36 protein-coding genes and 8 pseudogenes are annotated in these 41,369 nt (G+C 43.0%); 25 read left to right on the top strand and 19 right to left on the bottom strand.

The genetic code is table 11. From position 1 onward, the window contains the following. Positions 1-173: 173 nt before the first annotated feature. From GGQ95_RS17355 to GGQ95_RS17365, 3 genes are all read right to left on the bottom strand, one after another. Entirely contained in the window at positions 174-2,852 is a 2,679-nt protein-coding gene (locus GGQ95_RS17355; RefSeq protein ID WP_183187213.1) for a hypothetical protein, read from the bottom strand. A gap of 236 nt (positions 2,853-3,088) precedes the next feature. After that, positions 3,089-3,622 (bottom strand): hypothetical protein, encoded by a 534-nt coding sequence (locus tag GGQ95_RS17360; protein ID WP_183187214.1) that lies wholly within the window; start codon positions 3,620-3,622, stop codon positions 3,089-3,091. Between the two features lie 15 nt (positions 3,623-3,637). Continuing rightward, entirely contained in the window at positions 3,638-4,492 is an 855-nt protein-coding gene (locus tag GGQ95_RS17365) for a tyrosine-type recombinase/integrase (RefSeq protein WP_052661031.1), read from the bottom strand. 904 nt (positions 4,493-5,396) lie between these two features. On the opposite strand from GGQ95_RS17365, the gene GGQ95_RS17370 reads away from it, so the two are divergent. The 5 genes and pseudogenes from GGQ95_RS17370 to GGQ95_RS17390 all read left to right on the top strand — a co-directional run. Next, entirely contained in the window at positions 5,397-5,702 is a 306-nt protein-coding gene (locus GGQ95_RS17370; protein ID WP_080860012.1) for a hypothetical protein, read from the top strand. 130 nt (positions 5,703-5,832) lie between these two features. Beyond that, positions 5,833-6,474 carry a toxin-antitoxin system HicB family antitoxin gene (locus tag GGQ95_RS17375; protein WP_183187215.1) on the top strand — a complete coding sequence of 214 codons (642 nt, stop codon included), beginning with the start codon at positions 5,833-5,835 and terminating at the stop codon, positions 6,472-6,474. A 302-nt stretch (positions 6,475-6,776) separates the two neighbouring features. Then, positions 6,777-7,010 (top strand): annotated as a pseudogene (locus GGQ95_RS17380) (tyrosine-type recombinase/integrase); the annotation flags it as partial. A gap of 338 nt (positions 7,011-7,348) precedes the next feature. Beyond that, positions 7,349-7,831, top strand: coding sequence for a helix-turn-helix domain-containing protein (locus GGQ95_RS18465; protein ID WP_231734683.1), 483 nt, complete (start codon positions 7,349-7,351; stop codon positions 7,829-7,831). 18 nt (positions 7,832-7,849) lie between these two features. Beyond that, a pseudogene (locus tag GGQ95_RS17390) lies at positions 7,850-8,045 on the top strand (ATP-binding protein); the annotation flags it as partial. Positions 8,046-8,522: 477 nt separating this feature from the next. Here the strand turns inward: GGQ95_RS17390 and GGQ95_RS17395 are convergent. Both GGQ95_RS17395 and GGQ95_RS17400 read right to left on the bottom strand, forming a co-directional pair. Next, positions 8,523-8,954 (bottom strand): PD-(D/E)XK nuclease domain-containing protein, encoded by a 432-nt coding sequence (locus tag GGQ95_RS17395; RefSeq protein WP_280528808.1) that lies wholly within the window; start codon positions 8,952-8,954, stop codon positions 8,523-8,525. 412 nt (positions 8,955-9,366) lie between these two features. Beyond that, positions 9,367-9,846 (bottom strand): hypothetical protein, encoded by a 480-nt coding sequence (locus tag GGQ95_RS17400; RefSeq protein WP_159720491.1) that lies wholly within the window; start codon positions 9,844-9,846, stop codon positions 9,367-9,369. 562 nt (positions 9,847-10,408) lie between these two features. Here GGQ95_RS17400 and GGQ95_RS17405 point away from each other — a divergent pair. The 5 genes and pseudogenes from GGQ95_RS17405 to GGQ95_RS18645 form a co-directional block, all read left to right on the top strand. Continuing rightward, positions 10,409-10,624: pseudogene (locus tag GGQ95_RS17405) on the top strand (pre-toxin TG domain-containing protein); the annotation flags it as partial. Positions 10,625-11,048: 424 nt separating this feature from the next. Next, the gene (locus GGQ95_RS17410; protein WP_066151033.1) at positions 11,049-11,357 is read left to right on the top strand and encodes an AbrB/MazE/SpoVT family DNA-binding domain-containing protein; all 309 of its coding nucleotides are present in this window, start codon (positions 11,049-11,051) and stop codon (positions 11,355-11,357) included. Then, a complete protein-coding gene (locus GGQ95_RS17415) occupies positions 11,357-11,743 on the top strand; it encodes a type II toxin-antitoxin system PemK/MazF family toxin (protein WP_080860017.1) in 387 nt (128 codons plus the stop codon). Before GGQ95_RS17410 ends, GGQ95_RS17415 begins: the two co-directional genes overlap by 1 nt. A 33-nt stretch (positions 11,744-11,776) precedes the next feature. Beyond that, positions 11,777-12,121 carry a hypothetical protein gene (locus GGQ95_RS17420; protein WP_080860019.1) on the top strand — a complete coding sequence of 115 codons (345 nt, stop codon included), beginning with the start codon at positions 11,777-11,779 and terminating at the stop codon, positions 12,119-12,121. Beyond that, positions 12,118-12,249 carry a hypothetical protein gene (locus tag GGQ95_RS18645; protein WP_280528809.1) on the top strand — a complete coding sequence of 44 codons (132 nt, stop codon included), beginning with the start codon at positions 12,118-12,120 and terminating at the stop codon, positions 12,247-12,249. Before GGQ95_RS17420 ends, GGQ95_RS18645 begins: the two co-directional genes overlap by 4 nt. Before the next feature lie 270 nt (positions 12,250-12,519). Here the strand turns inward: GGQ95_RS18645 and GGQ95_RS17435 are convergent. Together GGQ95_RS17435 and GGQ95_RS17440 are read right to left on the bottom strand one after the other, a co-directional pair. Continuing rightward, a pseudogene (locus tag GGQ95_RS17435) lies at positions 12,520-13,334 on the bottom strand (Rpn family recombination-promoting nuclease/putative transposase). 108 nt (positions 13,335-13,442) lie between these two features. Next, positions 13,443-14,081 carry a Bax inhibitor-1/YccA family protein gene (locus tag GGQ95_RS17440; protein ID WP_066151024.1) on the bottom strand — a complete coding sequence of 213 codons (639 nt, stop codon included), beginning with the start codon at positions 14,079-14,081 and terminating at the stop codon, positions 13,443-13,445. A gap of 107 nt (positions 14,082-14,188) precedes the next feature. On the opposite strand from GGQ95_RS17440, the gene GGQ95_RS17445 reads away from it, so the two are divergent. After that, entirely contained in the window at positions 14,189-14,341 is a 153-nt protein-coding gene (locus tag GGQ95_RS17445; protein ID WP_161491022.1) for a hypothetical protein, read from the top strand. A gap of 187 nt (positions 14,342-14,528) precedes the next feature. Here GGQ95_RS17445 and glpK read toward each other — a convergent pair whose 3' ends face one another. The 7 genes from glpK to GGQ95_RS18650 all read right to left on the bottom strand — a co-directional run bounded on the left by glpK (position 14,529) and on the right by GGQ95_RS18650 (position 21,711). After that, a complete protein-coding gene (gene glpK / locus GGQ95_RS17450; protein ID WP_183187216.1) occupies positions 14,529-16,019 on the bottom strand; it encodes a glycerol kinase GlpK in 1,491 nt (496 codons plus the stop codon). A 34-nt stretch (positions 16,020-16,053) separates the two neighbouring features. Beyond that, positions 16,054-16,884: an MIP/aquaporin family protein gene (locus GGQ95_RS17455; RefSeq protein WP_080860024.1), complete on the bottom strand. Its 831-nt coding sequence runs from the start codon at positions 16,882-16,884 to the stop codon at positions 16,054-16,056. A 303-nt stretch (positions 16,885-17,187) separates the two neighbouring features. Beyond that, positions 17,188-17,460: an HPr family phosphocarrier protein gene (locus tag GGQ95_RS17460; protein ID WP_080860026.1), complete on the bottom strand. Its 273-nt coding sequence runs from the start codon at positions 17,458-17,460 to the stop codon at positions 17,188-17,190. A gap of 24 nt (positions 17,461-17,484) precedes the next feature. Next, positions 17,485-17,877 (bottom strand): dihydroxyacetone kinase phosphoryl donor subunit DhaM, encoded by a 393-nt coding sequence (gene dhaM, locus GGQ95_RS17465; protein WP_183187217.1) that lies wholly within the window; start codon positions 17,875-17,877, stop codon positions 17,485-17,487. Next, positions 17,874-18,503: a dihydroxyacetone kinase subunit DhaL gene (gene dhaL, locus GGQ95_RS17470; protein WP_183187218.1), complete on the bottom strand. Its 630-nt coding sequence runs from the start codon at positions 18,501-18,503 to the stop codon at positions 17,874-17,876. Before dhaL ends, dhaM begins: the two co-directional genes overlap by 4 nt. Before the next feature lie 49 nt (positions 18,504-18,552). After that, entirely contained in the window at positions 18,553-19,548 is a 996-nt protein-coding gene (gene dhaK / locus GGQ95_RS17475) for a dihydroxyacetone kinase subunit DhaK (protein WP_066151007.1), read from the bottom strand. 117 nt (positions 19,549-19,665) lie between these two features. Then, entirely contained in the window at positions 19,666-21,711 is a 2,046-nt protein-coding gene (locus GGQ95_RS18650; protein ID WP_183187219.1) for a sigma 54-interacting transcriptional regulator, read from the bottom strand. A 399-nt stretch (positions 21,712-22,110) separates the two neighbouring features. Between GGQ95_RS18650 and GGQ95_RS17485 the strand changes: the two genes are divergently transcribed. The 6 genes and pseudogenes from GGQ95_RS17485 to GGQ95_RS17510 all read left to right on the top strand — a co-directional run bounded on the left by GGQ95_RS17485 (position 22,111) and on the right by GGQ95_RS17510 (position 29,226). After that, positions 22,111-23,775, top strand: coding sequence for a glycerol-3-phosphate dehydrogenase/oxidase (locus GGQ95_RS17485; RefSeq protein ID WP_183187220.1), 1,665 nt, complete (start codon positions 22,111-22,113; stop codon positions 23,773-23,775). Positions 23,776-24,175: 400 nt separating this feature from the next. Further along, positions 24,176-24,871: a response regulator transcription factor gene (locus GGQ95_RS17490; protein ID WP_183187221.1), complete on the top strand. Its 696-nt coding sequence runs from the start codon at positions 24,176-24,178 to the stop codon at positions 24,869-24,871. After that, positions 24,864-25,868, top strand: coding sequence for a sensor histidine kinase (locus GGQ95_RS17495; protein WP_066150991.1), 1,005 nt, complete (start codon positions 24,864-24,866; stop codon positions 25,866-25,868). The genes GGQ95_RS17490 and GGQ95_RS17495 overlap by 8 nt, the downstream gene beginning before the upstream one ends. Before the next feature lie 92 nt (positions 25,869-25,960). Continuing rightward, on the top strand, positions 25,961-26,722 hold the full coding sequence (locus tag GGQ95_RS17500) for an ABC transporter ATP-binding protein (protein ID WP_044744364.1): 762 nt from the start codon (positions 25,961-25,963) through the stop codon (positions 26,720-26,722). Continuing rightward, on the top strand, positions 26,712-28,646 hold the full coding sequence (locus tag GGQ95_RS17505; RefSeq protein WP_183187222.1) for an FtsX-like permease family protein: 1,935 nt from the start codon (positions 26,712-26,714) through the stop codon (positions 28,644-28,646). The genes GGQ95_RS17500 and GGQ95_RS17505 overlap by 11 nt, the downstream gene beginning before the upstream one ends. A 232-nt stretch (positions 28,647-28,878) precedes the next feature. Continuing rightward, positions 28,879-29,226, top strand: a pseudogene (locus tag GGQ95_RS17510) (antibiotic biosynthesis monooxygenase). A gap of 205 nt (positions 29,227-29,431) precedes the next feature. Here the strand turns inward: GGQ95_RS17510 and GGQ95_RS18655 are convergent. Both GGQ95_RS18655 and GGQ95_RS18975 read right to left on the bottom strand, forming a co-directional pair. After that, positions 29,432-29,542 (bottom strand): annotated as a pseudogene (locus tag GGQ95_RS18655) (transposase); the annotation flags it as partial. A gap of 3 nt (positions 29,543-29,545) precedes the next feature. Next, positions 29,546-29,701: pseudogene (locus GGQ95_RS18975) on the bottom strand (ISL3 family transposase); the annotation flags it as partial. Positions 29,702-30,002: 301 nt separating this feature from the next. Between GGQ95_RS18975 and GGQ95_RS17520 the strand changes: the two are divergent. Beyond that, positions 30,003-30,185 (top strand): hypothetical protein, encoded by a 183-nt coding sequence (locus GGQ95_RS17520; RefSeq protein WP_183187223.1) that lies wholly within the window; start codon positions 30,003-30,005, stop codon positions 30,183-30,185. Between the two features lie 501 nt (positions 30,186-30,686). Then, entirely contained in the window at positions 30,687-31,676 is a 990-nt protein-coding gene (gene lplA, locus GGQ95_RS17525; RefSeq protein WP_066150978.1) for a lipoate--protein ligase, read from the top strand. A gap of 216 nt (positions 31,677-31,892) precedes the next feature. Here lplA and GGQ95_RS18490 read toward each other — a convergent pair whose 3' ends face one another. Beyond that, entirely contained in the window at positions 31,893-32,255 is a 363-nt protein-coding gene (locus GGQ95_RS18490) for a DUF3221 domain-containing protein (RefSeq protein WP_183187224.1), read from the bottom strand. 284 nt (positions 32,256-32,539) lie between these two features. Between GGQ95_RS18490 and GGQ95_RS17535 the strand changes: the two genes are divergently transcribed. Further along, positions 32,540-33,040, top strand: a complete 501-nt coding sequence (locus GGQ95_RS17535) for an LURP-one-related/scramblase family protein (protein WP_183187225.1) — start codon at positions 32,540-32,542, stop codon at positions 33,038-33,040. Between the two features lie 374 nt (positions 33,041-33,414). Here GGQ95_RS17535 and GGQ95_RS17540 read toward each other — a convergent pair whose 3' ends face one another. Continuing rightward, complete coding sequence (locus GGQ95_RS17540) at positions 33,415-33,852, bottom strand: Fic family protein (RefSeq protein ID WP_183187226.1); 438 nt, start codon at positions 33,850-33,852, stop codon at positions 33,415-33,417. A gap of 352 nt (positions 33,853-34,204) precedes the next feature. Then, positions 34,205-34,519, bottom strand: a pseudogene (locus tag GGQ95_RS17545) (Fic family protein); the annotation flags it as partial. A gap of 341 nt (positions 34,520-34,860) precedes the next feature. Here GGQ95_RS17545 and GGQ95_RS17550 point away from each other — a divergent pair. The 5 genes from GGQ95_RS17550 (at position 34,861) to GGQ95_RS17570 (ending at position 41,300) form a co-directional block, all read left to right on the top strand. After that, positions 34,861-36,267 carry a cytochrome ubiquinol oxidase subunit I gene (locus GGQ95_RS17550; RefSeq protein ID WP_044742374.1) on the top strand — a complete coding sequence of 469 codons (1,407 nt, stop codon included), beginning with the start codon at positions 34,861-34,863 and terminating at the stop codon, positions 36,265-36,267. Then, on the top strand, positions 36,258-37,268 hold the full coding sequence (cydB, locus tag GGQ95_RS17555; RefSeq protein ID WP_183187227.1) for a cytochrome d ubiquinol oxidase subunit II: 1,011 nt from the start codon (positions 36,258-36,260) through the stop codon (positions 37,266-37,268). Before GGQ95_RS17550 ends, cydB begins: the two co-directional genes overlap by 10 nt. Then, the gene (cydD, locus tag GGQ95_RS17560) at positions 37,268-38,989 is read left to right on the top strand and encodes a thiol reductant ABC exporter subunit CydD (RefSeq protein ID WP_183187228.1); all 1,722 of its coding nucleotides are present in this window, start codon (positions 37,268-37,270) and stop codon (positions 38,987-38,989) included. The genes cydB and cydD overlap by 1 nt, the downstream gene beginning before the upstream one ends. Then, positions 38,986-40,710, top strand: a complete 1,725-nt coding sequence (gene cydC / locus GGQ95_RS17565; protein WP_183187229.1) for a thiol reductant ABC exporter subunit CydC — start codon at positions 38,986-38,988, stop codon at positions 40,708-40,710. Before cydD ends, cydC begins: the two co-directional genes overlap by 4 nt. 338 nt (positions 40,711-41,048) lie before the next feature. Beyond that, a complete protein-coding gene (locus GGQ95_RS17570) occupies positions 41,049-41,300 on the top strand; it encodes a lipoprotein (protein WP_159720452.1) in 252 nt (83 codons plus the stop codon). The last annotated feature ends 69 nt before the right edge of the window (positions 41,301-41,369 follow it).

Consider the following 41,369-nt stretch of genomic DNA (forward strand, 5'->3'; position numbering starts at 1 on the left):
GATGTAGTCGCCAACTATCATTTTAAAGGGAGATCTTCGTAAGTGCTTTTATTTTGCCTGAAAAGTCTCTTAACCCCAACATTTAGTATAGAACCAAAAAAGAAAAGCCCCGCAGAGATTTCTCTCCGCAGAGCTTTTCGACATATCACAAAGGGTGCCAAGCACCTGTCCCATTATTGTAAAGTTACTTGTAGGTTAACGTCTGAACCAGTGCCTTTTTGTGCTAACACGATGTTAGCGCCTGTTCCTGAAACTTCATAAGCAGCATCTACATTTGCGTTCGCAACTAAAGCTGTGCGGATCTTAGAAGCAACAACAGCAGCAGTATCACCAGCTACAACGTTAACAGGCACGTCTTCAGATAAAGTTCCATCTGTTACTCTAACAGTAATAGTACCGCTTGCAGTAGCACCTGCAGTTACAGTAGTTGTAGCCACTTCTTTAGTATCTGGAACTGCTGGGTTAGCATTTGGGTTTCCAGGGTCTCCTTTTTGTGTTTCATCTGTAGCCCCTAGAGTTACACCTGTACCTGTAATGTTAGAAGCGTTCGTTACTTTAACATTGATAGCCGCTGTTTTTCCATTAGCTGTGTACGCAACGTAACGGAATGTCGCGTTTGCTTTTGTAATTGCTGTTCCTACTGTACCAGGTGTAAGAACAAGTTTGTTTCCTGTTACAACTACTGAATCGCCATTCGCAAGTGTTAGACCATCCATGTTTGCAACTTTTTCATCTGTAGTTGCAGTGAAATCTAAACCAATACCACCGAATTGGTCAACAACATAAGCATATGCTGTTTTGCCAGAACGTAAATCTGCTAAATCAGTAAATGTTAAATCCGTTACTGCTTTTGCAGTAGTATCAGTGATAGCTTTATCAAGAAGCTTAATTTCTGTAGGCGTTAAATCTTCCTTAGAAACAACTACAGGTTGTGTAATTGTTTTTACGCCTTCTTTAGTGTTGATAACTACACTCAAGTTTACTGTAGTATCATCTGTTACGTTATCAGAACCTGCTGTAGTATTACCACCAGCGATATACCATTTACCGTATACTTGACCAACTGTTGCAACACTTGGTTTGTCAACAGAAATCGATAAGATTTCGCTTTGTGGAATCACATAGCTGTTACCGCTAGCATCTTTTGCAGTAATTTTAATTTCTTTTGCATATCCTAAAGCGATCTCATTTGCGTCAATATCAGTTTGAGAAGAACCACGGTTTACAGAATCTTTAAAGATTTTACCGATTTCCCCTACAGAGTACGTTAAACCAGTAGAACTATTTTCACCTACTGTGAAAGTTTTAGTAGCTTGGCTTACTACTTCGTTTGTAGTAGTATTTACAAGTTTAGCAGAAAGTGTGTAAGTACCTTTCTTACCAGCAGCAGCGTTAATAGTGATAGCATTTGTTGTATCTAATCTAGATTCTTCGACTACATCACCATTTGGTGTAACTGTTAATCCGTTATCATCGCCGCTTACTTTTGAAACCTCAAGTACAATTTTGTGGTTAGTAACGTCACTTGTTGCATCGAAGTCCGCACCGTATTGGTCTTTGTATTTTAATTGAGTTGTTGTTTGTGCGCCTTGAATTAAGAAGGTTGCTAAATCCGTTGGGAATTCAATAGTAGACAATTTACGAGCAGCTTTTGCTTCTAATTCAAAGCTTACAGACTTACCAGTTGCGTTTACAGTAAGAGTAATAACTGTCTTACCTTCACCACGAACTGAATTTATATTAACAAGTTTACCTTTGTTATCACCAGTAGTTGCGATTTGTAAATCAGTTGATTGTAAAACAGAGCTGTTTGAAGATGTAATAGTGATACCACCAGCGTTTGCTGCAATTTCGTCTAATGTTAGCTCTTTACCGAATTGATCTTTCACAACTAAAGGTACTACAACCTTACCCTCAGCATCTCCAGCAGCAATTACATTTGTTGGAGCAGTAGCAGAGATTTCAGCCGCTTCAGATGGTTTCACTACGTCAAATGTATATTGTACAGATTGACCAGTTGCTTTAATAACAACTGTTACTGTTACTTTCTTCGCTGTAGTTAAACCAGAAGTATTAAGACGTAAGTAAGGCTTGTTATCGACGTCTACCCATGTTGCTTGTACAGCTGGATCAGAAACTACAATTTGAGTTGCAGCATTAATTGCGCTAGCTGTTGTAATATCGTTACCATACTGATCTTTTGCAGTTACAGCAACTTCAGCAGCGTTTGCTAAACCAATTTCAACACGAGTTTTGTTTGTAGGTAACTTTAAATCACCAAATGTAACTTCTTTAAGTGCTGCAGCATCTACTGCTTTTAAAGTAGCTGTTACTGTTTTACCAGAAGCTGCATCTACACCTGTAACAACGATAGTATCGCCAACTTTAATTTCCACATCTTTATTTACTGTTAAGACACCTTCATTATTGTCAGTAGCAGTACCTACAGAAGATGTCCAAGTAATGTTAGCAGCTAGAGCTTCTTTAGTGATGTCCGTACCATATTGGTCTTTAACTACATAACCTACTGTACCTGTTTGTGGAGTTGTACCAGAAGCTAACACAAGATTAGTAGATTTTAATTCGATAGAAGCAACTTTTTGCGCTTCTACTGTAACAGTTCCAGAATTAGAACCTTCAACAAATTTTCCACCTGTAACTGTTACTGTATAGTCACCAGGAACAAGGTTAGTAGTAGAAGATAATTCAACAGATTTTTTATCTTCTCCTAATTTTGCACTTAATACAACAGAAGTTGTACCACGTTTAACAGTGAAAGTTAAACCATCTAAATTTTCTAACTCTTTGTTTAAAGTAACTTTTAAAGTTTTAGCGTTAATCGCACTTACCAAACAACCCCTCTTTCCCATCCCTCCGGCGGTTTAAAGTCAAGTCATATCAAGGTTGTCCGGCAGGAGGTGAATGAGGATGTTGCTATTTTGCTCGTATCTTCTGGCGATCTTATCTTGATCGTAGGGCATCTGCTGAACAGATAGCTGCATATGATGGAATACAACTGAATACACAGGGAGGAACGGAATATAGACCATTTTGCGTCAAAAGACGATGCGGCCGGAAGCGGCTGGTTTTATACGTTGGTGTGAAATTGGCTGATAAAGTAGTCCAATGCTAAGCACATGACTTGGGTTTGGGTCAGGTTGGTTTGTTCTCTGAACGTTTGGAGCTTCTCGTATAATTCAATCGGCAGCCTCACGGAAGTGGTATAGGAAGCCTTTTTTGTATAGGCAAATTCCTGCGCTTTTTGCCAAAGGTTGTACGATGGCTGGGTATTCGGACGCTGGAACGGTTCTTGATTCTCAATGAAATCAAGGAGCTTGTTGGATTGCTGGAGAAGGCGAATGACTTCAGCGTTTTCCAGTAAATCCAGCGGGTTGAATGCTTCCGGGCCGGAAGTGTCCATCGCTTGCTCTGTTTTGGGAGAAGGGCGATGGTCGGGAATATAGTTATGCAGATGAGCATCCCAGCGATAGTTCATTTTGGTCATAAACCGCGACAGGCTTCGCGGGTTGGAGTAGCCGACTTCCATCGCGATTTCTTTGGCTTCTTTTTTCTCTGCATACATGGCGATGATTTTTTTGATTTTCTCTTCTTTTTTTGTCATCTTCCTCATCCTCCATTACAATTTTTCCACCGCCTCTTGCAGCTCTTCGCTCAACAGATGCAAATAGATTTCTGTCGTTCGCAAGGAGCTGTGGCCAAGCAATTGCTGGATTTTATATAAATCAATTCCCTTGCGAAGCAGATTTGTCGCAAAGCTATGCCGGAACGTATGGCAGGTCACCTGCTTATCCCAGCCGATCTCGGCGACGAGTTCATGGATTAAATACCGCGCATAAGAGGAGGAGAGCCTGCCTGTTTTTTTGGTGCTAAATAGAAAGGGGCTATCGCTTCCTCTGAGATGGCGAATATAAAACGATAGCTCTTTTTTTAGTTTCGGATGCAACGGGCACATTCGCTCCCTTCGGCCTTTACCAAATAGTGTGATTTGATTTTTTTCAAAATGGATGTCAGATAGCTGCAGGCGGCATAACTCGCTAATGCGGGCTCCCGTATAATACAAGGTGTAAATTAATGTTTTCGTCAGGCCATGAGCGTGCTGGAATAATTCTTCGATTTCCGTCTCCGTTAATGGCTGTCTTTCTTGGCGAATGGATGGGAATGGCGCGACTTTTTCACATGGATTCGCCGTGATGTTTCCTTCGCGTATTAAGTATTTCATAAATGAGCTGAGAGAATATAAATGGCGCTTTCGACTGGCGTCGGCAAAATTTCGTTGTTCTTTTAAATAGTACAAATAACGTTCAATCATTTTATGATCGATGGGCTCAATCGTGGGAATGCAATCATATTCGTCAGCCATCCAATCGTTAAAGCTGCATAGATCTTTTTCATATCCCTTGATCGTTTCCTGACTTCTATTGAGCATGGGGAGATAATGATGAATAAATTCGTGAATATGCTTTAATAACAAATGGTCTCCTCCTCTATGCTGACAATCTTGACTGTTCCACCTTTGCATGTGCGCCATGGATTCCTTCGCGTGTTGGAAAATGATAAGTGGAAAAGGGGCCGTGATGCTTCTTTCTTCTCTGGACTCTGTCAATGGCTCGCTTCATAAACGTTGCCATTGTTTTCTTTTGGGACCATCGTCTTTCTCCTAGGTGCTAGCTAGAGCTGTGTGCGCCTTCATGATGAGGAAGCGAGCTTTGTTGGCTATGGGATTTCTCTTGGGTTATGCATAAAATTATGAAGGATCGTGACGCTTTCGGTTTTGCGCGACAATAAAAAAGCGGGTTTAGTTTCTTAAAGGATGGTGAGTGAGACGCGGTGTTTCACGTAAAGATGATGCCTCTCTTGCGTCCAAGAGTGATTGAAGTGCTAAGCTCTCATGCCGCTTTTTCAGTGTTGACCCAATGGCTCTTGTCCTGATTATGGCTATTCACAGGCTAAGAGTGTAGAGTTATTATAACAAATTTTTAATGCTGATGCTTGATAGAGGCATCTCAAAGGCGCAAATGTTGTTCCTTTGTTTCGTTTGACCTATATAGAAAATTGCGAGGGACAGAGGATCTGAAGATGGTTTCTCTGTCTTTTTATATTGGAATATGAGTCTGGCATTTCGTGGAATTTGTCGAAGAATAAGTAATTGTCTGTGAATAAAGAAAGGGATACAATAGACATACAGAACTAATGTTTGGTTTTAGAGGAATAATGAATGGGCATTTCAAATTTTATTGGGGAACAGCGGTTGTTTGTATAGGGTTATTAACACAACACTCAATCAGTAATGATTGGCAGGATCGAAAGGAACTATTAGATCATTTGAGCTATCTGTCTATATGAAAATAAAGAAAGGAATAGGGGGATTATGAAGGATGGAGAGTATAGACAGAGTGTCGCGGTTGGGGGCGACACTCACTTTATTTGGAAGTGTAGTCTGGATTACATTAAAAACCTCTTTTACGATATGGTTTCAAACCTTTACTAGTTTTGTCTATTTGAAGATTATTTTCGGAATCGAACATTGGCTTACTTTGATTTTATTGGTAAGTGCTGTGATTCTTTCTTTTAGGGTTATAAGTTACGTTTGGCTGGAATTAATAACTTTTAAAGTTTTTAATGATCCGGAGGATGGAAAAGAAGCTATAAAACGTGCTAATAAAGCTTTTGATGCTATCTAGTGTTCTCTGGTGGAATCGCTAAGAATAACGATCATTTTAAAAATGATATCAAATCGTATATCTTGCTTGACATGCATTTAGCACGATTATATAATGATATCATCAACGAATCATACTAAAGGTGGCAGTAATGAAAGAATATAGTGGTCGAATCTTACTAAGAATGTCTCCCCAATTACATCAAGAAGTGGCACAATTAGCTTCGTCCTATAGTCAGTCGCTGAATGAATTTCTTATTCAAACTATTGAGGAAAGGGTTGAGAAAGAAATGAAAACGAATGTGTCTTTTTCGCGTGTGAACATTAATGAGTTGAAGGTGAAAGAAGTGAGGGAGGCGGTCATCGTCACGCAACACCCATGGTTTATGGAGTTGCTTCATAAGCACAACGTTTACTTCTTTAATCCTTCCCTTGGAAGAGTGACGCCGATGCAGTATTTGCTTTTTTATGAAACGACGAAGCAAGAAAGTGACGGAACAAAAAACGAGCATCCGCGTCATATCGCTTATTATGGAAAAGTAAAGGAAATCATTTATGACATTCAGCCAGGCGACTACATGCATATTCCTGAACTACAACCTTTAATGAACGATCCGAAGTTTTGGGATGAAATTCGCACGTGGGAAACGACGAATGTGGTTCTTTTACGTGAAGTGGGAACATTCGCGAATCCTCTTCCGCTGAAAAATGGCTTAGAAGCGAGATACTTAGTGAACAAAACAACAACGTTGCCTTTGTTAAGAAATGCAACGTATATTGACGAACTATATTAAGTCTCATCTTTCTCAATCCCCTGCATTATGATTGTAAATGGTACAAATGAAGTTGGTATTACTGGCGCAGAAGCTGGGGATACTTTCACAGTAACTTACTTGTTAGATGGTAAAACAGCAATGGTTAAGTTGACTATTACTGCTGAATAATTTAAAAACCGTTGCTTTGTTTTGGGCTGCGTGTCTGTCACGCTCCGAAGTTTGTCGAACATAGAAACAGAGAGTCTGATGACTCTCTGTTTCTTTTTCTCCATAGTGGGATAGGAGGTACCCGTTACACTTAGGAATCTCAACGTTTATTCGCATTGGAAAGATCCATGTTTCTAACAGAGCGGGCCATTCACAAAATGCTAACGAAATACGCGGATTTAGCCAATATGGAGAACATTCCCCCGCACCGCTTCCGTCATAGTTTTTGCAAAAACCTAGCCAATGCCGGAACGCCCATTGAAATTATTAGACGGCTTGCTCGGTATGAAAGCATTCAAACAACAGCTATTTATGAGGAACAGGTGCAAGCATCAAGGAAAATGTAATTATAAATTATTGCTTTTCAGTAGCATAAATGCTACCATGTGTATAATAATTAGTAAAGGGTAGAGGATGTTGTTTGAGGTAATATACACAGGAAATGTAAAGGAATTTGAAGATTATCTATTGAGTAAAGCCGAGCAAGAACTTAGACAAAAAGGTCGTCCGGGTATATGGTGCCATGTTGCTGATGTATATGCAAGGCAACTTACGATTATTCAACATAATCCATATCCTTCTGATCCGGAGGACAACAGCTTTCCGGACGATATAACCCCTCCGTCATTGAAACATCTTAGCATGAATACTCGTTATGATAATTTTTACAGATGGGGTATAAGGGGTGGAAGAACTGGAAATCACAGAATTATATTTGCGATCCACAATTTTTCAAAAGTCATACTGCTTCATTATTTTGACAAGCAGTATAACGGAGCGACAAGACGAGAGGATATTGTGCCTGCTGAATCAGCATATGAAAGTTATTGCGCTGTTGATCCTTGCCTTTATTAATCAACTGGGGGGAAAAAGAATGAGTGATTTTTTTAAGAAATATGCAGCCATTCGAGGCGAGCAGCATGTTCAAAAACTTCAATTAGAAGGAACGATAGCTGCACAGATTAAAACAAGACGTAAGCAGCTGAATATGTCTCAACAGGAACTTGCAGACCGTATTGGAGTTCCAAAATCCACGATTGGGAGAATTGAAGCGGGACTTACAAGTCCTAGGATAGAGACGCTTTTTAAAATTTCGCAGGCATTGAATACTCCTTTCATCATTGATGGTACAAGTAGACAGGATCATAACCTGCATGTTCAAGTTTAGCGCATTGGTTGCGGGCCTGTCATCATCCGAAATGAAATGGCAGAGTTTACGAAAAAGACATTGGATATGCTTCGTCAGCCGTTAGAGACAGGAAAAGTGACGATGAGCCGCGTTGCTTCCAAAGCTACTTATCCTGCTCATTTTATTCTGATTGGGGCGATGAATCCATGTTCAATATGGATATTTAGGATCAAGAACGCGCTATTGCCCCTGTATATATGTACCCAAACTCTTTCCCAGCCTCATTTATGAACACAGATATATGAGTTGATTATTTTTCAGGAACAAAAGACGAACAGAGACAAAAGTATATGGAATTTGTCAAAGGAACCAATTTCGCTTCTACAAGCGGCTTGTAATCAGTCGCGCGTATGCGTTTTAAAAGGCAGATCTCCTCTTCCTTTCAGCGGTTGCAAACCCTTAAAAAAGAAACAGAGCGCCATCAGATTCTCGGCGATCCGTACCCGCCACACGTTGAAGTGTAATGCCAAAAGGCCCCTCGCAGGGAATGGCTGCGGAGCTTTTTCGTCTCATACATTTCCATACATATTAAAATAAGGAGGGAAAGGAATGGGAGAGATGTGGGAATGCGTTCAAGAAAAAGGAAGGGGATGAAGCCATGGCACGTTTTCGAAGTGTCGTGGGAAAGAAATGGATATTGTAACTAGCAACACTCGTTCGCTTTTAGAAATCAGAAAGTGATTTCCCGAATAATAATGGTTTCCAATTCTTTATCGAAGCCGTGTTTTTCTCTTCGAAAAGCCTTCTCAAAAGCATCAGGGTTTTTTATTAATTTCACTTTATCAAAGATAAACAGGAAAAGATGATCGGCTTCATAATGAAAGGAATCTGAGCCTAACTCTTCCCTTAATTTACGTTCCGTCATGTTTTCTCTTGTACATTTCACCTCTATTACCATTCCATATTCATCGAGTACGATATCATATCTGATGGAAGCATAACCAGCATCATCTACCACCTCTAATCTAGCATCTGGAAATATGGGGCGGATGAGCGAATATAGCATCCGCTGAACATCATGCTCATTTTCGATTTTAGTCTTATCCAAATCTTCCTTATTATGTGTGAAAATGACGGTCGGAAATTTCCTTATTGTCGGCATATAATAATAAGTGCATGTATTAAGGTGAAAAAGAGGGGGTGTATTGCGCTAAATGAGGAAATCGAACTAATTCTAATGACAAATTTTGCAGCAACTGCGGAGCTTCTATATGGCCTCGGCCTAATAAATTATTAGTGACTGCCAATATCTTAATGCTCATTGCTTGTATATGAATGGAAGCAGTATAATAAACAGACAGAAAAGGTGGCGAGCTATTCGGTTGAGCAAGCCAAACAAGAAAGGGCTATTTTTGTTTTAGAAGGGAAAAGGATGAGCGAGTATCAACCAACCAATAGTAACTGGAGTGATAGAAAAGAGGGGAATCGAGCCATAAATAGTGTACATCAACATAACTTTGGAGCTTGACAGGCACCGTTCCCATCCCCTTCTCAAAGTTTTATTAGATTTATTTTTATAAGATGATATCCCCCTTTTCAGTGACTGGATATACCAACCCGCCAGAGTATTCCGGGTATTGGAAGTGCTCCGGCTGATACGTTTGTTCATCGTGTACTCTGTACTCCGCTGAGCTTCTTTTTCTCCTCATTCTCACGTATAATCGAACATATCGGTCTGTAGTAACTCTTTCATGACGCCTTTTAAAAGGATTCCAAACATTATAGTAGGTGCTCCAATAGGCAGTCCCCGCTTCTACCTCAAATTGTCCAGCACCAAATATTTTCCCCTTGTTAGCTAAAGCTTGTTTAAGTAAATCTGGTCCTACTTTAGCAGCAAGTTCTTCCAATTGCTGACCAAGATAAGCTGTAGCGCAGCCTAGGTATATACATCCTGCTAATTTTGCTGCTTCACCCCAACCGTACGACTTGGACCAAAGAACGATATCCCATCCTTTCTCTATGTCATTTTTCATTTGCTCAAATGTACTAGGCACTCAAATTCCTCCCATTAACCAAAATTGAGCACGAAATATTTATATTTGAAATGCCTGTATAAAGTTACAAGTAAAAAGAGCAAGTTTAAGCACATTGTATTTACTCAGTAATGGAGCAAGAGCATGTGGCAAAACGCATAATGGATGCAAAATACGCACAAAAAGCCCATAAATCGAAGGGAAGCTTGATTTTTCTGCTATCAAGTGAATCGTGTTATCTTGTGTGATAGCTACAATCAACGGAAAGGATGCGTAATGTCACCAAGTGGCTTGGCTCTTTTGAAACAAGCCAGTCACCATCCATTCCAAACACCAATAGTTAAGGACTTTTGGATTATTTGTCAGGTGAAAATTAGGTATATATAATGAATGATTGATGATAAAAATCGTTATAGAATTATCATTTACCCTTATTTTACTTATGTTACCATCTATAAAAAAGATAGATGGGGGAGTGAGTCAACATGCATACAGGAAAACGGAAGATGGTCCTACCTTTCGATCGAGAACGAAGCGAAACATCAGCGGAATGGTTCAAACCAACGGGGGAGCTGTACAGACGATGATCCGGCTGAAGCCGGATGAGTTAGAGGAGATCGCCCGGCATATTTCGGATGCCGAAGATGCTTGCGAGCGGGCGCGGACGACCTTGTCGTGGGAGCTTTCTTCTCTCGCGATGAACCTTCCTGGCGTAAGCATGCCCGCGATCGAAGGGTTGCGGGATGAACTCGTTCCTTGGCTACAACGTTATGAAGACAAACTGAATGAAGCGAAAGATGCGTCTCTCAACATGATAAAGAAAGTGGAGTAAGGGTTGGTGTCTGTCACTGCCCGAATAGAGGCGCAGGATTTCATCGGAAAACCGCTCGTAAGCTTGTTGAATTATGATAAAGGATGAGTCATACGCATTGCCCACATGAACAAAAAGGAGTTTGTATGATTTTTTATCATAGATGCTTTAGATTCTCCTTGAAGATCCTTCATTTTTTGTTATGGCAAAGCTTTATGCCTCATTTCGCAGTTCAATGTTTGTAACGATACTGGTTGATATATGCTTTTGAGTCTGAAAAAAGCATTTTTCATTTATTGATTCAAATGATCGCCTTTGCGGCGAGAATATTTGCTTGTCGAAAAATCAGGGGTATCCTTTTTCGGAAGAATGTATATACTATGTATATACATTTCGGGGTGGGGGTGATATAATGAACGCAAAGGAACATTTAGAAAGCAAAATCAACCAAAGTAAAGGAGGGGACTACATGTCTACAGTTGTTGCTCAAAAATGGGGAAACAGTTTGGGCATTCGTATCCCAAAAGATGTTGCTGATCAAATAGGGATCAAACAAGGTTCCGAAATGGAATTAAACGTGATTGGAAATGAAGGGATCATCACATTAAAGCCAAAAAGAACACGGAAGAAATACACATTGGAAGAACTGCTATCACAGATTACACCTGAAAATCGGCACGAGGAAGTTGATTTTGGGGTAGAAGGGAGTGAATTGATTTAATGCCAGCAGACGTACCAGAGAGAGGCGATTTCGTTGTTTTAAACTTTCATCCACAAGCTGGTCATGAGCAGGCCGGGAGAAGGAATGCTATTGTTTTATCGCCTAAAGAATTCAATCAAGCAACAGGATTTATCATTGTTTGTCCGATGACCAATCAAAAGAAGGGTTATCCCTTCGAAGTAGATTTACCAAAAGAAGGAATATCCCTTGATGGCGATGGCTATCCAATAACAGGGGTAGTTTTAACGGATCAAATTAAATCATTGGATTGGAAAGCTCGTAATCTAACAATTTTAAAGAAATATAATCCAGAAGATGCACAAATTGAAGAAATAGATAGAATCATTGATGAATGCCTAGCGAAAATAGAAACATATCTGACTTGACATCATCCTTTCTTTTTCAGAAAGGGCTATTTTTTGTCCTTTAAACATTCATGGGTGACGGAACGTACGGGTATTAAGAAGAAAGCTTATTATAATTTCTTAAAAGGCGAAGGAAATGTGGAGGAGTATGTTGCAAAGACCAATAAGCTATTCTGCATTAAGGATCCGTTCTTTTTTTACAAGGCAGATATGGAATTCAAAGAAAGAACGTTTGGCCGTAGCCGAGCTGATTCATTTATGAATTATGTGGCACTTTCGTTTTACGGTACAGTGGACGAAGAATTAAAAAAGGGTATGCATCTTTTTAGTGAATTTGTTGAACGGATCGATGTTTTAAAATCAGTCACAAATTCGGAAAATCCAAGGGGGAGTCCTTGATTACAAAAGATAATCTTGAAATGATTTTAGAGCCTAACAAAACACATTTGTCGAAAATGAAAAAGGCAATGGACCGTATTTACTCTCTCACAGATCCTCTTGCTCATGTAAAGCCGCTTATTTTATAAAAACTGATCTTTACGAGCACGCAAATGTATTGCAGTTTCCGATTCAAAATGCTAACTATGGTGGGCTTGTGTATGACTATAACGGTGATTATTGTGTCCATATTAACACCGCACAGCGAGAATATACGAAAATTTCATGTGGGCGCACGAGTTTTATCATTTCTTTTTTGACAGAGATAAAAGCTTCCTTAAATAAGGACGTTCGCTCCCGCATCCTCTTTTCATTTCTCTTCTCCCGATCTTCGAAAAACTTCGGGACGTGACGAGCATCTATCTCAACTTCTCAATCTCCTCCAAAGACAGCTCCGTCAGTTCATGAATCGCTTGGATGTCCATATCCTTTGGTAAGCATTTTTTTCGCGATGTGGCGTTTTTCTTGTTGCCATCCTTGCGTAATCTTCGCTCCACGCCTTCTTTCCATCCTTTCTCTAGCGCCTTTTTCTCGTACGAAATGATCAATTCCAACACTTGTTTTTTTTCTTTTGTTTCTATTTCATTCATCTCGTTTCATAATTGCTGTTCTTCTTCGTCTGATAGGTTGACATATGTCTCAAAAAAGCCGATTAACAATCGTTGCTTTGCTTTGTCCCATTCCATACGCACCATCATACGTAAAAATTGCTTCTTTAGCTCTTACTCGTTCATTTTCAGCATACCCCATTCTGCTTAACTCAACGGTGAAAAAGTGAAAGTCCATGATTTTTCCAAACGGAAATTGAAGTGTAAAGTCTGAAGGTTCATGACGAAGGGAGTCTCAACAACGCAATGGGGACAATAGGCTTGCGATGTTTTTCAAACAAGCGGCTAAAATAAATAAACATTCGTTCTGGAAAAGAAGGTTGTACGTAGCTTTGATTTGCAATATGGACGATGATGAGACGATCTTCTCCTTTCCGTTTCGTCTCTGCCAGTATATCGACATGATATTTCTTCCCCGCCGTCACATCGGTGAACAGCTCCTCCGACAAAAACGATACATGCTCGAAGTCTATATACTCATACATGTGCGGGAAAAAGAGAAGAATCAACTCTTCAAAAAAAGTCGTGATCAATTCCTTAAACAATCGGTCATGATCAACCGTCATATATGCTTTCGACAAGATGGACAACACTCCTGCTTTGGAAATGAAAAAGAAGAGAGTCCTTCGACTCTCTGTTTCTAGGTTCGAAAAACTTTGGATGGTGACAGGCACTTAGTCTTCGTCGCTGGCGAAGAAACGTAAAATATAGATGAACAAATTAATGAAGTCGAGATAGATGTTAACGACGATCATAGGGATGTCTGCTTCGCTAAACCCGTGGCGGGCAAGCCGGTTGATGTCATAAATCGTAAAGCCGAGAAAAATCAAAATGCCTAAAGCGGCAATGCCCATTTGTCCGACGCTTGAAAACGGAATAAACCACTGGACGATGAGTAAGCCGAGCAATGCGAATGCCCCAAGCGTGAGAAAGCCGCCGAGGAATGAAAAATCTTCTTTCGTTTTCGCGGCGTAAAGAGCAACGCCAGAAAAGGAAATGACCGCTAAAGCAAACGCTTTAAAGACGGCTGCCGCCCCAATAATGGAAACGTAGTAACCGATGACGGGAGCCAACGTGGCGCCTGAAACGAACATAAACGCAAACATTAGCGGGTAGCCCACCACTTTTTGGCGCCGTGAAAAGATCATCACAAGCAGCAAAATGACTTCAAGAATGTAAAGCGGCAAATACCAAGCGGTGGAAATGGATTGCCCCACATACAGCCCGCCTGTCGCTACGGCTAATGCGGCTAAAAAAGCAACAGCTAGCTTAGCAACAGGGCTGCGCGACGGATAAACGACAGATGAGTTCATGTTCCTATCTCTCCTCGCATAAAAATCATCAGCAGATGTTTCTTTTAGTGTAGCAAACCTGACTTTTTTTGTCACTGCCTGATGGCGCGCCTGCGAAGGAGCAGTGCATGAAATCACCGCCTTTCCAACAAATCGGGTGGTTTATGGAAAAAAAAGGAGGCATTATTGCGTTTATCGCCATGATGAACAGCGTAAAAAATAAAACGAGAAGCTATGCTTCTTTTTTCGCGATTTGGCATTGGGAATTGTTGCGCTTTTGATGTTCAAGTAACAAAAGGCTTTGTCGATGCGATGGTTTAGGGCAAAAAAAAAGCCTTATAGAAGTGAGGAGAGGGCAGATGGTTAAGCGGCTGTGGAGCAAACATCAAAAATGGAACATAATCCATGGAAACGTATACAGAATAAGCGCCGCTCCCCAGAAACGATCAAGGGAGCGGCGCAGTCTGTTTATTTAAAGGCCATCGCCGCTTTGACGGCTTTTTTCCATCCTGCATAGCATGCGTTTCGGGCTTCTTCACCCATCGTTGGGGTGAATGTCCGGTCGATGTTCCATTGTTGCGCGATTTCGTCTTGGTCTTTCCAATATCCTATCGCCAAGCCAGCTAAATAGGCCGCTCCAAGCGCGGTCGTTTCGTTGACGACCGGGCGTTCCACCGGTACGCCGAGCATATCGCTTTGGAATTGCATGAGAAAGTTGTTTTTTACTGCGCCGCCATCCACGCGCAACGCTTTTAAGGAAATGCCTGAATCCGCTTCCATGGCCGTGAGCACATCTTTTGTTTGATAGGCGAGGGATTCTAGCGTAGCGCGAACCAAATGTTCTTTTTGCGTTCCCCGTGTCAATCCAAAGATCGCTCCTCTCACATCGCTGTCCCAATACGGGGTTCCTAGCCCGACAAAGGCTGGTACCACATACACGCCTTCTGTGGAGGTGACGCGTTCGGCATATTGCTCGCTGTCAGCCGCGTTTTTGAACATGCGCAACCCGTCTCTTAGCCATTGAATGGCAGAGCCCGCGACAAAAATACTTCCTTCCAGCGCATATTCCACTTTGCCGTTAAGTCCCCAAGCGATCGTGGTCAGTAGCCCGTGCTGGGACGCAACTGCTTTTTCGCCGGTGTTCATCAGCATAAAGCAGCCTGTTCCGTACGTATTTTTCGCCATTCCTGCTTCATAGCATGCTTGGCCGAATAGGGCGGCTTGCTGGTCGCCGGCTGCTCCGGCAATCGGAATTTCTTGTCCGAAGAAATGATACGGCACGGTATGGGCATAAATGTCAGAAGATGGCCGCACTTCTGGAAGCATGGACTTCGGTACGGTTAATAAGTCTAACAGTTCATCATCCCATTTCCGTTCATGGATATTGAATAACAAAGTTCGAGAAGCGTTGGAATAATCCGTGACGTGCGCTTTTCCGCCCGAGAGCTTCCAGATGAGCCACGTATCAATCGTTCCGAATAACAGTTCTCCTCGCTCCGCTTTTTCTCTGGCTCCTTCCACATGATCCAAGATCCATTTGATTTTGGTGCCGGAAAAGTAGGCATCAATAAGCAATCCTGTTTTTTGGCGAAAGGTATCATCAAGCCCCTTCGCTTTTAACTCCTCGCAAATGTCTGCGGTTTGCCGTGATTGCCAAACAATGGCGTTATAGATCGGCTGCCCGGTGTTTTTGTCCCAAACCACTGTGGTTTCGCGCTGATTCGTAATGCCGATACCGGCGATTTGCTCCGGCTTGATTCCAGATTCGGACAAGGAAGTGGCGATGACTGATAAGATGGAGCCCCAAATTTCATTGGCATTATGCTCAACCCAACCTGGTTTTGGAAAATATTGTGTAAATTCTTTTTGCGACAGATGAACGATTTCTCCTTGTTTGTTAAAGATGATGGCACGTGAGCTCGTTGTTCCTTGGTCAAGAGCTAAAATATAAGTTTCCATTTTCTTCACCTCATTTTTATTTAATCACCATTTTTTAGCTTGATACTTTCGTATTCTTATAGAGGTTGACGCTTTTTTGTTCTTTATTGCCGACTAGCGCTGCTGCTATGATAGCGGCAACCACGATGGTGAAAATCCAAAAGGCAGGGGTGCTGTCTCCTTTAAAAGCCCATTGATAAAATAACGCTCCATAAGTGCCTCCAATGATCGGCCCGACGACAGGAATCCACGCATAGCCCCAGCCGGAGCTTCCTTTGCCCGGAATCGGCAAAAGGAAATGGGCGATTCGCGGGCCTAAGTCTCGGGCTGGATTGATGGCATATCCCGTCGTCCCGCCTAGGGAGAGCCCGATGGCCACAATGAGAAAGCCCACGATAAACGGATTGATCCCGTCCGCGAATCGATTCGCTCCAAGCGACAGCAAGCCAAGCAGCAAAATAAACGTGCCGATGACTTCGCTTAAAAGATTGGCCGCCGGATTTTTGATGGCTGGATCAGTGGAGAATACCGCTAGCTTGGCCCCCGGGTCGTCGGTCGCTTTCCAGTGAGGCAGGTAATGCAAATACACGACGACGGCGCCGATAAAGGCTCCGATCATTTGAGCGGCAAGGTAAGCGGGTACATCGCTCCAAGGGAACTCCCCGATCGCCGCTAATCCGATGGTCACTGCCGGATTCAGATGGGCGCCGCTAACTTGGCCGACAGCGTATACAGCCATGGCTACGGCAAGTCCCCATCCCATCGTAATGACAATCCAGCCGGAATTTTCGGCTTTTGATTTTTTGAGGACCACGCCGCCGACTACGCCACCTCCAAAAATAATCAATATCATGGTACCAATAAGTTCGCCAAAAAACGCAGACATTCCTATTTCCTCCTTTTCTTTTGGTATGGTCGTTTTTTGTGAGGAGATAGCTGTTTTAGCTCATAAAAAAGATCCACAGCAACTCCCCCACGCGCCTGCAGTGAAGCAGACTGCTGTAGGGAATGACTGTGGATCTCCATTTCTCCGTCACAACTATTAACTTAGTTTCAGCTTACGATAAAAAGAAAGCGTTGTCAATTCTTTTTTTGAATTGTTAGATTATTTTTGTGACATACGGATAAAATGGAGCCACATCATCATCAGATTATGAAGTTTTGCTGCTGCGGTGATGCCAACGCTTCGTTATCGCAGAGTAGATTCATTGCCCGGTTGGAGAAAAGAAGCGATAAACGTCCATGCTTCTTGCTCATCCTCCCCGTCGACCATCACTTTGATGGTTTGCCCTTCGGAGATGGCCACACTCATCAGATGAAGGATGCTTTTTGCATTAATCTTTTGTTGGCCGATCACAAGCTCCAGCTTGCTTTGATATTGGCTGGCTTGTTGGACAAGCTGGGCCGCTGGTCGGGCATGGAGCCCGTTTTCAATGGTGACGGTCACTTCTTTTTCGATCATTGGGTTCACTCCTCAAATGTTTGACTAGCGGTGAATTTTCACAAGTTCCTTTGCACTTTCGCTCGCCCGGACGACTTCTGACAACGAGCTTCCTAAGCCGGCCTCCACGACCGCTGCATAGGCTCCTTCTACGAGAGGGGCGTCGGCTATCTTGATGTTTTCGTGCGGCTCCAGCATTTCAAGGGCCATTTCCGCATTGATAAGTGCGCTCCCTAAATCAAATAAGACCACAACGCCTTTTTCGGAATAGACGGATTCAATCGCTGTTTGGATGTCGAGTGCATTGGTTCCGATCCCGCCTTCCGCTCCTCCGGCGATGGCGATCGGTACGTCAGGCTGAACTTGGCTCAGCAGTTTTTTTAACCCGCTGACAATTTCATAGCTGTGCGAGATTAAGACAAGGCTGACATATTTCATGGGGCTGACTCTCCTTTTTCGAATGATTCAGCTAAAGAAGCAAATAGTAAATAAGAGGAAACGGCTCCGGGATCAAGATGGCCGACAGACCGCCTTCCTAAATAAGCCGCCCGGCCCTTTTTTGCTTCCAGCTCTTTCGTATCTTCCATTTTTTCTTTCGATAAATCCACCAATTCGTTTGCACGAATCGTTTCATGGCTTTTCATCCACGCGATGACCGGATCCCACACATCGATCATCGTCTTGTCTCCGACTTGTGCCTTTCCCCGCATTTTGAGCCCGTCCAAGGCGGCTGAGAACGCCGCAACGAAAGCGTTCCTATCCGCTTCTTTTCGGTCTTTAAGAACAAGAGAAGCTTTCATAAAAGCCGTTCCATATAATGGGCCTGAAGCTCCGCCTACCTTCGCAATGAGCGTCATGCCGACATCTTTAAACAACGAACCGAGGTCATCGTAGTGGCTGTTTGCGATTTTGCTGGCCGCTTCTTGAAGTCCCCGCGCCATATTCAAACCATGATCTCCATCGCCGATGGCTTGATCCAGTTCCGTTAAATACGCTTTATTTTCTTGAATTTTGTCGTTCAACCGTTTGATCCATTTTTTCGCTTGTTCTACATCCCATAACATGATGGATCTCCCTCCTTTTTTAGCGGCGACTGATCAAAAAGTAAAGTCGTTATTTTTTGAAAGCAATGGTGTCCGCTTGCGCATCGAGCAGTTCGCTGAGCTGGTCGTCTAATTTTAATAATGAAATAGAGCAGCCGGCCATTTCGAGCGAGGTCATAAATTCGCCGACGAACGTTTCATGTATATGGATGCGCTTTTCTCTTAAAATCTCGGAAACTTTTTTATGGATAATATACAATTCCATTAATGGCGTGGCGCCTAAGCCGTTGATCATGACCGCCACCTTGTCGTGTTCCTTCAACGGCAAGTCCTCGAGAATGTTGTTGAGAAGGATTTGGGCGATTTCATCCGCCGATTGGATGGAGGTTTTTTCGATGCCGGGCTCTCCATGGATTCCCATGCCGATTTCGATCTCATTTTCACCCAGTTCAAATCCCGGTTTTCCAGCTGCGGGAACGGTGCAAGGAGTTAGGGCCATTCCCATGGATCGCACATTTTCCACTGTTTTCTTCGCGACTGCTTCCACCTCTGCGAGCGTGGCCCCTTGCTCCGCTAGAGCACCGGCGATTTTGTGGACGAACACGGTACCGGCGATGCCCCGTCGGCCTGTGGTGTATGTACTATCTTCTACCGCCACATCGTCATTTACCACCACTTTTGCGACCTGGATTCCTTCTGCTTCCGCCATTTCCGCCGCCATTTCAAAATTCATCATATCCCCGGTGTAATTTTTGATAATGAGCAACACGCCTTTTCCGCTATCGACCGCTTGGATCGCTGCCAAAATTTGATCGGGGGTGGGGGACGTGAACACTTCACCGCATACGGCTCCATCAAGCATGCCTTTGCCGACATATCCGGCGTGCGCCGGCTCGTGACCGCTTCCGCCGCCACTGATGACGCCGACTTTCCCGGAAACCGGAGCGTCTTTTCTAATCATGACGTTCGTGTCTGGCAATCTTTTTAGTTTATCAGAATGGGCTTCTACCATTCCTGCCAGCATGTCATCGACTACTTGGTTCGGGTCATTGATTAATTTTTTCATAGACTTACCTCCTCTGAATGGTTTCTTTATTTTATAACTGCAAAAATCATGCCAAAAATGAAAACGCTTTATTATAGCGTTTTCATCATGGGATGACGAATGCGTTGGGAAAAAGTATCAATTTGTTTGATACTTTTTCCCAACCAAGTGCTCCAAGCCGTATTCTCTTATTTTTTTGGCGGCCGTTTTATGAGTGATTCCCAGCGCTTGGGCCAGCTGGTTATAGCTCGGATAATACTGGCAGGCAAAAGCAAAAATTTGTTTTTCATATTCTTTGAAGGGCCGCACTTCGTTGCCCCAATCGATTGTCTGTTTCTCAGGCGTGTTTTGCTGTTCATGGCATGAAGGGTGGGAGAGGTAGTAAGGAAAATCCTTGCAGCGCAAAATATCGTCATCTGCGAGATTAAAGAGCCGTTCAATCACATTTTGCAATTCCCGAATATTCCCTGGCCAGTGGTAGCTAAGCAGAGATTCCATGAATCCTTTTTCGTAGCCCTTGATATTTTTTCCCAAACGCTCATTCAATTGCTGACGAAACGCTTCCACTAAGAGGGGAATATCTTCTTTTCTCGCCCTTAAAGGGGGGAGATGAATCGGCACGACATGGAGGCGATAATAAAGATCTTCGCGAAACCGCCCCTCGTCCACCATTTTTTTTAGATCGTGGTTGGTCGCGGCAATCACGCGAACATCCAATGGAATCGGCGCATATCCCCCGATTCGTTCCACTTCCTTTTCCTGTAGCACACGTAAAATTTTAGCTTGCAACTCCAAGCTTAAATCGCCAATTTCATCTAAAAAAATCGTTCCTTTATGAGCGAGTTCAAATTTTCCGCGGTGTGTTTTATACGCCCCGGTAAAGGCTCCTTTTTCATAGCCGAACAGCTCGCTTTCCATTAAATGAGGAGGGATGGCCGCGCAATTCACGCGAACTAATAGATGGTTCTTTCTAGAGCTGGCCTCATGGATCGCTTTCGCAACGAGTTCTTTTCCTGTGCCGCTTTCGCCTGTGATGATGACCGTTGAATCGGTTTTTGCCGCCTTTGCCGCGATCGTTAACGATTCTTTAAGGATCTCGCTATTTCCGATGATTTGGTGAAAGGCTTCATGAACCCCTTGGTGTTTCGCCAGCTCTGACTCTAGGTATTTCGTTTTTTGCTCCATGAGATCAATTTTGTCAAGAAGTGTTCGAATATCATCGAAAGGAGTCAGCGTGGCGACTGCTCCGCGAAATGCGCCGTCCACAAACATCGGATTGATTTTCGTGATATAACTAGATTGTTGGTTTACTTGGATGAGCTTTACTAGCTGCTTTTCGGCTTTTTTCACGTGGTTCCATTCATGCGGGCCGATGATCGATTGAATGTGGGGCCCGCCCTTGATCTTTTTTAGCAAAGCGTTCATTTCCTCATTCGTGTAGATCAACGTCCCATTTTCATCTGTTAATCCGATCAAATCCGAGACCGATTTTAGAACGAGATGCAACCGTTGCTGCAGCTCTTTTACTTCATTTAATTCTTTGCTGATTTTCTCGATGGTTGATATATCTTGAAAAATCGCGACGGCTCCAATCACTTTTCCATTAAACATAATCGGGGAACGGGTGGTCAGCAGCGTATGATGATGGATCGTTTGTTTTCTCGATAATTCCGTTTTTCCCGTCTTTAGCACTTCATGCAGTCGGGAATGGGGGATGACTTCGTCTGCGCGCTGATTGATCAGCTCATGAGGATTGGTTTGCAAAAGCTGGGCTGCCCGCGCGTTGACGTAAGTAATGATATTGTCGCTATTGACCACGATGATTCCATTCGGTAAAGCTGAGATGGCTTCATGAAGGGTAAGGGAATTTTCCATGAGAAGACGATCGGTTTCCGATTGCTGCGAGTCTTCAAGATCTGTTGGCGCAAAAAAGCTTTGAATTTGCTGGACGATCGAATCGTCAAGTTTTTCGGCAACGTGCAGGATAAATTCCTCTCCTTGGCCGATCTTTAAGGACACTAATGATAGCAGATTGTTCACCTGCACTTTTTGATCGCGATAAAGAACGTACGTCTTTTTCAGTGTTTCTTGATTCGGAAGCAGGTTTTGAAGCAGCGAAATGAACGCGGCCGCCATTCGGACGTGAAGGCCGTTCTTTTTATGGACGGTGAGTTTTAGAAACATTTTATTTCCCCCTTATGGATATTTTAACAGAGCGGCTTTTTAAAACCCTCATCCTAGATCCCGCATTTTCCCATGTTTTTATTATGTGAATTGTTGGGAAAAGCGAGAAAGATTGGAGAAATCCTTCTTATCTCTATTATACGACAAAGGGGGATGCCTGGCATCGAAACGTGAAGGGAGAGGAATCTATGCGCTGGGTCGCGGATATAGATGGAAAAAATTCATCGTATTTACATGCAAAAAATTTTTCAGAAATCGAAAAATATGATACAATACATACAAAGTTAATATTCGGTTGGAGACAAGGAGAGACCACATAACATTGCGTCTGTAAAAGGAGCGTAGTGTGTATGTGGTCTCTTTTTTTCAACTTTTGACGGATCATAGGAGGAATCATTCATGAAGAAACCTGTATTTGCACAGCAAAGACAAGAAATTTTAAGAGAGGTCGCAGGCAAAACCTTCGATGTCATCATTATTGGCGGCGGCATTACCGGCGCGGGGATTGCGCTTGATGCAACGACAAGAGGAATGAGTGCCGTTTTATTTGAGATGCAGGATTTTGCCGCTGGAACCTCCAGTCGTTCCACGAAGCTGGTGCATGGAGGGCTCCGTTATTTAAAGCAGCTGGAGGTGAAGCTCGTCGCTGAAGTGGGGAAAGAACGCGCGATTGTTTATGAAAACGGGCCGCATGTGACTTCGCCTGAATGGATGCTGCTGCCGATTTATAAAGGAGGAACCTTTGGTAAATGGAGCACCTCGATTGGACTAAGAATATACGATTATCTGGCGGATGTGAAAAAAAGCGAGCGAAGAACGATGTTGACGGCGTCGCAAACGATGGAGAAAGAACCGCTCTTAAAGCGAGAAGGATTATTAGGCGGGGGATATTATGTCGAGTATCGAACAGACGACGCACGCTTGACGATTGAAGTGATGAAAAAGGCAGTCGAATGCGGCGCCAAAGCGCTCAATTATGCCAAGGTCAATGCGTTTATTTATGAGAAGGGGAGAGCTGTAGGGGTAAGCGTAGTGGATCAAATCACCGGAAAGTCCTATCAGGTTTTCGCGAAGAAAATCATCAACGCCACTGGCCCTTGGGTCGATACTTTGCGGGAAAAAGATCACAGTTTGAAAGGAAAGCATCTGATTTTGTCAAAAGGCATTCACTTAGTGTTTGACAAAAGCCGTTTTCCATTAAAACAAGCGATCTATTTTGATACATCTGACGGCAGAATGGTGTTTGCCATTCCGCGTGATGGAAAAACATATGTTGGCACAACGGATACGTTTTATGAGGGGGATCTGGCCCATCCGAAAATGACCGTGGAGGATCGCGATTATCTCCTTCGGGCGATTCATGATATGTTTCCAACGGTCGGCATTACCGCGGAAGATGTTGAATCCAGCTGGGCTGGACTCAGACCGTTGATTCATGAGGTAGGGAAAAGCCCGTCGGAAATCTCCCGAAAAGATGAGATTTGGACAGCAGATTCAGGTGTGATCACGATCGCCGGCGGAAAATTAACGGGATACCGCAAAATGGCGGAAACGATTGTGGATCGGGTCGCTCAATTGCTAAAAGAAGAAGGAAACGCCAGCTTTTCCCCTTGCCAAACGAAAAAGCTGCCCATTTCCGGGGGCGATTTCGGAGGCTCCGCCCATATGGAAACGTTTGTAGTCAAAAAAGCCGAACAGGGAGAAAAGGCGGGACTTTCGAGAAAACAGGCCGAACGATTGGCTCGCTTATATGGCACAAATGTAGACCGGGTGTTTGAATTAGCCGTTCAATTAAAGAAAGAAGCGGCCGAGCTTCAATTGCCGGTCGATGTGTTGGCTTCCCTTCAATATGGCCTGGAGGAAGAGATGGTTGTCAAACCGGAAGACTTCTTTATTCGAAGAACGGGAGCATTATTTTTCAATATTCATTTCGTTCGTCAATGGAAGGAATCGGTGATTCACTATATGGCGAAAACCTTGGAATGGAGTGAAGCGGAGCAACACCAGTATCAAAAAGAATTAGAAACATATTTGCATGATGCCGTCACACCTGTTCAAATATGATACTTGCCATCTCTGAAAGAATGTTGAGCCGGCATCCAAGGAAGCCTTGTAGAGCGCTTTTCTCTATAAGGCTTCTTTCGTTGAGAAACCATTCATTCAAAGTGGAAGTGTGTTGGTTACCCTTGATGTGGAGTTTCATCGCATTTCCCCTCATACTCCTAGAACTCTTTTTTCCCTTTCGTATCGTTTGTCAAGACAAACAGACGGATCTGTTTAGCGATCTAAAACGCTGAAAACATTCAATGATAGAACCAATCGCTCACCCCATACGAAACCCATTTCATGTCCATTGAAAAATCAGGTATAATAAAAACAAATGTGATGAATCCGGCAGATCATCCAATGAATAGGAAACATGGTGCTGGAATGTCGAAGATCGGCGGAAAAGCGTGGTGAAAACATGTTTAAAATTTTGCTTATTGAAGACGATCTTACCCTCTTTCAAGAAATAAAAGAACGGTTGACGCAATGGACATACGAGGTGCGGGGCATTCGCGATTTTGGAAAAGTGATGGAGGAATGTTCTGCTTTTAAACCGGATTTAGTCATCATTGATATTCAGCTGCCCAAATTTGATGGGTTTCACTGGTGCCGCATGATCCGTTCCCATTCGAATGTTCCGATTTTGTTTTTATCGTCACGGGACCATCCGGCCGATATGGTGATGTCGATGCGGCTTGGGGCGGATGATTTTATCCAAAAGCCGTTTCATTTTGATGTGCTGATTGCGAAAATACAAGCGATCCTTCGCAGAGTATATAATTATAGCACCGATCAAATGAAGTTGAAAACGTGGTGCGGCGCGACGATCGACTATGAAAAAAATACCGTTACCAACGATCAAGGCACGATGGAATTAACTAAAAATGAAATATTGATCCTTAAACATTTGCTTCATAAGAAAAACAAAATTGTCACCCGGACCGAATTGATTAAGCAGCTATGGGAAGACGAGCGTTTTGTCAGCGACAATACATTAACGGTGAATGTCAACCGTTTGCGGAAAAAGCTGGATGAACTTGGCTTGGGCCGCTTGATTGAAACGAAAGTCGGACAGGGCTATATGGCAAAGGAAGAGGCCGCTATCGATGATTAAAAAATATATCATGGAAAGAAAAAGCTGGATCTTTTTCTTTTTATTTATGCAGCTATTTATCCTTTTTGTCTCTTATCTTGATGCCGCGATCTCATTGCAGTCTGCCTTTTATATAGTCTTTTTATTGACGATCATGTTGATCCTTTTTGTGATCGTCCGCTATAAAAAAGAAACCAAGTTTTATAAAAGCTTAGAAGAATGGGAAAGCGATCTTGACCTCTCAAACGTTCTCCATGCCGAAAGCCCTTTTGAAAAAATGGTGGAATCCACGCTCGTCAACCAAACGAACTTGCTGAAGCAGGCCGCTTGGGAGAATCGGGTCTCCTTAGAAGAGGAGAAGGATGAGCTGCTATCATGGATCCATGAAGTAAAAACCCCGCTGACGGCGATGCATTTAATCATTGAACGGGTAGAGGAGGAGAAAATCAAATCGCAGCTGTCATACGAGTGGCTGCGCATTCATATGCTGCTTGACCAGCAGCTCCATCAGAAGCGGATTCCTTTTATGGAAAACGATTTATACATCGAACATGTCGAGCTGGAACCGCTTATTTTTAAAGAGATTAAAGCGCTGCAATCATGGTGTATGCAAAAAGGAATCGGCTTTGACATCGAGCTGGAGGTTTCTTCCGTTCTGAGCGATGCGAAATGGCTTTCTTTTATCATTCGGCAAATCTTAACCAACGCCGTGAAATACAGCGAATCATCCGATATCGTCATCAAAAGCTCGATGCAGAAGGGCCATGTCCAATTAGAAATTCGGGATTTTGGCCGCGGCATTGATCCGAAAGATTTGCCGCGCATTTTCGATAAAGGCTTCACATCGACGACGGCGCATCAAGATCAAGCGGCCACGGGCATGGGGTTATATTTGGCGAAAAAAGCCGCCGAACCATTGCTCATCGATATCGACGTCCAATCGCAGCTCCATGAGGGGACGACTTTCACGATCACGTTCCCGGAAAAAAATGAATTTGTCCGCATCACAGGCATGTGACAAAATTGTCACATGCTTTTTCGATTTGTTCGGCCAATCGAAGGAAAAAAACAACCAGGTGGATTAACATAGAAAACGAGGAGGGAAGCAACATGATCATTTTAGAAGCATCCAACATTTACAAAAGCTATGGAAATAAATTTAATAAACAAGAGGTGTTAAAAGGACTCGATATTCGTGTAGAAAAAGGGGAATTTCTCAGCATTATGGGACCTTCAGGCTCCGGAAAAACAACGCTGCTCAATGTTCTTTCTTCCATTGATCGGGTCAGTCAAGGAATGATTAAAATTGAAGGCAAAGATATTGTCGGCATGAAGGAAAAACAGCTGGCGGAATTCCGCAAAAACCATTTAGGATTCATTTTTCAGGAATACAACTTGCTGGATACCTTGACCGTAAAGGAAAATGTTCTACTGCCTCTATCGATTACGAAAACGCCCAAAAAAGAGGCGGAGCAAAAATTTGCTGAACTGGCGACAGAGCTGGGCATTTATGAGATCAAAGATAAATATCCAAACGAAATTTCCGGCGGGCAAAAGCAGCGCACTTCAGCGGCGCGGGCCTTTATTCATGAACCGAGCATTATTTTTGCCGATGAACCGACAGGCGCTCTCGATTCCAAATCGGCATCCGATTTGTTAAATAAGCTGCAGCATTTAAATCGGAAGCGAAAAGCCACGATTGTGATGGTCACTCATGATCCGGTCGCCGCCAGCTTCTCAAGCAGGGTCATTTTTATCAAAGACGGCCAGGTGTATACGCAATTAAACAAAGGAAATGAAACGCGGCAAGCCTTCTTTCACGACATTATGAAAACCCAAGGCGTGTTAGGCGGGGTGCAGCATGAGCATTAATCAACTCATCTTTCGCAGCTTGAGAAAAAACTTGAAAAATTACTATTTGTACGTGTTTGCTTTAATTTTTGCCGTTGCGCTTTATTTCTCTTTTGTGACATTGCAATATGATCCGGCCTTGAATGAGATGAAAGGAACGGTAAAAGGAGCCGCTGCCATTCGGGCCGCTTCCGTGCTGCTTATTGCCATTGTCGGTGTTTTTCTCTTCTATGCTAATGCCATTTTCATCAAGCGGCGGAGCAAAGAAATCGGTTTATTTCAGTTAATCGGCATGACGAAGGGAAAAATTTTCCGCATGTTGACGGCTGAAAACTTTATCCTTTATTACAGCTCACTCATCATCGGCATTTTTATTGGATTTGCCGGTTCCAAGCTTTTGCTGATGATTTTGTTTAAAGTGACGAATATCGAAGCCATCGCCACTTTGTCTTTTTCCGAAAAAGCGTTGGTACAAACGCTGGTTGTGTTTAGTGTGATTTATCTGTTCATTATGCTGATGAACCGCTGGTTTATCCAAAAGCAGACCATTTTGTCTTTATTTCGCGTAACATCCACTACAGAAGTAAAAAAAGTATCGGTTTTGGAAATGCTCATCGGAATTTTTGGTCTCGTATTGATACTGACAGGCTATTATGTGTCATCCAAATTATTTGACGGCGATTTTGCCACGATCAATGAGCTTTTCCTAGCGATGGCCTTTATATTAGGATCTGTCATTATCGGCACCTACTTCTTTTTCAAGGGAACGGTCAGCTTTCTTTTTTATCTCCTTCGCAAAAGAAAAGGAGGATACTTAAATATTGGCGAAGTATTGTCGCTTTCGTCTTTAATGTTCCGCATGAAATCCAATGCTTTGCTGCTGACGATTATTACAACGGTGTCCGCCCTTGCCATTGGGCTGCTGTCCTTAAGTTATATTTCCTACTATTCAGCAGGACAGACGGCGCGAAATACCGTGGCTGCCGATTTTTCTTTTATGAATCAAGAAGATGCCAAACGCTTCACGGAGGCTCTCAAGGAGAAAGGCATTCCGTATAAAGAAAAAGTGATCGACGTGATTCAGGTGAAGGCGGATCTCACCTCCATTCTCGAGAATGTGGATTCGAGCATCTTAAATGTGGATCTAGCAGCCATGCCGGTGCCGGTCATTCGCGACAGCGATGTGGAAACGATCGATTTGCCGCCGGATCAAACGCTGTTTACCGGTTATCAAGATTATCTCGCTCAATTTATGCCGTTTAAAAAATCGGGGCAGATCCAGTTAAAAGGAAAGCACGAAGGGATCAAGTTGCGTTATTTAGGACTGGAAAAAACCTATTATATTTCTTATCGTTTCACATACGGCTTTCCGACGGTCATTGTGGATGAAACGATTTTCGAACGGCTAAAAAAGGACATCGATCCGAAAATCCAAAAGGAGTCCACGGTTTATATCGGAATTCATATTTCCGATGAAGAAAAAGTAGAAAAAGCGGACGACATGTTTCAAACGATGAATTTCCATGCTCCAGCCGATTCCCGGCTCGCCATCATCAGCAACCAGAAGTATCAATTTGGGCTGATCATGTTTATTGTCGCCTTTTTAGGATTAACCTTCCTGATCACATCAGGCTGCATTCTTTATTTTAAACAAATGGATGAAGGTCAAGACGAGCAACCGAATTATACGATTTTAAGAAAGCTTGGTTTTACGCAAGGCGATTTGCTTTCGGGCATTCAAGGAAAGCAGTTATTCAACTTTGGTATTCCTTTAATCTTGGGATTGTCCCACAGCTATTTCGCCGTCCGCTCCGGCTGGTTCTTTTTTGGCACCGAGCTTTGGATGCCGATGCTGACCGTCATGCTCGTCTATACGGCGTTATACTCGATTTTCGGCATCCTGTCCGTTCTTTATTATAAAAAGATGATTAAAGAAGCGTTGTAAGATGGACAAACAGGCGTTCGCCCCCTTCGGAGGGCCAACGCCTGTTGTTGGTTTTCGGATCACTTTTTGAAAGAGGTGAACGAACGAATTGAAAAAATCCCTCATCAACCCATTATAGCTGTTGGAGACAGCAAAGGCCCTCGGAAGGATGAGACAACGGCGGAATCGTGAACGTCTGCGACTGTGCGATTTCTGCTCATGCAATAAAGGAATAAAAGGAGTGAGTAAAAAGATGTTTATTCAAATAAGAAGAATCACAGTGGCAGAAGGATATACAGAACAGGTTGTGAACCAATTCAGCCAGCCGGGAATGATTGAACAGCAAGAAGGATTGGTAGATTTGGAAATATTAGTTAAAAAAGGCGGCGAGGTGATGCTGGTTGCCTAGGAGTCAGAGGAGCATTGGAAAATGTGGGAGAAAAGCGATGCCCATATTGCCGCACATCAAGCAAGCAGAAATCAGCCCAAACCGGATTTTATCCTCCATATGGAAGTCAGTCACTACGAAGTAAAATCCATCAGAAAAAGGGGCGTAACAGTGATGGATCCTCTATGGTCTTATAAAGCTCAGCTTTTATAGGGCTTTTTTGTTTTGGGCGCATAAACATAATCCAATATGGCCTAAAAATGGGCTATGTATTGGAGTGGAAAGGCTGTCATTTTTTTAAGAGTTTTTAGGAATAAATATACTATTTGAGTTAAATGTGGTTCATCACCAAAAGATGTGCTTGCGTCTACCATTGAATTGCGGTAGACGTTTCTAACCGAATACACAATGCCAATCGTTAGATATTTCTGTATCCATACCCCTGACGTTTGAGCCACTTGATTTTGTTATTCATCCCTTCCGTTCTCCCATTCGAATAAGGCAACAAAATACACGAAATGATTTCTTCTCAAAAAATCCCGATTTTTTGGGCATCGCCATGCATCCATTGCTTCTTTTTTCGAGCCATTCTTGTCGTGCGTTGCAAGCAGATCAGACATAAAAAACATGGTTCGGGAAGAGAAAGTTCAAACATCCAGCGTTCTCTTTCGTTTCGCTCATTTTGAATCGAAAAATCTGGTCAATCGATGAGTTCTTTGATGAACGGAGAACACATGCAAATTTTCCTCCAATGGTTTGGACATGCTTACCATACAGGAACATTCGCTTTTTAGTACCATCTATTTTCTTCATACACGCCTCCCCAAAAATATCAAGCGAAATTCGAGGTGATTAATCCAAAATTTTATATAAATCCAAATTTTACATATTATAAGATGTAAAATATGTGGATTTTTTGATTATTAAAATCAATAGTTTTTAGGCATCGGCACTGTCCTTGAATCAAATACGTGAGAGGGGAAGAGAAGGTGAAGGGAGCGAAGAAATACATGATTATGTTCATTTTAATTTTGCTTATAAACGTAATTACGGTCATCATGTTATATTTTCAAAACGAGCAATTAACAGAAAACCAGAGAAAGTTAAAAGAGTTACAGGTTCAATTGGAGGATGTAAATGATGGTGTGAAGCAACTGTTAGAACAACAGTAGGGGAGTGGAACGGGTGCCTGTCACTTGTCGAAAAGGTAAAGTAAAAAGCACCATATCAATGGCGATTTCGTATATAAGTTTTACTTCCTATTTATTAGTTGGATATTTGGGAGATATGATCAATATACGTTTTATTTATCTTGCTTTATCCATTATTATTATCTTAGGTGGAACGTTCTCAATGATTTCTATTTATTTACTAAAAATATATAATAGGCAGAACTTAAACATGACGATCAAGTAGTGGTATCGTGTTGTACGATATGGCCAGAAACCGGGGTTTGTCCAAGAATGGTCATCCGTAAGCCCGTCATATCCCTTTAGCATAAGGATCACCATCGTGTGAGCAGGGCCTATTCTGCCCCATGTTTCACATCATCCGCCGAGAAGCCTTCCACCTCTAAACGGAGCAGAGGAGGGGAGTGTTGTGGAAGAAATTTTTTGTCCCCTGAAAAGCTAGGGAACCTTGATATCACCATATTTCTAGAGGGAGGATGTCCCATGTTATTTATAGATAATAAAGGAATCACAGATCCAACCGTTAACTTGGCTATTGAAGAATACGCTTTAAAACATTTAGATAGTAATGAAACGTATTTATTATTCTACATAAACGAGCCGTCGATCATTATTGGCAAAAATCAAAATACGATTGAAGAAATTAATACGGAGTATGTGGAGAAAAATAACATTAAAGTGGTTAGAAGACTTTCAGGTGGCGGAGCGGTTTATCATGATTTCGGAAATTTGAACTTTAGTTTTATTACCAAAGATGATGGAGAAAGTTTTCATAACTTCAGAAAATTTACGGAACCGGTGATCCGCGCTTTAAAAAAGCTTGGGGTCAATGCTGAACTCAGTGGCCGTAACGATATTGTCGTAGATGGAAGGAAAATTTCCGGAAATGCGCAATTTGCGACGAGAGGACGAATGTTTAGCCACGGAACATTAATGCTTCATTCAGAGATTGACCATGTGGTATCTGCACTCAAAGTGAAAAAAGAGAAAATCGAATCGAAAGGAATTAAATCCATTCGAAGCCGTGTGGCCAACATTTCTGAATTTCTTGATCAAAAAATAACGATGGATGAGTTTAAAACATTATTGCTGCAATATATTTTTGAGGGAAAAGAGCCCATTCCCGAATATCAGTTGACAGAAAAAGATTGGGAAGAAATTCATCGCCTTTCGGAGAGAAGATACAAAAATTGGGATTGGAACTATGGGAAATCGCCGAAATTTAATTTGCAGCATTCGCAAAGATTCCCGATTGGCTCCATTGATGTTCGTCTTGAAGTGAATAAAGGCATGATTGAAAACTGCAAAATTTATGGAGACTTCTTTGGTGTTGGGGATGTCAAAGAGATTGAAGAACGATTAACAGGAATAAAATATGAAAAAGCTGAAATTGAAAAAGCGCTCAATGGGATAGATGTTAAACATTATTTTGGCAATATATCATTGGAGGATTTTTTACAAATTGTATATTGATTTGCTGTTTAAGGGGCTGGCCAAAAAGTGGACAGCCCCGCTGATAAGGTAGAGCATGGGATGTTCGTAATGATCCTTTAGCAAACTATGCCCAAAACCGCAAAGCATAGAAGTATAAGTATGACTGATAAAAGTACAGCCCTCCATTTCTTTTTCAAAATGGCTCTCCCTCCGTTGCAACAAGCGGCTATCATCCCTTGATTCCTTTACAATAGTTCACTTGTCTATCACCTGAATCTTTTCTGCCCCAACCTGCAAAATTTTCGACTCTTGTACAGGCGGGGCATACCAAACTCTAATTTTTTGACCAACATTTATCTTCTGATAATCTTTCTCATGAACATAAAATAAAAAACTATCGTGATTAGCTGCATATGTCAATATTTCGTCCTCAGACATACGGCGTATATCTTCTTTTGTCATATCTTGAATAACCAATAGCCTTTTACCGTTATGCTCTTTCTTTAGCGCTACATACCCCTCAAATAAAACAAAATCAGACCGTTTTCTTCCTGTTTCCTCATTATAACAAGAAATGAATAATAATGGTATGAAAAAACAAATAATTAATTTTTTCACAGTTACCTCCTAACCAAGAACGAAGGTGTCATTTTGTATGTTTGTGAACCTTTTTAGCCGGGAATCATTGGCTACAGTGCTGGTAGAAATCAAACTGCTTCTATTTTATAATAAAAATTTTATATGATTAAAGATGATTCTGTGAAATATGGAAATGTTGTAAAATAAAAGTATGTTTCTCTTTGTTTTTGAACTTACAATGAGTATGAAATGAGCCGAAGACAGCGTTTGGACCATGTTCTTGATGAAGGCAATAGCGAATGGTCTATTTGGGGGGATGGATAATGAAACGACTTTTTATCAAGCAGAAGCTATTTAGTATGGGTGAAAAATTTACAGTCAAAGATCATACGGAAAAAGATGTTTATTACGTGGAAGGCAGTTTTATGAAGATTCCTAAAACGTTTTCAATCCGGAATGCAAGTGGAGAAGAAGTGGCTCTTATTACGAAAAAAACGTTCAGTTTTTTACCGAAGTTTTTGGTAGAGGTGAATGGGCAAGAAGTCTTAATGATCAGAAAAGATTTTTCTATTTTGAAACCGCGCTATACGATTGATGCAGCCAATATTGAAGTTCGTGGTAATTGGTGGGAAATGGACTTTCAAGTTTTGCGGCAGGGGAAGGTTGTCGGCTATGTTAGTAAGAAGTGGTTCACTTGGGGGGATAGTTACGAAGTTCAAATATTGGATGAAGAGATGGAAAAGATCATCGTCGCCATTGTCATTGCTATTGATTGTGTAAAAGCTGACCAAGCTAATGCTTCCACCATTCATACTAGTTCGTAATAAGGAAAGCCTGCTATGTGGGAACGGGGTGCCAGTCACTTATCGAAAATCATTTAGAACCCCTCCGGTTGCTTAAAATATGGCTGGAGGGGGGGATAGGAAGGGACTGTTGCGCAGAAAGAACTTGAACTCAATGCAACATCAGTCAAATCGGAATTTTTCTACCTGATCAAAATGAATCATAGGGCTGACTCATCATCTTAAAATATTTTTAACAACTGGTAGATCCGCTGCCCTCGTTGTTTACAACGAAGCGGCTTTGTTTTTTGATATGTCTGAAGTGTGATGATGTTTTCGTTAGGCTGAAATCGCCTGCGCCTTTTCCTGCAAATAATCGACGAATGCAGGCCCTGTCCCTTTCCTCTCGTTTTTATTTATTCTTCTATTCCTAAAGCCTGGAGGTAATGTGTCAAACTTTCCTCTACACATTTGGTCACCAGTTCGGTAAAAGGCTCCAATTCCCCTTCTACACTTGCTTTTTCTAACGCTTCATAATACTTTAAGCGATGTTCAGGGCTTGCCTTAATAATCGCAGGAGGGTATCCATGGTGCATGAGTATAAAGTTCATCATCAAACGTGCGGTTCGTCCGTTCCCATCCGCAAAAGGATGGATATAGACAAGCCGAAAGTGAAGCTCTGCAGCTAATGGGACGGGATGAAGCACGGTCTTATTTTGTTCATACCAAGAAAATAAATGATTCATTTCCTCTTGGACATTTAAAAAATGAACAGGGTGATGAACGCTTCCTGAGATGCCTACATGATGTGTTCTGTATTTCCCTGCATTTTCATTGTCAATATTTTTTAACATTCTTCAGTCGAGAAGTCTCCCACTTCTAAACCTTGCGAAGCTTGATGAAAGTGGGAGATGAATCGACTTCGGAAAAGGACAGGCTTTTGCCTGTTCAATTGTCTGACCCTGTGGTAAAATAAACCTATGTCGTTCTTTCATAACTGGATATAGGAGGTTGCATGGAGAAAATAAAATGCGAAAACCAAGCGGATCCTTCCATGCGTAAAATATCCAAGGTACAAAAGAACTCCGAATTGTCGGACATCTAGGGTTGGAACGACCCGAAGTCACGCTCAGGGAGACGAAAGGCGGCTTTCGTCGTGGAACTGAGAAGCTCCCACTTCAAGCTTTAGCTAAGTGGTGAGTAGTTCACGACTAAGTAATGAATTTGTTTCAAAACCCATTCTGTCAGCGGTTCTTTTTTTGATACCAGCTCTTCGACGAAATCAATCGCCTCAGCATGGTTAATCGCTTCAAAATGTTCTTTTAATTTTTTTCCTCCAATCGTAATCCCTTCTTCTACCACCATTTTTGTTTCCAACAAATTCAATGTATTTCCTTCCATAGCGTTAGAATTGTAAATCCATTCAATACGGAATACTTCGCGTAAGTTTTTTATCAAACTAGGCGGCAGCGGTCTTTGAGCATCCAGCTTTGCCTTTAATTCATTTATTTTTTGAAACATGCCTTTCACTTCTTGATAGGAATCGCAATGGCGAATAGGTTGATATACCGCTTTAATTATACTTTATGTTTATTGAGTAAAATATTAAAGTATATTTTGCATTTTAATAGTTAACATCAAAAAACAGAGGATGAATGCCCTGTCACTTGTCGAGAGTGGATAAAAGATGGGCAATGAAATGTTTGTTCACTATGTCACAAATTCTCTACATATTTGTCACAAATCAGTCAACGTCCTTTAACAAAAGGCACATCGTTTTTCATTACAATAGTATGTGAAAGGTTGAACAATATTTTCACCGTATGATTAGGGGTAACATGCATCGAGGAGGGAAAGCTACGATGTCTGAACTGTTTTTAGCTCGGCTTCAATTTGGCGCAACCACGATTTTTCACTTTTTGTTTGTTCCGTTATCCATCGGTTTAGCTTTTATGGTTGCACTGATGGAAACATTTTATGTGGTGAAAAATCAAGAGATTTATAAAAAAATGGCGAAGTTTTGGGGGCATTTGTTTTTGATTAATTTCGCGGTTGGGGTGGTAACGGGAATTATTCAAGAGTTTCAGTTTGGAATGAACTGGTCAGAGTATTCGCGCTTTGTTGGGGATGTGTTCGGCGCTCCTTTGGCCATTGAAGGGCTGCTCGCTTTCTTTATGGAGTCGACGTTTATCGGTTTATGGATTTTTGGTTGGGGGCGTCTATCCAAGAAAATCCATTTATTGTGCATTTGGCTTGTTTCCATTGGAACGATGCTTTCGGCTCTTTGGATTTTGGCCGCAAACTCGTTTATGCAGGAACCTGTTGGCATCGTCATTCGGAATGGACGGGCTGAAATGAACGATTTCTTTGCTTTATTACGAAATCCACAATTATTAGTGGAATATCCGCACGTGATCTTTGGATCATTGGCGACAGGCGCTTTCTTCATTGGCGGCGTGAGCGCGTATAAATTATTGAAGCGGCAAGAAGTAGAGTTTTTCCAGAAGTCGTTTCAAATGGCGATGGTCGTTGCTTTGATTTCCGGACTCGGCGTGGCGTTTAGTGGACATGCCCAAGCGCAGCATTTAATGGAATCCCAGCCAATGAAAATGGCCGCAAGCGAAGGGCTGTGGCAGGACAGCGGCGATCCGGCTGCTTGGACGATTTTTGCCCTTATTGATGTGGAAAACCAAAAAAATAGCTTGGAGCTATCGATTCCGTATGCGTTAAGCTATCTTGCTTATGAGAAGTTTGAAGGCAAGGTGCCGGGAATGCTCACCTTGCAAAAGGAATATGAAGCAAAATACGGACCGGGCAACTATATTCCGCCGGTGAAAACGACGTTTTGGAGCTTCCGCATCATGGCGGGCGCAGGGCTGTTGATGATTGTGATGGCCGCGTTCGGCTTATGGTGGAATTTCCGGGAGACGCTAATGAAAAAATCAGCCTTTTTAAAGATCATGGTGGCCTTGATTGCCTTTCCATTTATCGCGAATACGGCGGGCTGGATTATGACAGAAATCGGCCGTCAGCCATGGACCGTTTTTGGATTGATGACGACAGCTCAATCGATTTCGCCAAATGTGTCTGTCGGCTCATTATTGTTCTCGTTCATTGCCTTTACCACGATTTATCTTATTTTGGCCATCGTGCTCATTTATCTGTTTGTGCGAGAAATTAAAAAAGGAGCCGGGCATCATGATGAACAGAAGGAAAGCGATCTTTCCGTGGATCCTTTTGAAAAGGAGGCCGTTCAAGGATGGCGTTAAATGAATTATGGTTTATTTTAGTTGCTGTCTTATTTATCGGATTCTTTTTTCTGGAAGGCTTCGACTTTGGTGTGGGAATGGCTGGACGGTTTCTTGGAAAAAATGATGTCGAACGACGTATCATGATCAATACGATCGGGCCATTCTGGGATGCCAATGAAGTGTGGCTTTTAACAGGGGGAGGAGCGATTTTTGCCGCGTTCCCTCATTGGTATGCGACGATGTTTAGCGGCTATTATATTCCGTTTGTCTTTGTCCTGCTTGCGTTGATTGGCCGCGGAGTCGCCTTTGAATTCAGAGGAAAGGTCGATCATCCAAGCTGGAAACAAACGTGGGATTGGATTATTTTCTTTGGAAGCATTCTCCCACCGTTCCTCTTTGGCGTCTTATTTTCCAGCATATTAAGAGGAATGCCGATCGATCAATCGATGACACTGCACGCGGAGTTTTCCGATTATGTGAATATTTATACGGTAACGGGCGGCGTCGCGGTCACGCTTTTATGCTTCTTGCACGGACTGCTCTTTCTGACTCTCAAAACAGTGGGAGACTTACAAATGCGCGCCCGCAAGCTTGCCCAAAAAATGATCTATGCCGTTCTTGCGGCGCTTGTGGCTTTTGTTGGCCTCTCTTATACAGAGACAGATTTATTCACGTACCGCGGCGAGGTGACCGTGCCGCTCGTAGCCCTTGTTGTTGTCTCATATGGATTGGTCATCCTATTTTCCAAAAAAGGCCGCGATGGCTGGACCTTTGCGATGAGCGGTCTTGGGATTGCTTTAACCGTCGGAGCGATCTTTGCCGGATTGTTCCCGCGCGTCATGATCAGCTCGATTTCAAGCGCCTATGATTTAACCATTTATAATGCCGCTTCCGGCGCTTATTCGTTAAAGGTGATGACGATTGTCGCGGTCACGCTGCTGCCGTTTGTTCTTGGCTATCAAATATGGAGCTATTATGTGTTTCGTAAGCGTGTAGATGGGAAGGACATGGTCTATTAATGAAAAAAGAGCTGCTTGCCTTTGAAGGAATGAAACGAATCCTCGCGCTGCTTTTTGGTTTCACGGTGGTTCAAGGAGTGTCCATCATTCTGCAGGCCAAATGGCTTGCGGAGGTGGTCACTCGTTTGTTTCAGCAAGAGGCGTTTCAAGAGGTATATGAAACGCTACTCTTATTTATTGGCGCCTTTCTTATGCGGCATTTCTTGCAGCATGTGAAGCAAAAAATGGTGTACGAGTACTCTGTAAAGCTTGGCGCCCATCTCCGAAAAGAGGTGCTTGATGCGCTGTTTCATTTAGGGCCAAAGGTAGCCAGACGGCTTGGAACAGGGAACGCCGTCACCCTGCTGCAAGAAGGAGTTTCGCAATTTAAACAGTATCTCTCTCTTTTTCTGCCGAAAATGGTGAATATGGCGATCATTCCTGCGATGGTCTGGCTTTATGTCCTGCTTCTGGACCGGACATCGGCCGTCATCTTAATGGTGACGCTTCCATTATTGGTGATTTTTATGATTTTGCTTGGTTTAGCCGCCAAGAAAAAGGCCGATAAACAGTGGAAGGTGTACCGGGTGCTCGCCAACCACTTTGTTGATTCGCTGCGGGGATTGGAAACATTAAAATATTTAGGACGCAGCCAAGCGCATACCCAAAATATTCAAAGCGTCAGCGAACGGTACCGAAAGGCGACGATGGGAACGTTAAAAATCGCTTTTCTGTCATCGTTTGCGCTCGATTTTTTTACGATGCTCTCGGTGGCGACGGTGGCAGTGTTTTTAGGACTTCGCTTAGTTGACGGGGAGATGACCCTCTGGCCTGCTTTAACCATTCTTATTTTAGCGCCGGAATACTTTCTGCCCGTTCGGGAAATTGGAGCAGATTATCACGCGACGTTAAACGGACAGGAAGCGGGAAGAAAGCTGAAGGAAATCGTGGACTTGCCTCGGTTTAGAGAAGAAGGGACCTGCAAGCTGGAGCGCTGGAATCATCAACAGGAGCTTCAATTGAACGGGATTACGGTTCGGCATGAAGAGGGCGGTCCACCGTCATTAAAAGGTGTGACGCTCTCTGTAAAAGGATTTCAAAAGATTGGCATCGTTGGTGAAAGCGGTGCGGGAAAGTCGACATTGATTGATGTAATGGGGGGATTTGTCCAGGCGCAGGAGGGGACGATTCAGATCGGCGGACAGAAAATGACGCATTTGCAAAAAAAGGACTGGCAAAGCCAGCTTCTTTATATTCCGCAGCACCCGTATATTTTTCACGATACGCTATGGAACAATCTGACCTTTTATCAGCCCCATGCGACGGCAGAAGAAGTGCGGACGGCGGTGGAGAAGGCTGGATTGGGCGAGCTTGTGCAAAGGATTCCGAACGGTCTCCATGAAAAGATTGGCGAGGGAGGCCGGGCGTTAAGCGGAGGGGAAGCGCAGCGAGTGGCTTTAGCCAGAGCTTTTTTAGGAAAGCGCCCCATTTTACTGCTTGATGAACCGACCGCCCATTTGGATGTGGAGACGGAATTGGATATCAAGGAAAAAATGCTGGAGCTGTTTTGCGGCAAGCTGGTGTTTTTGGCTACTCACCGCCTCCATTGGATGCCCCATATGGATTATATTTATTTTTTGAAGGACGGGGAAATTGTTGAAGAAGGAACGCATCAGCAATTAATGGAACGAAAAGAGCATTATTATCAAATGGCCAAGGCGCATTGGGGGGATCAGGCGTGAAAACGAAGGATTGGTTGCTTCCTTATTTGAAAGAGAATAAACGGATGCTGGGATTTGTCATTTTTTTCGGGGTGCTTACGATTTTTTCAGCCGCCTTTTTAATGTTTACGTCGGGGTTTTTGATTTCGAAGGCAGCGACACGCCCCGAGAATTTATTAATGATTTATGTGCCGATTGTAGCGGTTCGGACTTTTGGGATTACAAGAGCGGTTTCGCGTTATATGGAGCGATTAGTCGGCCATGATGTTGTGCTCCGTATTGTGACAAAGATGCGGCTGCGCGTGTACCGACTTGTGGAGCCGAACGTGTTATCTTCGTTTGCGAAATGGAAAACAGGAGAGGTGCTAGGCATATTAGCGGAAGATATTGAACGGCTCCAAGATCTTTATTTAAAAACGGTCTTTCCTATGCTTGCGACGTTGTTTATGTATGGGCTCGCCATTGCGGCGCTTGGCTGGTTTTCATGGCCTTTTGCTCTCTTGATGGCCTTTTACGCTGGTGTTTTGTTGCTTCTTTTTCCGCTTGTCTCGCTTCTTGTGACGAAGGCAAAGGTGCAAGCGATGAAAGCGGGGCGCCATCGGCTATATGAACGACTGACCGATGCGGTGATGGGAATCAGCGACTGGCAGTTTAGCGGCCGCCAACATGATTTTATTCAAGAATATGAACGCGAGGAAGAAGCCCTCTCTCAAGATGAGCGGCAGCGCATGCGTTTTGTGAGATGGCGCAACACGGCGGCTCAAGGGGTGATCGCTTTGATGGTGGTGTCCATGCTGCGTTGGACGGCGGAACAAACGGCGCAGGGCGAATTGGCACCGGTGATGATCGCCGCTTTTGTCCTTGTGATTTTTCCGCTTACTGAGGCGTTTTTGCCAATATCCGATGCGCTGAGCGAGATTCCGGCTTATCAGGACTCGTTTGGGCGCCTGTCCCGTCTTGCCAAAGATCAAAAGGAACCAAAACTTTCGCTTCATCAGGATATCCCACGGATCGCTGCGGGTGGCGGGGTCACGCTCGAATTGCGCCATGTTTCGTTTCATTATGACCATACGGAGCAGACGTTAGACGATATTTCCTTTACGATTAGACCAGGGGAAAAGCTGGCGCTGCTTGGACCGAGCGGAGCGGGGAAATCGACCATCCTGAAGCTTATTGAAGGAGCGGTGTCGCCAACGGCTGGCCAGGTGGTGTTGAATGGCGTTCCTACAACCAGCTTGGGCGTTGATATCGCCAAATGGGTGGCGGTGTTAAATCAAAAGCCGCATTTATTTGATACGACCATCCGAAATAATATTCGATTAGGAAGGGAAGACGCAACGGACGAAGAGATTGTTTGGGCAGCTAAGCAGGTGAAATTGCATGATTATATTCAATCTCTCCCGCTTGGATATGACACGCCGCTGCTGGAAACGGGGGTCCGTTTTTCAGGAGGGCAAAGACAGCGGATCGCTCTTGCGAGAATTCTTTTGCAAGATGCGCCCATCGTCGTTTTAGACGAGCCGACCATCGGATTGGATCCGATGACGGAGAAAGAGCTGATGCTGACCATATTTGAGGTGTTAAAAGACAAATCGGTTTTATGGATCACGCACCATCTCGCCTTTATTCATATGGTGGATGATGTGTTGTTTTTGGATCACGGGAAGCTTCAGCTGCACGGCACACACGAGCAATTATTAAAGACAAGCGAACGCTACAAGCGGTTGTATGCGATGAGATAGCTGGTGCCTCACTTCTCTAGATGCTGGAATCAGGAGTTGCAGTCCCTTTTTTATGCTTGAGCTTGAACAAGGAGAGCAGTCCTCTTTATAGCGGCGAGCTCTTCTTTTTTGTTTGCGCTAGCCGCTAATCGAACCGAAACATCTGAACTTTGCGGCAGAAAAAGGAGTTTATTCCATATGCCTGCTTTCTTGAACGATGAATAGTCATGAAGGATTGATAGTCCATATTTATCAAATTATACTATGTTTAGATGATTGATATGGAATTCCGATGATGGCTGAGAGGGTTTGTTCCGGCTTAGCTGTCTTGCATATCGCAGATCTATTAGGGGGACGAGATGAAAAAATGGTTCATTTTTATCACAAGCCTGCTTTTATTATCGGCCTGCAGTCAACCACCTCATTTTGACTCACCGATTTATTCTGGAGAAGCATTAACCATCGGCATCGTTGGAGAGCCACCGAACGTTCGCGAAAAAAGCATTTCCTTTATTCCCTTGTCGATGGAGGATGTGTTAAAGAAAAATTTTCAAAATGTCGATGCTGTATTGATTCATAAACGCTATGTGAACTACTCACCACTTAGCTAAAGCTTGAAGTGGGAGCTTCTCAGTTCCACGACGAAAGCCGCCTTTCGTCTCCCTGAGCGTGACTTCGGG

Source organism: Anoxybacteroides rupiense (assembly GCF_014196195.1).
Classification (GTDB): Bacteria; Bacillota; Bacilli; order Bacillales; family Anoxybacillaceae; genus Anoxybacteroides; species Anoxybacteroides rupiense.

What these genes read in the sequence shown, in the direction of transcription:
- lplA (WP_066150978.1), top strand. Translation starts at nt 30,687, where the DNA reads ATGTTATTTATAGATAATAAAGGAATCACAGATCCAACCGTTAACTTG.
- cydD (WP_183187228.1), top strand. Translation starts at nt 37,268, where the DNA reads ATGAAAAAAGAGCTGCTTGCCTTTGAAGGAATGAAACGAATCCTCGCG.
- GGQ95_RS17415 (WP_080860017.1), top strand. Translation starts at nt 11,357, where the DNA reads ATGCCAGCAGACGTACCAGAGAGAGGCGATTTCGTTGTTTTAAACTTT.
- dhaL (WP_183187218.1), bottom strand. Translation starts at nt 18,503, where the DNA reads ATGTTATGGGATGTAGAACAAGCGAAAAAATGGATCAAACGGTTGAAC.
- GGQ95_RS17540 (WP_183187226.1), bottom strand. Translation starts at nt 33,852, where the DNA reads ATGTTAAAAAATATTGACAATGAAAATGCAGGGAAATACAGAACACAT.
- GGQ95_RS17395 (WP_280528808.1), bottom strand. Translation starts at nt 8,954, where the DNA reads ATGCCGACAATAAGGAAATTTCCGACCGTCATTTTCACACATAATAAG.
- GGQ95_RS17535 (WP_183187225.1), top strand. Translation starts at nt 32,540, where the DNA reads ATGAAACGACTTTTTATCAAGCAGAAGCTATTTAGTATGGGTGAAAAA.
- GGQ95_RS17460 (WP_080860026.1), bottom strand. Translation starts at nt 17,460, where the DNA reads ATGATCGAAAAAGAAGTGACCGTCACCATTGAAAACGGGCTCCATGCC.
- GGQ95_RS17410 (WP_066151033.1), top strand. Translation starts at nt 11,049, where the DNA reads ATGAACGCAAAGGAACATTTAGAAAGCAAAATCAACCAAAGTAAAGGA.
- dhaK (WP_066151007.1), bottom strand. Translation starts at nt 19,548, where the DNA reads ATGAAAAAATTAATCAATGACCCGAACCAAGTAGTCGATGACATGCTG.
- GGQ95_RS17500 (WP_044744364.1), top strand. Translation starts at nt 25,961, where the DNA reads ATGATCATTTTAGAAGCATCCAACATTTACAAAAGCTATGGAAATAAA.
- GGQ95_RS17440 (WP_066151024.1), bottom strand. Translation starts at nt 14,081, where the DNA reads ATGAACTCATCTGTCGTTTATCCGTCGCGCAGCCCTGTTGCTAAGCTA.
- GGQ95_RS18650 (WP_183187219.1), bottom strand. Translation starts at nt 21,711, where the DNA reads ATGTTTCTAAAACTCACCGTCCATAAAAAGAACGGCCTTCACGTCCGA.
- GGQ95_RS17570 (WP_159720452.1), top strand. Translation starts at nt 41,049, where the DNA reads ATGAAAAAATGGTTCATTTTTATCACAAGCCTGCTTTTATTATCGGCC.
- GGQ95_RS17495 (WP_066150991.1), top strand. Translation starts at nt 24,864, where the DNA reads ATGATTAAAAAATATATCATGGAAAGAAAAAGCTGGATCTTTTTCTTT.
- cydB (WP_183187227.1), top strand. Translation starts at nt 36,258, where the DNA reads ATGGCGTTAAATGAATTATGGTTTATTTTAGTTGCTGTCTTATTTATC.
- GGQ95_RS17505 (WP_183187222.1), top strand. Translation starts at nt 26,712, where the DNA reads ATGAGCATTAATCAACTCATCTTTCGCAGCTTGAGAAAAAACTTGAAA.
- GGQ95_RS17370 (WP_080860012.1), top strand. Translation starts at nt 5,397, where the DNA reads ATGGAGAGTATAGACAGAGTGTCGCGGTTGGGGGCGACACTCACTTTA.
- GGQ95_RS17455 (WP_080860024.1), bottom strand. Translation starts at nt 16,884, where the DNA reads ATGTCTGCGTTTTTTGGCGAACTTATTGGTACCATGATATTGATTATT.
- GGQ95_RS17360 (WP_183187214.1), bottom strand. Translation starts at nt 3,622, where the DNA reads ATGACAAAAAAAGAAGAGAAAATCAAAAAAATCATCGCCATGTATGCA.
- GGQ95_RS17445 (WP_161491022.1), top strand. Translation starts at nt 14,189, where the DNA reads ATGAAATCACCGCCTTTCCAACAAATCGGGTGGTTTATGGAAAAAAAA.
- GGQ95_RS17485 (WP_183187220.1), top strand. Translation starts at nt 22,111, where the DNA reads ATGAAGAAACCTGTATTTGCACAGCAAAGACAAGAAATTTTAAGAGAG.
- GGQ95_RS17490 (WP_183187221.1), top strand. Translation starts at nt 24,176, where the DNA reads ATGTTTAAAATTTTGCTTATTGAAGACGATCTTACCCTCTTTCAAGAA.
- dhaM (WP_183187217.1), bottom strand. Translation starts at nt 17,877, where the DNA reads ATGAAATATGTCAGCCTTGTCTTAATCTCGCACAGCTATGAAATTGTC.
- glpK (WP_183187216.1), bottom strand. Translation starts at nt 16,019, where the DNA reads ATGGAAACTTATATTTTAGCTCTTGACCAAGGAACAACGAGCTCACGT.
- GGQ95_RS17550 (WP_044742374.1), top strand. Translation starts at nt 34,861, where the DNA reads ATGTCTGAACTGTTTTTAGCTCGGCTTCAATTTGGCGCAACCACGATT.
- GGQ95_RS17375 (WP_183187215.1), top strand. Translation starts at nt 5,833, where the DNA reads ATGAAAGAATATAGTGGTCGAATCTTACTAAGAATGTCTCCCCAATTA.